58 protein-coding genes and 3 pseudogenes (2 of these 61 running past the window's edge) are annotated in these 55,134 nt (G+C 74.3%); 27 read left to right on the top strand and 34 right to left on the bottom strand.

Annotated elements, in window-relative coordinates; translation table 11 throughout:
- From Q3W71_RS19890 to Q3W71_RS19840, 11 genes are all read right to left on the bottom strand, one after another.
- Positions 1–699 carry the 5' portion of a lysophospholipid acyltransferase family protein gene (locus Q3W71_RS19890; RefSeq protein WP_302921023.1) on the bottom strand. 159 nt of this gene lie to the left of the window's left edge, so only the first 699 of its 858 coding nucleotides appear in the window; it begins with the start codon at positions 697–699; the stop codon falls past the left edge of the window.
- A 403-nt stretch (positions 700–1,102) separates the two neighbouring features.
- Positions 1,103–2,176 (bottom strand): NAD-dependent epimerase/dehydratase family protein, encoded by a 1,074-nt coding sequence (locus Q3W71_RS19885; RefSeq protein WP_302920851.1) that lies wholly within the window; start codon positions 2,174–2,176, stop codon positions 1,103–1,105.
- 120 nt (positions 2,177–2,296) lie between these two features.
- On the bottom strand, positions 2,297–2,398 hold the full coding sequence (locus Q3W71_RS19880) for an AURKAIP1/COX24 domain-containing protein (protein ID WP_007465623.1): 102 nt from the start codon (positions 2,396–2,398) through the stop codon (positions 2,297–2,299).
- A gap of 222 nt (positions 2,399–2,620) precedes the next feature.
- Positions 2,621–2,830, bottom strand: coding sequence for a helix-turn-helix domain-containing protein (locus tag Q3W71_RS19875; protein WP_007465625.1), 210 nt, complete (start codon positions 2,828–2,830; stop codon positions 2,621–2,623).
- A 231-nt stretch (positions 2,831–3,061) separates the two neighbouring features.
- Positions 3,062–4,246, bottom strand: coding sequence for an ABC transporter permease (locus Q3W71_RS19870; RefSeq protein WP_302920850.1), 1,185 nt, complete (start codon positions 4,244–4,246; stop codon positions 3,062–3,064).
- Positions 4,243–5,169 (bottom strand): ABC transporter ATP-binding protein, encoded by a 927-nt coding sequence (locus Q3W71_RS19865; protein WP_302920849.1) that lies wholly within the window; start codon positions 5,167–5,169, stop codon positions 4,243–4,245. The genes Q3W71_RS19870 and Q3W71_RS19865 overlap by 4 nt, the downstream gene beginning before the upstream one ends.
- Positions 5,170–5,257: 88 nt before the next feature.
- Positions 5,258–6,652: an efflux RND transporter periplasmic adaptor subunit gene (locus Q3W71_RS19860; protein WP_302921022.1), complete on the bottom strand. Its 1,395-nt coding sequence runs from the start codon at positions 6,650–6,652 to the stop codon at positions 5,258–5,260.
- An 89-nt stretch (positions 6,653–6,741) separates the two neighbouring features.
- Complete coding sequence (locus Q3W71_RS19855) at positions 6,742–8,046, bottom strand: hypothetical protein (protein ID WP_302920848.1); 1,305 nt, start codon at positions 8,044–8,046, stop codon at positions 6,742–6,744.
- A gap of 118 nt (positions 8,047–8,164) precedes the next feature.
- The gene (locus tag Q3W71_RS19850; RefSeq protein WP_302920847.1) at positions 8,165–8,500 is read right to left on the bottom strand and encodes a YrdB family protein; all 336 of its coding nucleotides are present in this window, start codon (positions 8,498–8,500) and stop codon (positions 8,165–8,167) included.
- Positions 8,500–9,045 (bottom strand): TetR/AcrR family transcriptional regulator, encoded by a 546-nt coding sequence (locus tag Q3W71_RS19845; RefSeq protein WP_302920845.1) that lies wholly within the window; start codon positions 9,043–9,045, stop codon positions 8,500–8,502. Before Q3W71_RS19845 ends, Q3W71_RS19850 begins: the two co-directional genes overlap by 1 nt.
- Positions 9,046–9,067: 22 nt before the next feature.
- On the bottom strand, positions 9,068–9,865 hold the full coding sequence (locus Q3W71_RS19840; RefSeq protein WP_302920844.1) for an alpha/beta fold hydrolase: 798 nt from the start codon (positions 9,863–9,865) through the stop codon (positions 9,068–9,070).
- An 83-nt stretch (positions 9,866–9,948) separates the two neighbouring features.
- On the opposite strand from Q3W71_RS19840, the gene Q3W71_RS19835 reads away from it, so the two are divergent.
- Positions 9,949–10,347 (top strand): VOC family protein, encoded by a 399-nt coding sequence (locus Q3W71_RS19835; RefSeq protein ID WP_302921020.1) that lies wholly within the window; start codon positions 9,949–9,951, stop codon positions 10,345–10,347.
- A 1-nt stretch (position 10,348) separates the two neighbouring features.
- On the opposite strand, the gene Q3W71_RS19830 is transcribed toward Q3W71_RS19835, so the two are convergent.
- Positions 10,349–11,269, bottom strand: a complete 921-nt coding sequence (locus Q3W71_RS19830; protein ID WP_302920843.1) for a proline dehydrogenase family protein — start codon at positions 11,267–11,269, stop codon at positions 10,349–10,351.
- A 142-nt stretch (positions 11,270–11,411) separates the two neighbouring features.
- On the opposite strand from Q3W71_RS19830, the gene Q3W71_RS19825 reads away from it, so the two are divergent.
- From Q3W71_RS19825 to Q3W71_RS19815, 3 genes are read left to right on the top strand one after another with little or no spacing between them, the layout of a single operon-like run.
- Positions 11,412–11,681, top strand: coding sequence for a hypothetical protein (locus tag Q3W71_RS19825; protein WP_302920842.1), 270 nt, complete (start codon positions 11,412–11,414; stop codon positions 11,679–11,681).
- A gap of 1 nt (position 11,682) precedes the next feature.
- Positions 11,683–12,849, top strand: coding sequence for a glutathionylspermidine synthase family protein (locus Q3W71_RS19820; protein WP_302920841.1), 1,167 nt, complete (start codon positions 11,683–11,685; stop codon positions 12,847–12,849).
- A 19-nt stretch (positions 12,850–12,868) separates the two neighbouring features.
- Complete coding sequence (locus Q3W71_RS19815; RefSeq protein WP_302920840.1) at positions 12,869–13,453, top strand: CGNR zinc finger domain-containing protein; 585 nt, start codon at positions 12,869–12,871, stop codon at positions 13,451–13,453.
- A gap of 24 nt (positions 13,454–13,477) precedes the next feature.
- Here the strand turns inward: Q3W71_RS19815 and Q3W71_RS19810 are convergent, their stop codons facing one another.
- Positions 13,478–14,284, bottom strand: coding sequence for a sugar phosphate isomerase/epimerase (locus Q3W71_RS19810; protein ID WP_302920839.1), 807 nt, complete (start codon positions 14,282–14,284; stop codon positions 13,478–13,480).
- Positions 14,285–14,359: 75 nt separating this feature from the next.
- The gene (locus Q3W71_RS19805) at positions 14,360–15,304 is read right to left on the bottom strand and encodes a Ppx/GppA phosphatase family protein (protein WP_302920838.1); all 945 of its coding nucleotides are present in this window, start codon (positions 15,302–15,304) and stop codon (positions 14,360–14,362) included.
- Positions 15,305–15,378: 74 nt separating this feature from the next.
- Here Q3W71_RS19805 and Q3W71_RS19800 point away from each other — a divergent pair, with 74 nt between their 5' ends.
- Genes Q3W71_RS19800 through Q3W71_RS19790 form a run of 3 tightly spaced genes read left to right on the top strand, consistent with a single transcriptional unit; the run spans position 15,379 to position 16,820 of the window.
- Positions 15,379–16,188 (top strand): hypothetical protein, encoded by an 810-nt coding sequence (locus Q3W71_RS19800; RefSeq protein WP_302920837.1) that lies wholly within the window; start codon positions 15,379–15,381, stop codon positions 16,186–16,188.
- Positions 16,189–16,233: 45 nt separating this feature from the next.
- Complete coding sequence (locus tag Q3W71_RS19795) at positions 16,234–16,434, top strand: hypothetical protein (RefSeq protein ID WP_302920836.1); 201 nt, start codon at positions 16,234–16,236, stop codon at positions 16,432–16,434.
- The gene (locus tag Q3W71_RS19790) at positions 16,431–16,820 is read left to right on the top strand and encodes a type II toxin-antitoxin system death-on-curing family toxin (protein ID WP_302920835.1); all 390 of its coding nucleotides are present in this window, start codon (positions 16,431–16,433) and stop codon (positions 16,818–16,820) included. Before Q3W71_RS19795 ends, Q3W71_RS19790 begins: the two co-directional genes overlap by 4 nt.
- A 70-nt stretch (positions 16,821–16,890) precedes the next feature.
- Here Q3W71_RS19790 and Q3W71_RS19785 read toward each other — a convergent pair whose 3' ends face one another.
- A complete protein-coding gene (locus Q3W71_RS19785; protein WP_302920834.1) occupies positions 16,891–17,574 on the bottom strand; it encodes a response regulator transcription factor in 684 nt (227 codons plus the stop codon).
- A gap of 23 nt (positions 17,575–17,597) precedes the next feature.
- A complete protein-coding gene (locus tag Q3W71_RS19780; RefSeq protein WP_302920833.1) occupies positions 17,598–18,884 on the bottom strand; it encodes an ATP-binding protein in 1,287 nt (428 codons plus the stop codon).
- A gap of 198 nt (positions 18,885–19,082) precedes the next feature.
- Between Q3W71_RS19780 and phoU the strand changes: the two genes are divergently transcribed.
- Positions 19,083–19,736, top strand: a complete 654-nt coding sequence (phoU, locus tag Q3W71_RS19775; RefSeq protein ID WP_302920832.1) for a phosphate signaling complex protein PhoU — start codon at positions 19,083–19,085, stop codon at positions 19,734–19,736.
- Positions 19,737–19,781: 45 nt separating this feature from the next.
- Here the strand turns inward: phoU and Q3W71_RS19770 are convergent, their stop codons facing one another.
- A complete protein-coding gene (locus tag Q3W71_RS19770; protein WP_302920831.1) occupies positions 19,782–20,549 on the bottom strand; it encodes a phosphoglyceromutase in 768 nt (255 codons plus the stop codon).
- Between the two features lie 150 nt (positions 20,550–20,699).
- On the opposite strand from Q3W71_RS19770, the pseudogene Q3W71_RS19765 reads away from it, so the two are divergent.
- Positions 20,700–21,923 (top strand): annotated as a pseudogene (locus Q3W71_RS19765) (MDR family MFS transporter); the annotation flags it as partial.
- Positions 21,924–22,226: 303 nt separating this feature from the next.
- Positions 22,227–23,609, top strand: coding sequence for an MFS transporter (locus Q3W71_RS19760; RefSeq protein ID WP_302920830.1), 1,383 nt, complete (start codon positions 22,227–22,229; stop codon positions 23,607–23,609).
- Between the two features lie 439 nt (positions 23,610–24,048).
- Here the strand turns inward: Q3W71_RS19760 and Q3W71_RS19755 are convergent.
- From Q3W71_RS19755 to mshA, 3 genes and pseudogenes are all read right to left on the bottom strand, one after another.
- A pseudogene (locus tag Q3W71_RS19755) lies at positions 24,049–24,417 on the bottom strand (hypothetical protein); the annotation flags it as partial.
- A 974-nt stretch (positions 24,418–25,391) separates the two neighbouring features.
- The gene (locus Q3W71_RS19750) at positions 25,392–25,991 is read right to left on the bottom strand and encodes a YbjN domain-containing protein (protein WP_302920829.1); all 600 of its coding nucleotides are present in this window, start codon (positions 25,989–25,991) and stop codon (positions 25,392–25,394) included.
- 168 nt (positions 25,992–26,159) lie between these two features.
- A complete protein-coding gene (mshA, locus tag Q3W71_RS19745) occupies positions 26,160–27,521 on the bottom strand; it encodes a D-inositol-3-phosphate glycosyltransferase (protein ID WP_302920828.1) in 1,362 nt (453 codons plus the stop codon).
- Positions 27,522–27,710: 189 nt separating this feature from the next.
- Here mshA and Q3W71_RS19740 point away from each other — a divergent pair, with 189 nt between their 5' ends.
- Positions 27,711–28,475, top strand: coding sequence for an SDR family NAD(P)-dependent oxidoreductase (locus Q3W71_RS19740; RefSeq protein ID WP_302920827.1), 765 nt, complete (start codon positions 27,711–27,713; stop codon positions 28,473–28,475).
- Positions 28,476–28,488: 13 nt separating this feature from the next.
- Entirely contained in the window at positions 28,489–29,286 is a 798-nt protein-coding gene (locus Q3W71_RS19735; RefSeq protein ID WP_302920826.1) for a class I SAM-dependent methyltransferase, read from the top strand.
- A 175-nt stretch (positions 29,287–29,461) separates the two neighbouring features.
- Here Q3W71_RS19735 and Q3W71_RS19730 read toward each other — a convergent pair.
- Positions 29,462–30,552, bottom strand: a pseudogene (locus Q3W71_RS19730) (UDP-N-acetylmuramate dehydrogenase).
- Between the two features lie 69 nt (positions 30,553–30,621).
- Between Q3W71_RS19730 and Q3W71_RS19725 the strand changes: the two are divergent.
- The 7 genes from Q3W71_RS19725 (at position 30,622) to Q3W71_RS19695 (ending at position 37,761) form a co-directional block, all read left to right on the top strand.
- Positions 30,622–31,383, top strand: coding sequence for a maleylpyruvate isomerase family mycothiol-dependent enzyme (locus tag Q3W71_RS19725; protein WP_302920825.1), 762 nt, complete (start codon positions 30,622–30,624; stop codon positions 31,381–31,383).
- A gap of 211 nt (positions 31,384–31,594) precedes the next feature.
- A complete protein-coding gene (locus tag Q3W71_RS19720) occupies positions 31,595–32,902 on the top strand; it encodes an extracellular solute-binding protein (RefSeq protein WP_302920824.1) in 1,308 nt (435 codons plus the stop codon).
- Positions 32,903–33,036: 134 nt separating this feature from the next.
- Positions 33,037–34,038, top strand: coding sequence for a carbohydrate ABC transporter permease (locus tag Q3W71_RS19715; RefSeq protein ID WP_302920823.1), 1,002 nt, complete (start codon positions 33,037–33,039; stop codon positions 34,036–34,038).
- Positions 34,035–34,868, top strand: a complete 834-nt coding sequence (locus Q3W71_RS19710; RefSeq protein WP_302920822.1) for a carbohydrate ABC transporter permease — start codon at positions 34,035–34,037, stop codon at positions 34,866–34,868. The genes Q3W71_RS19715 and Q3W71_RS19710 overlap by 4 nt, the downstream gene beginning before the upstream one ends.
- The gene (locus tag Q3W71_RS19705; RefSeq protein WP_302920821.1) at positions 34,865–36,247 is read left to right on the top strand and encodes a GH1 family beta-glucosidase; all 1,383 of its coding nucleotides are present in this window, start codon (positions 34,865–34,867) and stop codon (positions 36,245–36,247) included. The genes Q3W71_RS19710 and Q3W71_RS19705 overlap by 4 nt, the downstream gene beginning before the upstream one ends.
- A gap of 20 nt (positions 36,248–36,267) precedes the next feature.
- Positions 36,268–37,275 (top strand): LacI family DNA-binding transcriptional regulator, encoded by a 1,008-nt coding sequence (locus Q3W71_RS19700; protein WP_302920820.1) that lies wholly within the window; start codon positions 36,268–36,270, stop codon positions 37,273–37,275.
- 72 nt (positions 37,276–37,347) lie between these two features.
- On the top strand, positions 37,348–37,761 hold the full coding sequence (locus Q3W71_RS19695; protein WP_302920819.1) for a RidA family protein: 414 nt from the start codon (positions 37,348–37,350) through the stop codon (positions 37,759–37,761).
- Between the two features lie 170 nt (positions 37,762–37,931).
- Here the strand turns inward: Q3W71_RS19695 and Q3W71_RS19690 are convergent, their stop codons facing one another.
- From Q3W71_RS19690 to Q3W71_RS19680, 3 genes are all read right to left on the bottom strand, one after another.
- Positions 37,932–38,210 carry a hypothetical protein gene (locus Q3W71_RS19690; protein ID WP_302920818.1) on the bottom strand — a complete coding sequence of 93 codons (279 nt, stop codon included), beginning with the start codon at positions 38,208–38,210 and terminating at the stop codon, positions 37,932–37,934.
- A 300-nt stretch (positions 38,211–38,510) separates the two neighbouring features.
- Positions 38,511–39,023 carry an O-acetyl-ADP-ribose deacetylase gene (locus Q3W71_RS19685; protein ID WP_302920817.1) on the bottom strand — a complete coding sequence of 171 codons (513 nt, stop codon included), beginning with the start codon at positions 39,021–39,023 and terminating at the stop codon, positions 38,511–38,513.
- 1 nt (position 39,024) lies between these two features.
- Complete coding sequence (locus Q3W71_RS19680; RefSeq protein ID WP_302920816.1) at positions 39,025–39,816, bottom strand: EI24 domain-containing protein; 792 nt, start codon at positions 39,814–39,816, stop codon at positions 39,025–39,027.
- 154 nt (positions 39,817–39,970) lie between these two features.
- On the opposite strand from Q3W71_RS19680, the gene Q3W71_RS19675 reads away from it, so the two are divergent.
- From Q3W71_RS19675 to Q3W71_RS19655, 5 genes are read left to right on the top strand one after another with little or no spacing between them, the layout of a single operon-like run.
- Positions 39,971–40,879 carry an ABC transporter ATP-binding protein gene (locus Q3W71_RS19675; protein ID WP_302920815.1) on the top strand — a complete coding sequence of 303 codons (909 nt, stop codon included), beginning with the start codon at positions 39,971–39,973 and terminating at the stop codon, positions 40,877–40,879.
- An 11-nt stretch (positions 40,880–40,890) separates the two neighbouring features.
- Positions 40,891–41,625 carry an ABC transporter permease gene (locus Q3W71_RS19670; RefSeq protein WP_302920814.1) on the top strand — a complete coding sequence of 245 codons (735 nt, stop codon included), beginning with the start codon at positions 40,891–40,893 and terminating at the stop codon, positions 41,623–41,625.
- Between the two features lie 10 nt (positions 41,626–41,635).
- Entirely contained in the window at positions 41,636–42,904 is a 1,269-nt protein-coding gene (locus tag Q3W71_RS19665; protein WP_302920813.1) for a sensor histidine kinase, read from the top strand.
- Positions 42,901–43,542, top strand: coding sequence for a response regulator transcription factor (locus tag Q3W71_RS19660; protein WP_302920811.1), 642 nt, complete (start codon positions 42,901–42,903; stop codon positions 43,540–43,542). Before Q3W71_RS19665 ends, Q3W71_RS19660 begins: the two co-directional genes overlap by 4 nt.
- A gap of 24 nt (positions 43,543–43,566) precedes the next feature.
- The gene (locus tag Q3W71_RS19655; protein WP_302920810.1) at positions 43,567–44,589 is read left to right on the top strand and encodes a YafY family protein; all 1,023 of its coding nucleotides are present in this window, start codon (positions 43,567–43,569) and stop codon (positions 44,587–44,589) included.
- On the opposite strand, the gene Q3W71_RS19650 is transcribed toward Q3W71_RS19655, so the two are convergent.
- A complete protein-coding gene (locus tag Q3W71_RS19650; RefSeq protein ID WP_302920809.1) occupies positions 44,580–45,494 on the bottom strand; it encodes an SDR family oxidoreductase in 915 nt (304 codons plus the stop codon). The genes Q3W71_RS19655 and Q3W71_RS19650 overlap by 10 nt on opposite strands.
- Before the next feature lie 77 nt (positions 45,495–45,571).
- Between Q3W71_RS19650 and Q3W71_RS19645 the strand changes: the two genes are divergently transcribed.
- Together Q3W71_RS19645 and Q3W71_RS19640 are read left to right on the top strand one after the other, a co-directional pair.
- On the top strand, positions 45,572–46,270 hold the full coding sequence (locus Q3W71_RS19645) for a nucleotidyltransferase domain-containing protein (protein WP_302921019.1): 699 nt from the start codon (positions 45,572–45,574) through the stop codon (positions 46,268–46,270).
- 160 nt (positions 46,271–46,430) lie between these two features.
- Positions 46,431–47,333: a GNAT family N-acetyltransferase gene (locus Q3W71_RS19640; RefSeq protein WP_302920808.1), complete on the top strand. Its 903-nt coding sequence runs from the start codon at positions 46,431–46,433 to the stop codon at positions 47,331–47,333.
- Positions 47,334–47,376: 43 nt separating this feature from the next.
- Here the strand turns inward: Q3W71_RS19640 and Q3W71_RS19635 are convergent, their stop codons facing one another.
- From Q3W71_RS19635 to Q3W71_RS19615, 5 genes are all read right to left on the bottom strand, one after another.
- Positions 47,377–48,114, bottom strand: coding sequence for an alanyl-tRNA editing protein (locus Q3W71_RS19635; protein ID WP_302920806.1), 738 nt, complete (start codon positions 48,112–48,114; stop codon positions 47,377–47,379).
- A gap of 11 nt (positions 48,115–48,125) precedes the next feature.
- The gene (locus Q3W71_RS19630; RefSeq protein WP_302920805.1) at positions 48,126–49,013 is read right to left on the bottom strand and encodes an alpha/beta fold hydrolase; all 888 of its coding nucleotides are present in this window, start codon (positions 49,011–49,013) and stop codon (positions 48,126–48,128) included.
- Positions 49,010–49,324 (bottom strand): DUF2516 family protein, encoded by a 315-nt coding sequence (locus Q3W71_RS19625; protein ID WP_088996233.1) that lies wholly within the window; start codon positions 49,322–49,324, stop codon positions 49,010–49,012. Before Q3W71_RS19625 ends, Q3W71_RS19630 begins: the two co-directional genes overlap by 4 nt.
- 71 nt (positions 49,325–49,395) lie before the next feature.
- The gene (locus Q3W71_RS19620) at positions 49,396–50,124 is read right to left on the bottom strand and encodes a hypothetical protein (protein WP_302920804.1); all 729 of its coding nucleotides are present in this window, start codon (positions 50,122–50,124) and stop codon (positions 49,396–49,398) included.
- Positions 50,121–50,732 (bottom strand): helix-turn-helix domain-containing protein, encoded by a 612-nt coding sequence (locus tag Q3W71_RS19615; RefSeq protein WP_302920803.1) that lies wholly within the window; start codon positions 50,730–50,732, stop codon positions 50,121–50,123. The genes Q3W71_RS19620 and Q3W71_RS19615 overlap by 4 nt, the downstream gene beginning before the upstream one ends.
- Before the next feature lie 111 nt (positions 50,733–50,843).
- Here Q3W71_RS19615 and Q3W71_RS19610 point away from each other — a divergent pair, with 111 nt between their 5' ends.
- On the top strand, positions 50,844–51,641 hold the full coding sequence (locus Q3W71_RS19610) for an alpha/beta fold hydrolase (protein ID WP_302920802.1): 798 nt from the start codon (positions 50,844–50,846) through the stop codon (positions 51,639–51,641).
- 134 nt (positions 51,642–51,775) lie between these two features.
- Here the strand turns inward: Q3W71_RS19610 and Q3W71_RS19605 are convergent, their stop codons facing one another.
- The 4 genes from Q3W71_RS19605 to Q3W71_RS19590 all read right to left on the bottom strand — a co-directional run.
- Positions 51,776–52,735 carry an asparaginase gene (locus tag Q3W71_RS19605; protein WP_302920801.1) on the bottom strand — a complete coding sequence of 320 codons (960 nt, stop codon included), beginning with the start codon at positions 52,733–52,735 and terminating at the stop codon, positions 51,776–51,778.
- Between the two features lie 94 nt (positions 52,736–52,829).
- A complete protein-coding gene (locus tag Q3W71_RS19600) occupies positions 52,830–53,672 on the bottom strand; it encodes a 3-keto-5-aminohexanoate cleavage protein (protein WP_302920800.1) in 843 nt (280 codons plus the stop codon).
- Between the two features lie 84 nt (positions 53,673–53,756).
- Positions 53,757–54,878, bottom strand: a complete 1,122-nt coding sequence (locus Q3W71_RS19595) for a folate-binding protein YgfZ (protein ID WP_302920799.1) — start codon at positions 54,876–54,878, stop codon at positions 53,757–53,759.
- Positions 54,875–55,134 carry the 3' portion of a Fur family transcriptional regulator gene (locus Q3W71_RS19590; RefSeq protein ID WP_302920798.1) on the bottom strand. It continues 169 nt past the right edge of the window, so only the last 260 of its 429 coding nucleotides appear in the window; the start codon falls outside the window, past its right edge; it ends in the stop codon at positions 54,875–54,877. The genes Q3W71_RS19595 and Q3W71_RS19590 overlap by 4 nt, the downstream gene beginning before the upstream one ends.

Raw genomic sequence — 55,134 nt, 5'->3', positions numbered from 1 at the left:
CTTGCTCGGCAGCGGCACCATGCCCAGCGGCCCGAGCCACGGGAAGGTCGGGGTGACCGGGAAGTACGGCAGCTTGAGCAGCCGGGCGAGCGGCTTGATGTCGGCGAGCATCGGATAGATCTCCTCGCCGCCGACGATGGCCACCGGCACGATCGGGGTACCGGTGCGCAACGCCGCCGAGACGAACCCGCCGCGGCCGAAGCGCTGGAGCTTGTAGCGCTCGGAGTAGAGCTTGCCGATGCCCTTGAAGCCCTCCGGGAAGACGCCGACCAGCTCGCCGTTGCCGAGCAGCCGCTCCGCGTCCGGGTTGCAGGCCACCGTGCCGCCGGACTTGCGGGCCAGCTCGGAGACGACCGGCATCCGGAAGACCAGGTCGGCGCCGAGCAGCCGCAGGTAGCGGTGCGCCGGGTGCTGGTCGTGCAGGGCCGCCGAGAGGATCAGCGCGTCCAGCGCCACCGTGCCCGAGTGGTTGCCCACCACCAGCCCGGCGCCGTCGGTGGGCACGTTCTCGATGCCGGTGACCTCGGTGCGGAACCAGTCCCGGTAGAGCACCCGCAGCAGCGGGTGGAAGACCGCGCTGGTCAGCTCCGGGTCGAAGCCGAACTCGTCCACCTCGTAGTCGCCGGCCAGCCGGCGGCGCAGGAAGGCAAGGCCCTTGGCCACCTTGCGGTCCCAGTGGTCGCCCGGCCGGTCCGGCACCGCCGGCCCCTGCCCGGCTCCGCCGTCCCGGCCGTCGCCGCCGCCCTGGCCGCCGCCGGTCCGGCCGCCCGCCGTCGGCCCGGCCGACTCGTCGGCGGCCGGCTCGTCCCGGCCGGACCGGTCGGCGTCGGCGGCGCGCGACTTGTCGGCGGCCGGCTCGTCGGGGCCGGGCCGATCGGCGGTGGCGGCGGTCGCGGGCAGCACCGGCTCGTCGGTGGCCGCGGTGTCCGGCTCGTCGGGCGCGGGCCGGTGCCCGTTGGCCCGCGCCGCACCCGGGTCGGCCACGGTCAGCGGTACGTCGTACCGGCGGTCACGCCGCTCCTCCGGTCCGCTCATGCCGGCACTCCGCTCCGCTCCGTGCCGTCATGCGGCACCTTCGCGCCGAGCCTGCTGATCCGTTCGCTCACGAGCGCTCCCGGACGGCGGCGCGCACCTGCCGGATCCCGTCCAGCACCAGCCGCTCGGCCGCGGCCAGCTGGTCCCGGGACACCACGACGCCGCCGTGGTGCGCGCGGATGAAGTCGTCGAACGCGGCCGCCGTGGAGCGCGGCGTGAAGCCGTACTCGCGCTCCAGCCGGCTGGTGTCGACCACCCGGCCGTGCACGAAGAGGTCGACCTGGTCGAGGCCGTAGCGGCCGAAGCCGAGGTTGCGGGCGAGCGCGGCGGCCCCGGACAGGCCCGGCTCCAGCACCGGCACGGCGACCCGGCCGGCCCGCCGGATCGCCTGGGAGAGCGAGAGCACCCCGGGCCCGGCGACGTTGTAGGTGCCCGGGTGGTCCTCCACGATCGACCGGTGCAGCACCTCCAGCGCGTCGTCGAAGTGCAGGAACTGCAACCGGGGGTCGCGGCCGAAGACGGTGGGCACCACCGGCTGGGAGAAGTACCGGGTGAGCGTGGTGTCGGCGGTCGAGCCGATGAACGGCGCGAAGCGCAGCACGGTGGCGGTGACGTCGGGCCGGCGCCGCCGGAACCCGCGCACGTACGCCTCGATGTCGAGGATGTCGCGGGCGAACCCGCCGCGCGGCACCTCGCGCGGCTCGGTCTCCTCGGTGAACACCGCCGGGTCCCGGAACGAGGCCCCGTACGCGGCGGTCGAGGAGCGGACCACGAGCTTGCGCAGCCGGGGCGCGCGCTGGCAGGCGGCGAGCAGCTGCATGGTGCCGATGACGTTCTGCTCCTTCATCGCCGACCGGCCGCCGTGCTGCTGATCCGGGGCGCTGACCAGGGCGAGGTGCACCACCGCGTCGACCTCGAGATCGGCCAGCAGCCCGCCGAGCGAGCCGGCGTCGACGCGGATCCGCTCGACCCGGTCGAGCAGGTCGGTGAACTCGGCGCCGGGCTCCGGCGGGTCGACGCCGATGACCCGCTCGATCCGCGGGTCGGCGGCGAGCCGGGCGGCGACGTGCGCGCCGAGGTAGCGGCCGACCCCGGTCACGACGACGACGCCCGGAGCACCTGGGGTGCCACCGGGGGTCATGTCTCGCACCTGCCCCGGCAGGCGGGATCGAGCCGGGACAACCACGGCCTGATCACCTGAGCCTCCGAGGGTCTGCAGTCGGCGAGTGACGACGGACGCCGGGCCGTGGCCCGGCTCCGCTCACTTGCCGAGGCGGCGACGCTGGACGCGGGTCTTGCGCAGCAGCTTGCGGTGCTTCTTCTTAGCCATGCGCTTGCGGCGCTTCTTGACCACCGAGCCCATACGACAGCCTTTCGATGCAACGTGCGGGGCGACCGGATGACACCACCCTCCGGTGGCGTCGGCGACCGCTTGCGGACAACGGACCGGACCAGCCTGGGGGCGGCGGGGCGCACCGGTGTGCGGTCACGGTCGGGTCCAGGGTAGCGGGAGAGCTTCAGCAGGACCAACGCGACCCCGGTCGACGGGCGTCAACGCGCTCCCGTCGGGGGGCCGGCGGGTGGCTCAGGCGGTTTCCTGAAAGGCGCCCCGGAGATATTCGTGCACCGCGTGTTCGGGCACCCGGAACGAGCGGCCCACCCGCACCGCTGTCAGCTCACCGCTGTGCACCAGGCGGTAGACCGTCATCTTCGACACCCGCATCACCGTCGCCACCTCGGCGACGGTCAGGAACTTGACCTCCGACAGCCGACCGTCGGACTGCGACCCGGCCATGGCTCACCGACCCATCCCATGCCCGGCGCGTGCCACCGGACGGGATCTCCCGCCCGGCACCGGCGAACGCGCGTGTTACCAGTACGGTAGCGGGGCGGCTGTGACCGGCGCGATCCCTTCGTACAACTGATCATAATTCGGCGCCCGATTCACCCGTTCCGACCTGCCGATATCCGCCCCGCCACGCCCGATGTCCCGGTTGCCGGCGGCCACCGCCGGCCGGGTCCGCGCTCACTCGGCGCGGAGCGCCACCACCGGGTCGAGGCGGCCGGCCCGCTGCGCGGGCACCACGCCGAAGACGATGCCGACCGCCGCCGACACGCCGAACGCGAGCGCCAGCGACCACCAGGTGATCGCCGCCGGGATCGGCGACAGCGCGTCCACCAGCAGGGCGGTGCCCACCCCGAGGGCCATGCCGGTGAGCCCACCGACCGACGTCAGCAGCACCGCCTCCAGCAGGAACTGCACGCCGATGTCCCGGGGCCGGGCGCCGACCGCCTTGCGCAGACCGATCTCCCGGGTCCGTTCCCGGACGCTGACCAGCATGATGTTGGAGACACCGACCCCGCCCACCAGCAGCGAGATGCCGGCGATCGCGGCCAGCACGCCGGTGAGGACGCCCAGGATGTCGCCGAGCACGCCGAGGATCTGCTCCTGGGTCACCGCGCTGAACTCGGTGCCCGGATGCCGGCGGGCCAGCTCCGCCACGATCCGGTCACCCAGCTCGTCGATCCGCTCCCGGTCCGGCGCCTTCACCGCTATCCCGTCCACCCGCTGGGTGCCGTAGAGCCGCTGCGCGGCGGTCACCGGGACGTGCACCTCGTCGTCCCGGTCCACGCCGAGGCTCTGGCCGAGCGGGGCGAAGACGCCGATCACCCGGAACCGCACCCCGGCCACGGTGATCTGCCGCCCGACCGGGTCGCGGTCGGGGAAGAGGGCGCGCGCCACCGAGGCGCCGAGCACCGCCACCCGCCGGCTGGTGTCCACGTCGGAGCCGCTCAGGTAGCGCCCCCGGGCCAGCTCGCGGGTGAACACCGCCGGGGTGGTCTCCAGCACCCCCTGCACCGTGCTGAAGTCCGCCCGCCCGCCGGCCCGTACGGTGGCGCCGGAGGCGACGGTCACCGCCACCCGGTCGCGGTCGCCGACCACCCGGACCACGGCGTCCACGTCGGCCAGGGTGAGCGGGGAGACGGCCGGGGCGGCGCCCACGTCCAGCCGGCCGGGGACCACCAGCAGCAGGTTGGAGCCGAGCCCCTCGACCTGCTGCTCGACCTGCTGCTTGGTGCCGGTGCCGATGGCCACCAGGATCACCACCGAGGCGACCCCGATGATCACGCCGAGCATGGTCAGCGCGCTGCGCAGCCGGTTGGCCCGCAGCGCGCCCAGCGCCACCCGCCAGGCCTCCGCGACCCTCACGAGGCTGCGCCACGGTCGTCGGCCGGGCGCGGAAGGCGCCCGGTGGCTCCGGTGGCGCCACCGGAGCCACCGGGCGGGTGCCCCGGGCCGCTTCCGGACGCGGACCGGGGCTCCGCGCTGGGAGCGGGCACCAGTGTGTCAGGTCGGTCCGCGCCGCCCGACGCCGGTCGATCATGAAGCTCGACCGGCCGTTCGGCCGCGGCCGGGGCGTCCGCGTGGCGCTCCCCCGCCGGCGCGGCGCTGTCCGCGGCGACCACGCCGTCGCGCATCGCGATCCGCCGCCGGGCCCGGGCGGCCACCTCGTGGTCGTGGGTGACCAGCACCAGCGCGACGCCCGAGGCGGCGTTGAGCCGTTCCAGCAGCTCCAGCACGGCCGCGCCGGTCGCGCTGTCGAGGTTGCCGGTGGGTTCGTCGGCGAGCAGCACGGCCGGGTCGGTGACCAGCGCCCGGGCGATGGCGACCCGTTGCTGCTCGCCGCCGGAGAGCTGGTTGGGACGGTGGTTGAGCCGGTGACCGAGCCCCACCCGGTCGAGCATGGCGGCCGCCCGCTCCCGCCGCTGCCGGGCCCCGACGCCCCGGTAGACCAGGGGCAACGCCACGTTCTCCACCGCCGACGTCCGGGGCAGCAGGTGGAACGCCTGGAAGACGAAGCCGATGGTCCGGTTGCGCAGCGCCGCCAGCTCCGCGGCGGAGAGGCTGGACACCTCCCGGCCGCCGATCGCCAGCCGGCCGCCGGTCGGCCGGTCCAGCCCGCCGAGCAGGTGCATGAGGGTCGACTTGCCGGAGCCGGACGGCCCGACCAGGGCCACGTAGTCGCCGGGCGCGACGGTCAGCGAGACGCCGCGCAGCGCCGGCACCGACACCCCGTCGAGCTGGTACGTCCGGGAGACGTCGGTCGCCTCGATGGCCGGCGCCGCACTCACGGCGCCACCCCCTCCACGACCCCGAGGCGGCCCTCGACCACCGGCTGCGCCGCCCCACCGCGGCTCCCGGCCGCCGGCCGCTCGGGCGTCACCGCAGCTCCTGGCCGTCGCGGACCTGGTCGGTGCCGCGGACCACCACCCGGTCGCCGGGCTGCACGCCGCTGACGATCTGCACCAGGTCCTCGCCCTGCACCCCCAGGGTCACCGGGGCGCGGTCGGCCCGGCCGTCCCGGACCAGCCAGACCGCGTCCCGGCCGTCGGCGGAGAAGACCGCCGAGGCCGGTACGGTCACCGCGTCGGCGGCCTCCCGGACCCGCAGCCGCACCACCGCGTTCATGCCGGGCCGGGGCGCCGGCGCCGGTTCCCCCTCGCCGTAGCTGCCGGCGTCGAGGCTGAGCCGTACCCGGTAGGAGACGCCGCCCCGGGCGGAGGTGGTGGGCAGCACGTCGACCGAGCGCACCCGCGCCGGGTAGCTCGCCCCGGTCACCGCGTCCAGTTCGGCGGTGGCGACCAGACCGGGACGCACCAGCAGCACGTCGGTCTCGTCGACCTCGGCGAGCAGGCCGAGCGCGCCGACGTCCACGATGGTCAGCACGGGCGTGCCGGCGGTGACCAGGCCGCCGACCGGCACCGCGTCGTCCACGCCGGCCGGCGGCCGGCCACCACCCGGCGCGAAGGCGGACGGATCCAGGCCGGCGGGCACTCCCCCGGCCGCCCCGAGCAGGTCGTCAAGCCCCGCGGTGGATCCACCGGCGGCGGTCCCGCCCGGCTGCACCACGCCCGCGATCGGGGCGCGCAGGGTCAGCGCGTCGACCGTCGCCTTCGCCAGGTCGTACGCCTGCCGGGCCTGGAGCCGCTGGGCGGCGGAGAGCGCGCCGACGGCCGAGTCGAGGCCGGCGACGCCCCGCTGGACCGCCCGGATCGCCTGGTCGGCCGCGCGGGCGGCGACCCGGTACTGCTCCTGCGCGGCGGCGACCTGCGCCAGCAGCGCGGCGCGCACCCGCGGGTCGCCGATCTTCCCGGCGGCGGCCCGGGCCGCCTCGAACGCCTCGGCGGCGGCCCGGTCGGTGCCCCGCCGGGAACCGCCCAGCTCGGCGCCGCCGACGCCCCGCCCGGCCCGCTTGGCGGCGGCGAGCGCCTCCCGGGCCTGGCGGAGCCGGGCCCGGGCGGCGGGCGAGTCGATCACGGCCAGCACCTGACCCTTGCGGACCCGCTGGCCGGGCTGCACCCGCAGGCTGGCGAGGGTGCCGTCGGCGGCGGCGGTGAGGGTCGCCGCGGCGCGGGCGGTGACGGTCGCCGGAGCGTCCACCACCTCGGCGACCGCGGCGCGTTCCGCGGCCGCCAGGGTGACGTCGGGTTGTTCGTCGCCGCAGGACGCCCCGGCGGTTCCGGTCAGGACGGTGACGGCGAGCAGGGCGGTGAGCAGGCGGGGCCGCGTCGCTGGGCGCAGCCGCGGCGGGTGGGTGCGGCGCACCCCGTCGATCCTACGAACGGCTCGCCAGCAGCACCATCACGCGAAACCGCCGCCCGGTCGCCCCACCGCCGCCGGGTCGGCCGCGACGGTCCCGCGGGTCAGCCGGAGAGCCCCCGGACGTACGCCACGCAGGCGTCGTGCAGGGCCGGCCAGGGCTCGCCGAACACCTCCTCGGCGGCCTCGGCGACCGCCGTGCGCTCGTGCACCACCGCCCGGAAGAAGTCCAGCAGCCGCTCGGGCCCGAACCGGTCGACCAGATGCCGCACCGCCAGGTAGGAGATGCCGTAGCTGCCGGCGACCCGGTCGGCCGGGGCGTCCTCGGCCGGGTTCAGGTCGTCGAGCCGGCCGGTCCAGCCGCCGGCGGCCAGCCGGCGCACCTCGGCCAGCCCCTCGTACCGCTCGACCGGCTGGCCGTCGACGCCGGCGAACTCGGCCAGCCCCTCCACCAGCCACCAGGTGGCGGTGCCCGGGTAGCCGCGCTCGGGCAGCGACGCGGCGTGCGTCAGCTCGTGCCGGAGCAGGTCGTCCAGCCCGGTGGGGCTGAGCCCGTCGGAGTTCAGCACCACCTCGTGGTGCCCGCCGCCGACGGTGACCGCGTAGCCGCCGGTCCACTTCGGCCGGCCGCCGCCGTACCAGCGCTGCCACTCGGCGCGGCCGGCGTAGAAGACCCGGTACCGGTCGGGCGGGGTGCCGCCCACCGCGTACGAGTCGGCGACCCGCGCCGCGGCCTCGGCCTGGGTGAGCAGCCGGGGCAACTGCCCGCGCAGCGCCGGGGTCGTCGCCACCAGCGTCCGCGCGCCGACGGCCACCACCAGCTCGCTGGTCTCCCAGGGCCGGGTTCCGGTCGCCGCCGACCGGGACTCCTCCATCGCGACCAGGCGTGGCTGCCCGCCGCGCTCCGTCCACCGGGTGCCGATCAGCACCGGGCTGGGGCGGCAGTCCGGCGTCACGAAGCAGTAGCGGAACTCCACCAGCAGGCGCGACTCCCCCGGCCGGCCGGGCACGGCCTCGGGCAGGCCGTTCGGGCTGGCCTGCCAGACCGTCACCCGCAGGGCGCGCAGCGCGGCGAAGCGCCGCCGCAGGTCGGGGTGCGCGGCCGGCTCGGCCACCGCCAGGAAGCCGGCCCGGTCTCCGGCGAGCAGTGCGCTGGCCTGCCGGTCGAGCTGCGCGGACATCCGCTCGGCGAGCTGGCGGGCGGCGAGCGTGGCCGGGTCGGGGGCGGGGGTGCCGAGGCGGTCCAGCACGGCCCGGGCACCGGCGTCCCGGACCGCACCGACCAGCAGCGCCGCGGGCAGGCCGCAGGTCAGCAACAGCAGGAAGACGGTGAGCGCGGCCCACAACGGCCAGCGCCGGCGGGTGGGCGGCTCGTCCAGCCGGTCGATGTCCGGCGCCCCGTCAGTCACCCGCCGAAGGGTACGACGCTTCGATTCCTCGGGCGAGGGCGGCCCGGCAGGTCACGCTGCCCTGGCCGCCGACCGGGTCCGGCGGCCAGTGGTTCCGGCGGCCCGACGGGTGACCCGCTCAGGCCGGGCGGCCGGCCCGCCGGAGCAGGGTGACCGTGACCGCCCAGAGCACCACCAGCGCGGCGCCCGCCACCGGCCGGTCGAGCAGCGCGAGCAGGACGCCGCCGGCGACGAACCAGGTCGCCTGGAAGGCGTGCTTGGCGACCGGCCGCAGCGGCACCGTGGCCTTGGGCGAGCCGAGGACGCCCCACAGCGCGGCGAGCAGCAGCGGCACCCCGACGGCGGCGGCCAGCCGGACCGGTACGGCGGCGTCCAGCGTCCAGCCCCACCAGCCGCCCACCACCAGCACGGCCAGCTCCAGCACGAAGAGCAGCAGCAGACCCAGGGCGTACATCAGGAATCCTCGCGGGGCCAGGACCGGAACGCGGCGTCCAGGGCGGTCACCAGGTGGTCGAACGAGCGGTCGACCGCGCGGGGCAGGCCGAACCCGCCGGCGGCCTCCAGCGAGACGAACCCGTGCAGGGTGCTGCGCAGCATCCGGGTGGCGTCGGTGGCCGCGTCACCGTCGAGCCCGTAGCCGCGCAGGATGGCGACGATGGCGCCGACGGCGCGCTCCCCGGCGGCGACGTGCTCCGGGTCGGTCGGATCGGGGACCCGCTGCGTGGCCGGGTAGCGGCCGGGGTGCCGGCGGGCGTACGACCGGTAGGCGTGGGCCGCGGCCCGCAGCGCGTCCCCGCCGGCCCGGCCGACGGCGGCCGTGGTCAGCTCGTCCGCCAGCTCGGCGGTGGCCAGCGCGGAGAGCTTCTGGGCCAGCGCGTCCGCGCCCCGGACGTGCTTGTAGAGGCTGGGCAGCGCGACCCCGAGCCGGTTGGCCAGCGCGGCGAGGGTGAGCTGGTCGGGGCCGACCTCGTCGGCGAGCCGGGCCGCCTCACGCACCACGGCCTGCTGGTTGAGCCCCGCCCTAGGCACCGGTGACCGCCAGGAACTCGGTGAGCTGGGCGGCGGTGCGCGCCGGCTGGTCGGCGTGCGGGTAGTGACCGGAGTCGTCGATCATCCGCGCCTCGGCGGTGGCGAAGAGCCGGCGGGCGGCGCGCGCCGCCGCGCCGGGGTCGGGGAAGTCCGGGTCCTTCGTGCCCATCAGCACCAGCACCGGCTGCCGGACCTCCCGGGCGCGGGCCGTCCAGTGCGGCTCGACCGGCGCGGCCACGCCCCGGGTCGCCGCCATCCGGCCGGGCTCGCGCAGCTTGGCGACCATCGCCCGGCGGTACGCCGCGTCGTCGGCCGGCCGGTCGCACGGGAAGAGCGTGCGGTGGAACAGCCCGAACAGTCGGGGGCTGCGCAGCACCGCGGCCAGCGCGACCCGCAGGAACGGGTTGAGCTTCGGCTGCTCGACGAACGGACTGACCTGGACGATGCCGTTGACCAGCTCGGGGGCGTCGGCGGCGGCGAAGACCACCGCCGCGGCGCTGGACGAGCTGCCGACCAGGGTGGCCGGCCCGCCGCCGAGGTCGCGGACCACCGCCAGCAGGTCGGCGCCGACCTCCGCCGGGGCGTACGACGGCCAGCCGGCGCTGGACTCGCCGTGCCCCCGGACGTCCACCGACGCCACCCGGTGCCCCGCCGCCACGAGGAGCGGGACGAGGTGCCGGAACGAGCCCCGGTTCTCGCCCATGCCGTGCGAGAGCACCACCAGGGGCCCCCGGCCGTGCACCTCGTAGGCGATCCGCCCGCCGTCCCGCGCCACGTAGCTAATACTCATAACCAATAAGCTAACCGCATTAGCCATGACCGTCAAGGCTTGACCTCGACCCGACTTCAGGTCGCAGGATTCCTGGCATGTCGATCATCAACACGGTTCCGCACCTGCGGATCGCCCGCCCGAGCCGGGACCTGGCCGCCGCCGAACGCTTCTGGGTCGGCGCGCTCGGCCTCGACGTGCTCTGGCGGTCCACCGCAGACGGGCCGGGCGAGCACGACCTGCTGATGGTCGGCTGGCCGGCCGCGCACTGGCACCTGGAACTCGTCGGCGGCCCGCTCGCCGCCGAACCGACCCCGACCGACGAGGACCTGCTCGTGCTCTACCTGGACGGGCCGGTCGACCCCGACCTGGTCGGGGAACTGGAACGGGCCGGCGGGACGAGGGTCTCCGCCGGCCCGTACTGGGACCGCTGGGGGGTGACGGTGGCCGATCCGGACGGCTACCGACTGGTGCTCAGCACCCGGGAGTGGTCGAACAGCTGACTCACTTCTTCGAGATCAGGGCCCGGCCGAAGAACATCAGGTTGGCGGGGCGCTCGGCGAGCCGGCGCATCAGGTAGCCGTACCAGTCCTCGCCGTAGGGCAGGTAGGTGCGCACCGTGTAGCCCTCGCCGACCAGCCGGGCCTGCTCCTCCGGCCGGATGCCGTACAGCATCTGGAACTCGAACTGCTCCGGCCCCCGGTCGAACCAGCGGGCCCGGTCCTCGCCGATCGCGATCAGCCGGGGGTCGTGGGTGGCCAGCATCGGGTAGCCCTCGCCGGACATCAGGATGTTCAGGCACCGGACGTAGGACTTGTCCACCTCGCGGGCGGACTGGTAGGCCACCGACTCCGGCTCCTTGTAGGCGCCCTTGCACAGCCGCACCCGGGACCCGGCGGTGGCCAGCTCACGGCAGTCCGACTCGGTCCGCCGCAGGTACGCCTGGAGCACGGCGCCGGTCGCCGGGAAGTCCTTGCGCAGCTTGGCCAGGATGTCCAGGGTCGAGTCGGTGGTGGTGTGGTCCTCCATGTCCAGGGTGACAGTGGTGCCCACCTCGTCGGCCGCCAGGCAGATCGCCCGCGCGTTGTCGTAGGCCAACTGCTCGTCGAACGCCTGCCCGAGCGCGGAGAGCTTGACGCTCACCTCGGCGGCCGGGGTGAGCCCCGCGTCGGCGAGCATCCGCAGCAGCCTCAGGTACTCGTCCCGGGTGGCGTTGGCCTGCTCGGGGGTGACGGTGTCCTCGCCGAGGTTGTCGAGGGTGACCGCGAGACCGCTGTCGACGAGCCCGCGGGTCGCGCGCAACGCGTCGTCGGTCTTGGCGCCGGCGACGAACCGGCGGACGACGTCCCGGGTGAACGGGGCCGTCGCGACGAGCCGCTCGACCTGGGATGACCGGGAGGCGGCGAGGATGACGGAACGGAGCATGCGCTGAGCGTAACGCCCGTGCGCGGGCGCGCGCCGGGCGGCGGCGGGGTGCGCCACCCGGCGACCGGCCGCCCCGCCCCGGGCCACCCGGACCGGCCCACCCGGGGCGGCGCGACTGGCGGAGATCGGCTACAACGATGCCGTGGACGAACGCCCCCGCCGCCGGCTCCGGTCGGCCTCCGTGCAGCTCGGCGCGCTGACCGCGCTGGCCCTCGCCCTCTCCGGCTGCAACCTGACCTCCGACGACGATGACGACGACTGCGCCCTCGGGCCGACCGGCGGTGGCGGCACCGTGGCACTGGCGCTGCGGGCGCCGGCGGCCACCGCCGAGCGGACCGCCCCGCAGCCGGTCGACGCGGCCGTGCCGGAGCGCGGCGGGTTCGGCACCCACCTCGCCGCCTGCGGCGGCTGAGGTGCGCCGGGAGTCGGTCAACCCGCGGCCGGGCTGGGACGCCACCATCCGGGAGCAGGGCCTGGTGTACGTCGACACCGAGCTGCCCGACGGCGGGGTGATGTCGTACTGGGACGAGACCGCGGCGTACGCCTTCGAGCTGGACGAGGTGCTCCGGCTGGAGGAGGCGACCGAGGAGCTGCACCGGATGTCGGTGGCCGCCGCCGAGCACGTGGTCACCCGGCACCGGTACGCCGAGTACGGCATCCCGGCCTGGGCGGCCGAGGCGGTGGCCCGGTCGCTGCGGGAGCGCCCACCGACCCTCTACGGCCGCTTCGACCTCTGGTACGACGGCAGCTGGCCGCCGAAGCTGCTGGAGTACAACGCCGACACCCCCACCGCGCTGGTCGAGGCGGCGATCATCCAGTGGTACTGGCTGGAGCACACCCGGCCCGAGCTGGACCAGTGGAACAGCCTGCACGAGCGGCTGGTCGGCGCCTGGGCAAAGATCGGCGCCGGCCTGCACGACCGGCGGGTGCACGTGGTCTGGTCGAACGAGGAGGAGTCCGGCGAGGACCACATGACCGCCGGCTACCTGGCCGAGACCGCCCGCCAGGCCGGGCTGGACGTGGAGCTGCTGCCGATCCAGGAGATCGGCTGGGACGGCCGGCGCTTCGTCGACGCCGCCGACCGGCCGGTCACCACCTGCTTCAAGCTCTACCCCTGGGAGTGGATGCTGGCCGAGCCGTACGGGCCGCTCGCGCTCGCCCCGGGCACCCCGACCACCTGGATCGAGCCGGCCTGGAAGCTGCTGCTGTCGAACAAGGCGCTGCTCGCCGTGCTCTGGGAGCTCTATCCGGGGCACGAGCTGCTGCTGCCGGCGTACCTCGACGGGCCGCGCGGAATGTCCGAGTACGTGGCCAAGCCGCTGCTCGGCCGGGAGGGCGGCTCGGTGCGGATCGTCACCCCCGGCACCGAGCTCACCAATCCCGGGATCTACGGCGACGAGGGCTGGTGCTACCAGGAGTTCCGGGCGCTGCCCGAGTTCGCCGGCAACCGGATGGTGCTGGGCAGCTGGATCGTCGACGGCGAGTCGGCCGGCGCCGGGGTCCGGGAGAGCGTGAGCCTGATCACCGACGGTTACGCGCGGTTCCTGCCGCACTACATCGACGCACCGCGTGGCGGGTGAGTCGTCTACCGTTGGGGGCGTGAACTTCGACGCGTACGCCCGGACCGGTGTTGATCTCGTCAACGCCCGTCTGGACGACCTCGACAACCTGCGGGCCCTCTTCCCCGACGACAACGCGTGGATGCGCGACGAGGTCGCGGAGCGGGACCTGGCGATCTTCCGGCGCGCGCAGAAGCGGCTGCGCGACGTCTTCGAGTACGGCACCTCGGGGCGCGACGCCGAGGCGGTGGCCGAACTCAACTCGCTGCTGGAGGCGTACCCGGTGCAGCCGCGCATCTCGGGGCACGACTCCAGCGACTGGCACATGCACGTGACCAGCCGGGGCTCCTCGGTGAGCGCCGAATACCTCGCCGGCGCGGTGTGGGGGCTGTCGGTCTGGCTCTGCGAGTACGGCAGCGCCCGGTTCGGCGTCTGCGCGGACGAGCGCTGCGGCAACGTCTACCTGGACACCTCGTCCAACTGCTGCCGGCGGTTCTGCTCGGAGCGCTGCGCCACCCGCTCGCACGTCGCCGCGCACCGCGCCCGCAAGCGCGCCGCGGTCGGCGAGCAGGCCACGGTGGCCGCCCAGCCGGCTCCGGCCGAGTCGCTGACCCCGGTCAGCTGAGCCGCCCGGCCCGGTGGGCGCCGGTCAGGCGTCCACCGGGGACGGCGTGCTCAGGTGCTCGCGGGCGAACTCCAGCGCGGCGCGCAGATCCGCTTCGCGCACCGCGCGACTCTTCGCGCCCCGGGTGGTGACCTCCACCGCGACCGAGCCGGTGAACCCGCGCCCGGCCAGCGAGGAGAGCAGCTCCGCGCAGGGCTGGGTGCCGCGTCCCGGCACCAGGTGCTCGTCGCGCCCCTCGCCGGTGCCGTCGCCGAGGTGCACGTGGACCAGGCCCTCGCCCATCCGGTCGGCCATCGCCATGGCGTCGGTGTGCGAGGCGGCGCAGTGCGACAGGTCGAGCGTGTAGGAGGCGTAGCCGGTGGCGGTCGGGTCCCAACCCGGGACGTACGGCACGAACTGTCGGCCGGCCATCCGGACCGGGAACATGTTCTCCACCGGGAACCGCAGGTCGGGGTACTCCCGGGCGATCTTTTCCAGCCCGTCGGCGAAGTTGCGGGCGTAGTCCCGCTGCCAGGTGAAGGGCGGGTGGACCACCACGGTCGGCGCCCCGAGGGTCGTGGCCAGCTCGGCGGAGCGGCGCAGCCGCTCCCACGGGTCCGGGCTCCACACCCGCTGGGTGACCAGCAGGCAGGGCGCGTGGACGGAGAGCACCGGCACGCCGTAGTGCTCGGAGAGGCCGCGCAGCGCGCCGGCGTCCTGGCTGACGGCGTCCGTCCAGACCATCACCTCGAGGCCGTCGTAGCCCAGCGCCGCGGCCAGCTGGAACGCCGCCGCGGTCCGCTCAGGGAAGACCGAGGAACTGGACAGGAGCACCGGGACTGGGGAAGTCACACCTGTCAGGGTAGCCCGCTGCGGTGACGGCATCGTGACGAGCAGCCGCAAACCGGTGCCAACCGCTCGGGCGGATCACGCCGGGTCGAGCTGGTCCAGGCGGCGCAGGATCACGCCCTCGCGCAGCGCCCAGGGGCAGATGTCCAGCGCGTCCACGTCCAGCCGGCGCATCACCGCCTCGGCGACCACCGCACCGGCCAGCAACTGGTGTGCCCGGCCGGCGCTGACCCCGTCGAGTTCGACCAGTTGGGCCGGCGGGATGTGCCGGATGAAGCCGAGCACCTGCCGCAGCCCGGCCCGGGTCAGCCGGCGGCGGGCCCAGAGCCCGGCGCCGGACGGGGCCGCGCCGGCCAGCCGGGCCAGGGTGCGGAACGTCTTCGAGGTGGCCACCGGCCGCTCCCAGCCCACCTCGGTCATCCGCTTCACCACCGGGTCGAGCAGCCCGTCGACGTACGCCCGCAGCTCGTCCACCCGCTCGGCCGGGGGCGGGGCGGCACTGTCCGGGGTGGTGCCGAGCCGGTCGCGGGTCAGCCGGCCCGCGCCGAGCGGCAGCGACTCCGCGACGTCCGGCTCCTCGTCGATGCCGGCCGCCAGCTCCAGCGAGCCGCCGCCGATGTCCAGCACCAGCAGCCGCCCGGCCGACCAGCCGAACCAGCGCCGGACGGCGAGGAAGGTCAGCCGTGCCTCGTCCGCGCCGGAGAGCACCGCCAGCCGTACGCCCGTCTCGTCGCGGACCCGGGCCAGCACCTCCGGCGCGTTGGTGGCGTCCCGGACGGCGGAGGTGGCGAACGCGAGCAGGTCGTCGGTCTCCAGGCCGGCGGCCGCCGCCTTGGCCATGCCGACCGCCTTGACCAGGCCGTCCGCGCCCGCCTCGGTGAGCGCGCCGTCCGGGCCGATCTGCTCGGCGAGGCGCAGCACCACCTTCTCCGAGTGCGCCGGCCACGGGTGCGCGCCGTGATGGGCGTCGACCACCAGCAGGTGCACCGTGTTGGAACCCACGTCGAGGACACCCAGTCGCATGCTGTCGACCCTAGGGCCAACTCGTTTGCGCGGCTCGGCGGCCCGCGAGCGGCACCGCGCGTACGCTGGGCCGGGTGACAGGGCAGATCGAACTCCGCGTGCTGGTGGACGACCCGGCGGACCCGCGCAGTCGCGAGGTGCCGCTGGACTTCCCCCGGGAGTGGGTCGAGTTCGCCGACCCGGCCGACGAACAGCACCTGATCCGGGCCGACCTCACCTGGCTGCTCTCCCGCTGGACGTGCGTGTTCGGCCGGGGCTGCCACGGCATCATCGCCGGCCGGTCCGCCGAGGGCTGCTGCTCGCACGGCGCGTTCTTCACCGACTCCGACGACGAGAAGCGGGTCCGCACGGCGGTCAAGCGGCTCACCCCGGCGACCTGGCAGCACTTCCGGCGCGGCTTCAAGCAGTGGACCGAGGAGGACACCGTCGACGGGAAGAACCCGGCCCGGCGGACCGCGACCCAGGGCCCGGACGGCCCCTGCGTCTTCCTCAACGACGCGGACTTCCCGGCCGGGGGCGGCTGCGCGCTGCACGCCCAGGCGCTGCGCGACGGGGTGCACCCGCTGGAGTACAAGCCGGACGTGTGCTGGCAGCTGCCGATCCGCCGGGACCAGGACTGGGTCAAGCGGCCGGACAACACCAAGGTGCTGGTCTCCACGCTGGCCGAGTTCGACCGGCGCGGCTGGGGCGCCGGCGGCCACGACCTGGACTGGTGGTGCACCTCCTCGACCGACGCGCACGTCGGCGCCGAGCCGATGTACGTCTCCTACGGCCCCGAGCTGACCGCGCTGATCGGCGCCCCCGCGTACGCCAAGCTGGCCGAACTCTGCGCGGCCCGGTCCCGCCAGGGCATGGTCGCCCCGCACCCCGCCGACCCCACCTGAACCGATCGAAGTGATCTTGGTAGCACGATTGCTACCATTGGGGCCATGGCCATGACACTGCGACTCGACGAGGAACGCGAAGAGCGGCTCCGGCTGGTCGCCGAGGAGGAGGACCGGTCGATGCACGCGATCGTGGTCACCGCGATCGACGACTACCTCGCCCGGCGGAACGCCCAACGCTTCGAGGACCTGGCCGACGAGATCATCGAGCGCCACGCCACGCTGCTGGCCCGACTGGCGGAATGATGCCGGACGAGGTCTACCACCCCACCCTGGCCGACGTCGCCCGGATCGCCCGCAAGATCGGTGCCGGCGTCCGGGACGCCGGGCTCATCGAGTCGGCTCTCGCCCGGCCCCGGACCAACGTCTTGGGCGCGGACGCCTATCCCGACCTGTGGACGAAGGCCGCCGCGCTGCTGCACTCGCTGGTCAACAACCACCCGTTCGTCGATGGCAACAAGCGGATGGGTTGGATCGTGGCGGTGACCTGCCTGGCCCAGAACCGCGCCATCTCCGCCGACGAGCTGCGCGGCGCCGACCTGGACGGGGCGTACGACGTCGTCATCGCGGTCGCCGACGGCCGACTGACCGAGGTCGACCAGATAGCGGACGCGCTCCGCAAGGTGTTCTGACCCCGGAGAGATCCTGGTACGCAACGGCCCGAGGGCGGTTGGCATACCAGGATCCCGCAGGCGTCGCGGATCAGGGCTCGAACTTGTAGCCGAGGCCGCGGACGGTGACGATGAAGCGCGGCGCCGACGGCTCCGGCTCGATCTTCGAGCGCAGCCGCTTCACGTGCACGTCCAGGGTCTTGGTGTCGCCGACGTAGTCGGCGCCCCAGACCCGGTCGATGAGCTGGCCCCGGGTGAGCACCCGGCCGGCGTTACGCAGCAACAGCTCCAGCAGCTCGAACTCCTTCAGCGGCAGCTGCACCGGGGCGCCGTCGACGGTCACCACGTGCCGCTCGATGTCCATCCGGACCGGGCCCGCGGCCAGCGTCGGGGCGCCGGACTCGGCCACCTCGGCGCTCTGCCGGCGCAGCACCGCCCGGATCCGGGCGACCAGCTCACGCGGCGAGTACGGCTTGGTCACGTAGTCGTCGGCGCCGATCTCCAGACCGACCACCTTGTCGATCTCGCTGTCCCGCGCGGTGACCATGATGATCGGCACGTGGGAGCGCTGCCGCAGCTGCCGGCACACCTCGGTGCCCGACATCTCGGGCAGCATCAGGTCGAGCAGCACGATGTCGGCGCCGGTCCGGTCGAACTCGGTGAGGGCGGTGGGCCCCGTCGCGGCGACGGAGACCTCGAAGCCCTCCTTGCGGAGCATGTACGACAGGGCGTCGGAGAACGACTCCTCGTCCTCGACCACCAGAACGCGGCTCAACGGGCTTTTCCTTTCCATTGCTGTCAGGCCTGCCGGAGCTCGGCCGGACCGGCCTCGATCCCAGCGGGTGGCAGTGTCGCCAGGAGGTCGTCCGGGGGACGGGCGGGCAGCCGCAGGGTGAACGTCGACCCACCACCAAGAGTGCTCGCCACCTCGACCCGTCCGCCATGGTTGCTCGCGATGTGTTTGACGATGGCCAGCCCGAGGCCGGTGCCGCCGGTGTCCCGGGAGCGCGCCTGGTCGGCCCGGTAGAACCGCTCGAAGATCCGGTCGACGTCGGTCGGGGCGATCCCGATGCCCTGGTCGGTGACGGCGATCTCCACGTGCTCGTCGTCGGCCCGGGTGGCGATCCGGACCGTGGTGTCCTCGCCCGAGTAGTTGATGGCGTTCTCCACCAGGTTCGACACCGCCGTGGCGAGTTGGGTGTCGCTGCCGTACACGGTCAGGCCCCGCTCGCCGGTGACCGCCACCTCGATGTGCCGGGCCGCGGCACTGGTGCGGGTGCGGTCGACCACCTCGGCGACCACCCAGTCCACCGCGACCGGCTCCGGCGGCGGCTGCGGCTCGGCGCCCTGCAACCGGGTGAGTTCCAGCAGCTCCTGCACCAGCCGGCCGAGCCGGGTCGACTCGTGCTGGATCCGCTCGGCGAAACGCCGGGCGGCGACCAGGTCCTCGGACAGGTCCGGCGCACCGGCGCCGGCCGGCTCGGTGGCGTCGAGCAGCGCCTCGGCGAGCAGCTGGAGGGCGCCGATCGGGGTCTTCAGCTCGTGGCTGACGTTCGCCACGAAGTCCCGCCGCACCCGGGCCAGCCGGTGCGACTCGGTCACGTCCACCGCCTCCACGGCGACGTGCCCGCCGCCGATCGCCATCGCCCGCAGGTGCACCCCGAGCGGGTTCTCCCCGGCGCTGTCGCGGCCGCGCGGCAGGTCCAGCTCGATCTCGCGCCGCACGCCGGTGCGGCGCACCTGGCCGGCGAGCGTACGGATCAACGGGTGGGCAACGACCGAACCGGGCGTGGCCCCGGTGCGCAGCAGCCCCATCGCCCGGGCGGCCGGGTTGACCCGGACGGGCTGGTCGTCCGCGTCCAGCACCACCACTCCGGCGCGGAGCGAGTCGATGGTCCGGCGGCCGAGCCCCGCCTGCTGGTCATCGGGTATCGCGAGCCTCCCCATGCCGAGGCGGCGGCCGGAGCGGCCCGCCACCGAGGTGACCCGGGCGCGTACCGCCGGGACCATCACGACCAGCAGCAACCCGGCGGCCAGCCCGGCCACCAGGCCAACGACCACACCGAGGGTCACCGCCCATTCCACCCGGCGATCGTAGGGTCATTGTTAACCTGGGCATCGCCCATAACAGGACGAACCACCTTCACGTCCGGGAAAGTTCACCCCCGCGTCCGGCGTCGTTCACCCGGGTTCATCTGCGGTCCGCCCGGGCGACCTAGCCTGGCGGCGCACTGCCCATCCCGCGCCGGCCCGGCCGGCGGTCACCGATTCCAGGACGTGAAGATGCGCGACGAGTTCCGGGCTGACCTGCAGATCGTCAGCCAACTGCTGGTGGACATGGCGGAGGGGATCCGGGCCGCGATGCGGCAGGCCACCCGCGCCCTGCTCACCGCGGACCGCCGGGCCGCCGAGACGGTGATCGAGCGGGACGCCGAGATCGACGACCTCTACCGGCACGTCGAGGAGCGGGTCTGCGACCTGCTCGCCCGCCAGGCGCCGGTCGCCTCCGACCTGCGCGCCATGATCACGGCACTGCACGTCGCGGCCGACCTGGAGCGGATGGGCGACCTGGCCGACCACGTGGCCAAGACCGCGCTGCGGCGGCACCCGTCGCCGGCGGTGCCGGCCGAGCTGCGGCCGATCTTCACCGACATGGCCGCCATCGCCGACCGGATGGCCGAGAAGATCGCCTCGGTGCTGGCCAAGCCCGACGTGGCGGTCGCCGCCGAACTGGACCGCGTCGACGACGCCATGGACGACCTGCACCGCAGCCTGTTCGGCGTGCTGCTCGGCGAGGACTGGCCGTACGGGGTGGAGACCGCGATCGACGCCACCCTGCTCGGCCGCTTCTACGAGCGGTTCGCCGACCACGCGGTGAACACCGCCGAGCACGTGATCTACCTGATCACCGGCGAGACCGCGCCCTCGGCCAGCTGAGCCGCCACCCCGGGCCCCGGCCGGTCGGCCGGGGCCCGGTGGCGTTCAGCGGCCCTGGTTGGCCACCGCGGCGGCGGCCTCCTTGGCGGCCGTCGGGTCCAGGTAGGTGCCGCCCAGGGTGAGCGGGCGCAGGTGCGGGTCGAGGTCGTAGCGCAGCGGGATGCCGGTCGGGATGTTGAGCTTGGCGATCGCCTCGTCGGAGATCTGGTCCAGGTGCTTGACCAGCGCCCGCAGCGAGTTGCCGTGCGCGGCCACCAGCACCGTCCGGCCGGCCAGGATGTCCGGCACGATCGAGTCGTACCAGTAGGGCAGCATCCGCTCGACGACGTCCTTGAGGCACTCGGTGCGCGGCATCAGCTCGCTCGGCAGCAGCGCGTACCGCGGGTCGCCGACCTGGGACCACTCGTCGTCGTCGGCGATCGGCGGCGGCGGGGTGTCGTACGACCGGCGCCAGAGCATGAACTGCTCCTCGCCGTACTCGTCCAGCGTCTGCTTCTTGTTCTTGCCCTGCAACGCGCCGTAGTGGCGCTCGTTGAGCCGCCAGGACCGGCGGACCGCGATCCAGTGCCGGTCCGCGGCGCTCAGTGACAGCTCGGCGGTCCGGATCGCGCGCCGCAGCACGCTGGTGTGCACCACGTCCGGCAGCAGGCCGTGCTCGCGCATCAGCTCGCCGCCGCGGCGCGCCTCGTTCTCGCCCTTCTCGGTGAGGTCGACGTCGACCCAGCCGGTGAAGAGGTTCTTGGCGTTCCAGTCGCTCTCGCCGTGCCGCAGCAGGACCAGCGTCCCGACGGTGGGCCCCTCGCTCGCAGTCATGCGGATCATCCTGCCGTACCCGGCGGTCGGACACGCGGCGACCGGTCGTGACGACCACCACGTGGAAAAGCCGATGACCGGCACTCCGCCCCGGCACTAGGTTGTAAGGCGTTTGTGATAGATCGGTCATTACCGAAGCGGGGGCGCCGGATGCGGACGGTACGAGGCTGGTTCAGGGACACGGCGGGCGGACTGCCGGGGCGGTTCTGGTACCTCTGGACCGGCACCCTGATCAACCGGCTCGGCTCGTTCGTGCTGGTGTTCCTGGCCATCTACCTCACCCAGGAGCGCGGCTTCTCCGCCTCGCAGGCCGGCCTGGTGATCGGGCTCTGGGGCGTCGGCGGCGCGGTCGGCACCACCGTCGGCGGCACCCTGACCGACCGCTGGGGACGCCGCCCCACCCTGCTCACCGCCCACCTGGGCGCGGCCACCATGATGCTCGCCCTCGGCTTCGCCCGGGACCTGTGGGCGGTGGCGCTCGGCGCGCTGCTGCTCGGCCTGTTCGCCGAGGCGGCCCGGCCGGCGTTCGGCGCGATGATGATCGACGTGGTGCCGGCCAAGGACCGGCTGCGCGCCTTCTCCCTGAACTACTGGGCGATCAACCTCGGCTTCGCCTGCGCCGCGGTGCTCGCCGGCCTCGCCGCCCAGGCCGGCTACCTGCTGCTCTTCGTGGTCGACGCGATCACCACGCTGGTCACCGCGCTGATCATCTTCGTCAAGGTGGGCGAGACCGGGACCGGCATCACCGCCACGCCGGCACGCGCCAAGGGCCCCGCACCGGCCGGGGCGCTGCGCACCATCCTGGCCGACCGGGTCTTCCTGGGCTTCGTGGCGTTGAACCTGCTCGCCGCGCTGGTCTTCCTCCAGCACATCTCGATGCTGCCGATCGCGATGGGCGACTCCGGCCTGAGCCCCGCCACGTACGGCTCGGTGATCGCGCTCAACGGCGTGCTGATCGTGGTGGGACAGCTCTTCGTCCCCCGGCTGATCCGCGGCCGGAGCCGGTCGCACGTGCTCGCCCTGGCCTCGGTGGTGATGGGCGTCGGCTTCGGGCTGACCGCGTTCGCCGACACCGCCTGGTTGTACGGGATCACCGTGCTGATCTGGACGCTCGGCGAGATGCTCAACTCGCCGTCCAACGCCACCCTCATCGCCGAACTCTCGCCCGCCGCGCTGCGCGGCCGCTACCAGGGCGTCTTCTCGCTCTCCTGGCAGGCCGCCGGCGCGCTGGCCCCGATCCTCGGCGGCCTGGTCCGGGAGCAGGCCGGCAACGGCGCCCTCTGGCTCGGCTGCGCCGCGATCGGCGCCGTGGCGGCGGTGGCCCACCTGGTCTCCGGGCCGGCCCGGGAGCGGCGCGCCGCCGCGCTGCGGGCGGTCGCCGAGCAGGTCGTGCCGGTCACCGCCACCCGGACGCCGGTGCCCGAGGCGGCCGAGGCGGCGGCCACCGCCCCCGCCCTGCCGGTGACGCCGAACGCCACGACCGAGGTCTCCCCGCCTCCCGCCACCACCGACGGCGGCGCCGCGGCGGGTGCGGCCGGGCCGGGGACGGGTGGTCGGGGCCCGACCCGGTCGACCGAGTCGGCCGGGACGCGGTGACCAGCGACACGTGGCGCCCGACGGCCGGGGTCCCTACCGTCTGGACGAAACTGTTAGTTAACTGAACTGTACGGAGGACGCGTGCGGCCCCTGCGGCGCTGGCTGGACGACACCGCCGGCGGGTTGCCCGCCACCTTCTGGTACCTCTGGGCCGGGCTGCTGATCAACCGGGCCGGCGCGTTCGCGATGCTCTTCCTGCCGCTCTACCTGACCGCGGCGCGGGGCGCGAGCGAGGCGGTGGCCGGCGTGGTGGTCGGCGCGTACGGGGCCGGCGGGGCGGCCGGGGTGCTGCTCGGCGGGGTGCTCGCCGACCGGTGGGGCCGGCGGTCCACGCTGCTCGCGGCCCACCTGGTCACCGCGGCCCTGATGGTGGCGCTGGCGTTCAGCCGCCACCTGGTGGTGATCGCGGTGCTGGCCGCGCTGGTCGGCGTCGTCCACTCGATGCCCAGCCCGGCGTTCGTCGCGGCGATCGTCGACGTGGTGCCCGAGCAGCGCCGCTCGCGCGCCTTCAACCTCCAGTTCTGGGCGTTCAACCTGGGCATGGCGGTGGCCTCGCTGCTGGCCGGCGTCCTCGCCGAGGCGAGCTTCGTCGCGCTCTTCCTGGTCGACGCGGCGGCCACCCTGCTGGCCGCCGCGGTGATCGCCTGGAAGGTCCCGGAGACCCTCCCGGGCCGCGCCGGCAGCGCCCGCCGCGCTCCGATCGTGGACGGTTTCCGTTCCACCCGAACCGAAACCGTCCACGATCCGGGCCATGGAGCCCCGGCGACGGCGGCCGGCCGAGGCCGGGTCGGCCCGGACGGCGGGCCGGTGTGGCCGGGCCGACGCTCCCGTCGGCCCGGGCTGCGCACCGCGCTGACCGACCGGATCTTCCTGGTCTTCGTGGGCCTGACCTTCGTGCTGGCCGTACTGACCCTGCAGACCTCGACGATCATGCCGCTGGCCATGCGGTCGGACGGGCTCAGCCCGTCCGCGTACGGCGCGGTGGTGGCGCTCGGCGGGGTGCTGATCGTGCTCGGCCAGCTCTTCGTGCCCCGGTTGATCGAGCGGCACCGCAAGGACCACGTGCTGGCCGTCTCCACCGGGCTGCTCGCGCTCGGCTTCGGCGCCCTCGCCTTCGCCGACGACCTGGCGGTCTACCTGGGCGCCGCGGTGGTCTGGACGGTGGGCTCGATGCTGGCCGCGCCGCCGAACGCGCAGATCAACGCCGACCTCGCCCCGCCCGACCTGCGGGCCCGCTACCAGTCGGTCTTCTACCTGGCCTTCCCGGCCGCGTCGTTCGTGGCGCCCACCCTCGGCGGGGTGAGCCTGCAGTACCTCGGCGAGCGGCACTGGCTGGTCGTCGGCGGGCTGGGGCTGCTGGCCGCCGCCGGGCACCTCTGGGCCGGCCCGCCCCGGGAACGGCGGGTGGCCGCGCTGCGCCGGGCCACCGCCGAGCGCCCCGAGCCGGCCCTCACCGGCGGCTGACAACCGGACAGCCGACCGGTACGGAACGCAAAGCGCCCGCCACGACAGAGTCGTGACGGGCACCCGCACCGTATGACCGGCGGCGGCGGGCGGCACTCACCCCCGTAAGCGTCGCCCGCTCGCGCCGCCGGTCCAAACGAGTGGACACCGTCCCCCAACGATGTTGCTCCACTCGTCCCCTGCGCCTCGCCCGGTGCACGGATCTGATCGATCCGCCGCTCCCCCGAACGTTTCCAAGCGTGGCGCGGTGCAATAAAGTTAGTTCGCCCGGTTTACGGATTCAACCCGCTCCGGCTGTCTCGCCGGTCACACGGATCAGGTGGACCGCTTCGCCGGGCCTCGTCTCCAGGTCAACTGCGGATACCCGTCGGCAATTCCCGCAAACACCCCGGGCGCCGAAACTCGACGGACATCGCGCGCCGCCGCCCGGACCGCTCGCTCACGCGTCCTCCCGGTCCGGAGACTCGGTCCGGAAGAAGTTGCTCTGCCGGCCGTCGCGCAGCTGCTCCTGGTAGATCAGGTTCAGCTTGCGCAGGTCGAAGGTCTGGAACCACTCGTCCCAGGTGATCTCGCGGATCCGGCTGCTCTCCCGGTAGCCCGGGATGTTGAACGTCAGCACCCCGGCCCGGCCCTCCCGCTCGGTGCCGGCGATGGTGGCCGGCTTCGCGCCCCGTTCCTGCGCCCAGCGCTGGATCACCTCGTGGTTGCTGGTGACCAGGCTCCGCCCGGGGCGTTCCGGCCGGTCGGCGAGGGACGTGATCGGCTGGGACGAGGTGACGGACCGGGAACTGCTCCGCCCGGTACGGACCCCGCCACCCGCGCTCGGCGCCGGCATCCGCGTCGCCCCGGCCGTGGCCTTCTGGGCCGCGGGCGCCTTCTTCGCGGCCGTGGTGGTCCGCCCCGCCGCCGTGGTCTTCGCGGCTGTGGTCTTCGCTGCCGTGGTCTTCGCGGCCGTGGTCTTCGCGGCCGTGGTCTTCCTCGCGGCGGGCGCCTTCTTCGCCGGCGCCTTCTTGGCCGCCGCGGTCGTCCGCCGCGCCGCCGTGGTCTTCTTCGCCGCCGGCGCCTTCTTCGCGGGTGCCTTCTTGGCCGGCGCCTTCTTGGCCGCCGCCGTGGTCCGCCGCGCCGCCGTGGTCTTCTTCGCCGCCGGCGCCTTCTTCGCGGGTGCCTTCTTGGCCGGCGCCTTCTTGGCCGCCGCCGTGGTCCGCCGGGCAGTCGCGGTCTTCTTCGCCGCGGTCGCGCCGGCCGCCTTCTTCGCGGGCGCCTTCTTCGCCGCCGTGGTCTTCTTCGCCGGCGCCTTCTTCGCCGCCGCCTTCTTCAGCGCGGCCTTCTTCGCCGGGGCGGTCTTGTTCGCCGGGGCGGCCTTGGCCCGGGCCGGTGCCGCCTTGCCGGCCGCCTTCTTCGTGGCCGCGGCGCGACCGGCCGCCGCCTTCGTGCCGGTGGCCCGGCCCGCCGGCCCGGTGCTCCGCCGGCCCGCTCCCCCGGCCGACCGCAGGGTCCGGACCAGGGTCTTCACCAGGTCCGGCTTGCGCAGCGCGGATATTCCGGAAACCCCGTGTCGGCGCAGCTGGCCGCGGAGGTCGTCGACCCGCATCCGGGAGATCTCCGACTCGGAGATCTCCGGGGTGTTCGGGGTCCGGTTGCCCGCCTGCCGTTTCGTCCTGGTCGCAGTCCCGCCGCGACCTGAGCTGTTCCGCTGAGCCATGGGACGCTCACGCTCCTCGACAGTCCGTCTTCGGCACGCGGCGGGTCCCAAGTGCCGCACCGCGCGGTGCGGCATACCCCTCAGGACGGGTCCGAACCTCCACCCGTCGCATCGGTGCGCCCGGCACCGGAAACGGCGTTCCCGGAACCGCCCGGCTCGCCGGTGCCGGCACCGGCGGCACCGCCACCGGACGGCTCGAAGAGGTGCGCGAACGCCGCCAGGTTCGCGGTGGATTCGCCCCGCTTGACCCGCCACTCCCACTCCCGGCGGATCGAGCTGCCGAAGCCGATCTCCAGCATCGTGTCGAAGGACTCGTCGGCGTACGTCAGCACCGCGCCGAGCAGCCGGTCGAGCTCGTCCGCGTCGACCCCGGCCGGGTTGACCCGACCGGTCAGGTAGACGTCGCCGACCGCGTCGATGGAGAAGGACACCCCGTACATCCGGGCGTTGCGCTGCAACAGCCAGGCCCACAGCTCCTCGCGGCGCTCGTCCGGCTGGCGCATCACGAACGCCTCGATCCGCAGCGCGTGCTCGCCGACGATCAGGTTGCAGATGGTCTTGAGCTTGTGCGTGCCGGGCAGGGTGACCGCGTACGACCCCGGGCCGGTGGGCTCCCAGGCCAGCTCCCGCTCGTCGCAGACCGACTCGATCAGGGCTTCAAGATCGCTCTTCCCGCTCACCGGACCCACTCTACGGCCGCCCCGGCCAGCTCACCGGACGGGCGAGCCACCGCAGGCGTCACGGGCGCCCCGCCCACGCGCGCCGACACCAGGGATACGACCCCGCGGCAGCGGGCTCGACCGTGCACACCAACTTCGCGGCGCACCCACCCCGGGCGTGCGGCCGCGTCACCAGGAGCAGGAGAGGGCGGGGTCGCCGGCCAGTTCGGCGGCGAGCCGGGCCCGGTGCGCGGAGATCGCCTCGCCGTAGACGTCGAGCAGCCCGGCGACGGTCCGGTCCCAGGAGAAGTGGCGCGCGTGCCGCTCGGCGTTGCGGGACAGCTCCTCCCGGCGCAGCCGGTCGGGCAGCAGCCGGCCGAGCGCGGCGGCCCAGTCGGCCGGGTCGTGGCCGTCCACCAGCACCCCGCTGACCTGGTCCCGCACCGCCGTGACCAGGCCGCCGACGGCGGCCGCCAGCACCGGCGTACCGCAGGCCTGCGCCTCCAGGGCGACCAGGCCGAAGGACTCGTTGTACGACGGCACCGCGACCAGGTCCGCGGCCCGGTACAGGGCGGGCAGGTCGTCGCCGGTCTGCGGGGGCAGGAAGCGCACCCGGTCGGCGATGCCGAGCGAGCCGGCCAGTTCGATCAGCGCGGTGGGCCGGTCCAGGCCGCTGCCGCTCGGCCCGCCACAGACCACCACGGTCAGCTCGGCGGCCAGCTCCGGATCGCACTCGCGCAGCGCGGCGGCGGCCCGGACCAGCACGTCGGGCGCCTTCAACGGCTGGATGCGGCCGACGAACGCCACCACGTACCCGGTGGCGGGCAGCCCGAGCCGGCGGCGGGCCGCGACCCGGGCCGCGGCCCGGTCCCGGGCCGGCCGGAACCGGGCCAGGTCGACCCCGGGCTCGACCACCGCGACCCGGGCCGGCTCGGCGTCGTACCGGTCGATCAGGTCGCGGGCCTCGACCCCGGTGTTGGCGACCAGCCGGTCGGCCTCGGCGACCACCTGCTCCTCGCCGATCACCCGGGCCTTGGGCTCCGGCCGGTCACCGGTCGCCAGCTGGGCGTTCTTGACCTTCGCGAGGGTGTGCGCGGTGTGCACCAGCGGCACCCCCCACCGTTCCTTGGCCAGCCAGCCGACCTGACCGGAGAGCCAGTAGTGGGAGTGGATGAGGTCGTACCAGCCCGGCGGCCGGGCGGCCTCGGCCCGGAGCACGCCGGCGCTGAAGGCGCAGAGCTGACCCGGCAGCTCCTCCTTGGTGAGACCCTCCAGCGGACCGGAGATGACGTGCCGGACGTGCACGCCGGGCGCCATCTCGACGACCGGGGGCAGGTCTCCGGAGGTGGCCCGGGTGAAGATGTCCACCTCGACGTCCGCCTCGGCCAGCCGCCGGGCCACCTCGAGGATGTAGACGTTCATCCCGCCGGCGTCGCCGGTGCCGGGCTGGTGCAGGGGTGAGGTGTGCACCGAGAGGGTCGCGATCCGCCGGGGCCGCGGCCACGGCCGGGCACCTCGCTGCCGACCCACGCCGGTGTGCAATTCCGCCACGTCCGCTCCCTCTGTCACGGTTGATGCCGTCCCGCACGCCCGGCGCTTTTCGGACAACGTCCTCGCCGGATGTCATCTTCCCCATCGGGGATCGGTAATGCCCGGGGAGGCGGTCGGGCGTGACGGACCTCATCGCGGCGCCGCCGGGCCGGCGCGAGCCGCCGCACCGGCCGGGGAGACAATGGCCGGATGAGCCCAGTCGCCATCGTCACCGGAGCGTCCAGCGGGATCGGCGCGGCCACCGCCCGCCGGCTCGCCGCCGAGGGTTTCCACGTGCTCGCCGCCGCCCGGCGTGCCGACCGGCTGGCCGGCCTGGTCGACGAGATCACCGCGGCCGGCGGCGCGGCCACGGCGGTGACCTGCGACATCACCTCCGACGAGTCGGTCGCCGGGCTCGCCGAGGCGGCGGCCGCGGCCCCCGGGCCGGTCACCCTGCTGGTGAACAACGCCGGCGGCGCGCGCGGGCTGGACCCGGTGGAGTCCGGCTCGGTCGCCGACTGGCAGTGGATGTACGACACCAACGTGCTCGGCACGCTGCGGGTCACCCAGGCGCTGCTGCCCGCGCTGGAGTCCTCCGGGGCCGGCACGATCGTGATCGTCTCGTCCACCGCCGGCTTCGTGGTGTACGAGGGCGGGGGCGGCTACACCGCGGCCAAGCACGCGCAGACCGCGATGGCCGGCACGTTGCGGCTGGAACTCTGCGGCCGGCCGGTCCGGGTCATCGAGATCGACCCCGGGATGGTGAAGACCGACGAGTTCGGGCTGGTCCGCTTCGACGGCGACGCCGACAGGGCCGCCGCTGTCTACGCCGGGGTGCCCGAGCCGCTGGTCGCCGACGACGTCGCCGACTGCATCGCCTGGTGCGCCACCCGCCCGCACCACGTCAACGTGGACCGGCTGGTCGTCCGCCCGCTGGCGCAGGCCGCCCAGCACAAGGTGCACCGGGTCGGCTGAGACGGGCCCGGGCGTGGCGGGGACGGCGCGGCGCCGGCCGCTCGGCGTGGTGACCCGGGGGACGACCAACCCCAACCGGCTGCGCCGGGTGGACAACTGGATCGTCGCCACTTGCGGGGACCGGTTGCGCGCCGCGGCCGACCCGCTGGTGGTCGACCTCGGCTACGGGGCGACCCCGGTCACCGCTGTGGAGCTGCGCGCCCGGCTGGCCGCCGCGGTCCGCGCCGACGTGCGGGTGGTCGGGCTGGAGATCGATCCGGTACGGGTGGCCGCCGCCGAGCCGGCCGCCGACCCGCCGTGGCTCACCTTCGCCCGGGGCGGCTTCGAGCTGGCCGGGCTGCGGCCCGCCCTGGTCCGCGCGTTCAACGTGCTGCGCCAGTACGACGAGAGCGAGGTGGCCGGCGCCTGGCGGACGATGACCGGCGGGCTCGCCCCCGGCGGGTTGCTGGTCGAGGGGACCTGCGACGAGCTGGGCCGGCTCGGCGGCTGGGTGCTGCTCGACGCCGACGGGCCGCGCACGCTGACCCTGGCCGCGAAGCTCGGCACCCTGGGCAGCCCGGCCGAGCTGGCCGAGCGGCTGCCCAAGGCGCTGATCCACCGCAACGTGCCCGGCGAGCCGATCCACGACTTCCTCCGCGCGCTCGACGACGCCTGGCACGCCGCCGCCGGCTACGCCCCGTACGGCCCCCGGCAACGCTGGCTGCGCACCGTCGAGTCGGTCAGGGCCGCCGGCTGGCCCGTCCTCGACCGCCCCCGCCGCTGGCGCCTCGGCGAACTGACCCTCCCCTGGCCCACCATCTCCCCCACCTGACCCACCCCCACCCACTCACCCCCACCCCCCCCCCACCCAGGTTGATCATGAGGTTGGCGTCGGTTCCCGCGATCGACATCGCCGCCAACCCATGATCAAGGGGGCGGGGCGGGGGCGGGGGGGCGGGGGGGGCGGGGGGGCGGGGGGCGCGGGCGGGGGCGGGGGGGTGGGGGGGTCAGATGGTGCAGTTGATGAGGACGGGTTCGGGGGTGGAGGGTGGCCGAAGCGGTGGTGGACGCCGTCGCGGATCTCCCGGGCCAGCTCGACCAGGGCGGCCGTGCTGGCGTTGCCGCCGCGGTTGGTCAGCGCCAGGGTGTGCTTGCTGGAGATGGCCACACCCTCCGGGCCGGGGTGGCCCTTGCCGAAGCCGGCCTTGTCGATCAGCCAGGCGGCGCTGACCTTGACCACGTCGCCGGCGCCCGGCCAGGCCGGCGGGTCGCCGAGGTCGGCCGCGCGCTCGCGCAGCAGCTCGTACGCCGACCGGTCCAGCACCGGGTTGGTGAAGAAGGAGCCGACCGAGCGGGTGTCCGGGTCGGTGGGGTCGAGCACCATGCCCTTGCCGGCGCGCAGCCGCAGCACGGTGGCCCTCGCGTCGGCCAGCGGCACCCGGTCGCCCACCTCGACGCCGAGCGCCCGGGCCAGCTCCGCGTAGCGGACCGGGCCGGAGAGCGGCGAGCGGGCCAGCCGGAAGTCGACGGCGAGCACCACCCAGCGGTCGCTGTACTTGAAGATGCTGGACCGGTAGGCGAAGCCGCAGTCGGCGGCGGCGATCCGCCCGGTGACGCCCTCCACCCGGTCGTAGACCTGGACGGCGGTGATGGTCTCGGCGACCTCCTGCCCGTACGCGCCCACGTTCTGGATCGGGGTGGCGCCGGTCGAGCCGGGGACCCCGGAGAGGCACTCCAGGCCGGACCAGCCGTTGGCGACAGTGGTGGCGACCAGCTCGTCCCACGGCTCGCCCGCCTCGACCCGTACGGTGACCGAGTCCGCGTCCTCGGCGAGGACCCGCAGGCCACGCGAGCGGACCAGCACCACCGTGCCGGGGAAACCGGCGTCCCCGATCACCACGTTGCTGCCGCCGGCGAGGATCAGGACCGGCTCGTCCCGTCCCTGCGCCTCGCGTACGCTTCGGACGATTTCCTCCGCGTTGGTGGCGGTCGTTATCCGCCCTGCCGGGCCGCCCAGGCGCAACGTGGTGAAACGCGCCAGATCGCACATGGCGTCGGCTCCGGCTCCGGTTGTCGGCTGGGCGTAGACGTCTGACACGCCTTTCACCCTAGGCTGTGGGTAGCCGCGGCACTCACTGGTGGCCGGGTCACCCCCGGGAGGATGGCGATGAGCAGACTGCACGGCACCAAGGACTTCTGGATCGGCGCGCTGCGCACGGAGGGGCCGGCGTTCGCCGCCGCCGTGGCCGAGGCACCTCCCGAGACCCCGGTGCTGTCCTGCCCCGGCTGGACGGTCGCCGACCTCACCCTGCACCTGGCCGCCTTCTACCGCTGGGCGCACTCGGTCGCCGGCTCGGGCGCGACCACCGCCCCGCCGAAGGGTCTCGACCCCGCCGACCTCGAACCGGGCGGCACCCCCGTGCAGGTCTGGCAACACGAGTTCGACCGGCTGATGACCCTCTTCGACGGGCTCGACCCGGAGGCCCCGGCCTGGAACTGGGCGCCGCAGCCGAAGAAGGCCGGGTTCTGGCCGCGCCGGGCCGCGCACGAGACGGCGGTGCACCGCTGGGACGCCCAGCTCGCCATCGCCGCCGGCGAGCCGGTGGAGGCGAAGCTCGCCGCCGACGGGGTGAGCGAGGTGCTGGACACCTGGCTGCCCGCCGGGCGGCGGCGGGTCCAGGGCCAGTGGCACGGCGTGGTGCACCTCTCCGCGGTGGACACCGCGCAGGAGTGGTACCTGAGGCTGCGCGGCGAGGGGGTCGCCCTGCTGGACACCGCCACCATTTTCGACCACGACGACCACCACGCCCGGGTGCAGGTCAGCGGCACGGCGAGCGACCTGCTGCTGGCGCTCTGGGGCCGGGTCAGCTTCGACACCCTCGACGTGGAGGGCGACCGCACCCTGCTCGACGGCCTGCGCACCGGCTGACCGCCGCACCGTCGACGACCCAGTGGCCTCCCGGCGACGGGGGGCCACTGTCGTGTCGCGACCACCGGGTGAGGCGCGCGCCGAGGTAACGATCCGGACGCCTCGGAGAGCGCTCTCTTGACACGTCCCGGACCGGCCAGCAATCTACGTGAGAGCGCTCTCTCAGATTCATCCACCACCACCCGCCCGACCTGAGAGGGGTCCGAGACAGATGGGTGCCTTTTCGCGCCGCCGCCTCGCGGCGGTCGCCCTGGCCACCGCCAGCGCACTGCTCCTCACCACCGGCTGCGGTGGCGACGACGCCGCCGACGACGACGGCACGATCACGCTGACCGTCGACGTCTTCGGCCAGTTCGGCTACGAGCAGCTCTACCAGGAGTACATGGCCAGCCACCCCGGCGTGAAGATCGTCGAACGGGGCACCGGCGGCAACCTCGACGAGTACTCGCCGAAGCTCACCCAGTGGCTCGCCGCCGGCAAGGGCGCCGGCGACATCGTGGCCATCGAGGAGGGGCTGCTGGTCGAGTACAAGGCCAACCCCGGCAACTTCGTGAACCTGCTCGACCACGGCGCCGCCGAGCTCAAGGGCAACTTCCTGGACTGGAAGTGGAACGGCGGGCTGACCGCCGACGGCAAGCACCTCATCGGCCTCGGCACCGACGTGGGCGGCATGGCGATGTGCTACCGCAAGGACCTGTTCGCCAAGGCGGGGCTGCCCACCGACCGCGAGGCGGTCGCCAAGCTCTGGCCCACCTGGCAGGACTACATCCGGGTCGGCGAGCAGTTCACCGCGAAGAAGACCGGCGCGGCGTTCCTGGACGCGGCCACCAACACCTTCAACACCATCCTGTTGCAGACCGCCGGCAACGCCCAGGGTTACAGCTACTACGACACCTCGGACAACCTCGTGGTGGACAGCAACCCGGCGGTCCGGCAGGCCTGGGACACCACCATGGACATCATCGACTCGGGCCTGTCCGGCAAGTACGGCGCCTGGTCCGAGGAGTGGGTCTCCGCCTTCAAGCAGGCCAAGTTCGCCACCATCGCCTGCCCCGCCTGGATGACCGGGGTGATCGAGGGCAACGCCGGCGCGGAGGCCTCCGGCAAGTGGGACATCGCCCAGGTGCCCGGCAACGGCGGCAACTGGGGCGGCTCCTACCTCGCGGTGCCCAAGCAGAGCAAGCACCAGGCCGAGGCGATCGAGCTGGCCAAGTTCCTCACCAGCGCCAAGGGGCAGATCGGCGCGTTCAAGGCCAAGGGCCCGCTGCCCTCGTCGCCGCAGGCGCTGGAGGACCCGGCCATCACCGGGGCGACCAACGCGTACTTCTCCGGCGCGCCGGTCGGCCAGATCTTCGCCGCCGGGGCGAAGAACCTGAAGCCGGTCTACATGGGGCCGAAGAACCAGGCCGTCCGGACCGAGGTGGAGAACGCCGTGCGGACCGTCGAGCTGGGCCAGCGCAGCCCGGACCAGGGCTGGACCGACGCGGTGTCCAACGCCAAGAAGGCCGCCGCCAAGTAGCCCCCGCCGCCCCCTGCCCGCTCCCCGGCCCGGCCGCCCCGGGGCCGGTCGTCGCGCCCCCGCGACGCCCAGCTCCGGGCGGCCGGCGGGGCGCCGGACGCGGGGCGGTCGGCGCTGGAGAGGAGTTTCCGGCCATGAGCGTCCAGCTCGACGCGCGGCCTCCGGTGGTACCGGCGGCCACCGCGCGGCCCACCCGGGCGCACCGGCTCAGCCGGTTCGACACCAGGTACTCGCCCTACCTCTACATCGCCCCGTTCTTCCTGCTCTTCGCGGTGTTCGGGGTGTACCCGCTGGTCTACACCTTCTGGGTCTCGCTGCACGACTGGGACCTGCTCGGCAGCGACCACCCGTTCGTCGGCGCGGAGAACTACACCCGGCTGATGGCCGACGCCGACTTCTGGCACGCGGTGGTGAACACCCTCGGCATCTTCGTCATCTCCACCGTCCCGCAACTGCTCGCCGCGCTCTGGCTGGCCAACCTGCTCAACCGGTCGCTGCGGGCCCGCACCGGGTGGCGGATGGCGGTGCTGATCCCGAACGTCACCTCCACCGCCGCCGTCGCCATCGTCTTCGGGGTGCTCTTCGGCCGCGAGTTCGGCATGGTGAACTGGCTGCTCGACCTGGTCGGGATCGACGCGGTCAACTGGAAGTCGGACCGGTTCGCCTCCTGGGTGGCCATCTCGGCGATGGTCGACTGGCGGTGGACCGGCTACAACGCGCTGATCTTCCTGGCCGCCATGCAGGCCATCCCGCGCGACCTCTACGAGTCGGCGGCGATCGACGGGGCGAACCGGGCCCGGCAGTTCTGGTCGATCACCGTGCCGCTGCTCAAGCCGACGATCATCTTCGCGGTCATCATCTCCACCATCGGCGGGCTCCAGCTCTTCACCGAGCCCCGGCTGTTCCACTCCGGGACCAACCCGATCCGCGGCGGACCGCTGCGCGAGTCGCAGACGGTGACCATGTACATGTTCGAGAACGCCTTCGCGCCGCACTACAACTTCGGCTACGGCTCGGCGGTGGCCTGGCTGCTCTTCGCCCTGATCGCCGTGGTGGCGGCGGTCAACGTACTGATCATCCGGCGGCTCGGCGGGCAGACGCCCGGTGGCCGGGCCGCGAAGGGAGACCTCCGATGAGCCGGCTGTGGCGGGCCAGCCCGCTGACGTACGGCGCGCTGCTCGCCGCCGCGTTCCTGTCGATCTTCCCGATCTACTGGATGTTCGTGGTGGCCAGCCGGTCCAGCGACGCGATGGGGCAGGTGCCACCGCCGGTCACCCCCGGCGGCAACCTCGGCGCGAACATCGCGCGGCTGTTCGACAACACCGACGCGTACTTCCTGACCGGTCTGATCAACTCGGCGATCGTGTCGACAGTCGTCACCGCCTCGGTGGTGTTCTTCTCCACCCTGGCCGGGTTCGCCTTCGCCAAGCTGCGCTTCCGGGGTCGCAACGCGCTGCTGCTGGTGATCATCGCGACCATGATGGTGCCGACCCAGCTCGGCGTCATCCCGCTGTACATGCTGATGACGAAGCTGAACTGGAACGACCGGCTACCGGCGGTGATCGTGCCGGCGCTGGTCACCGGTTTCGGGGTGTTCATGATGCGGCAGTACGCCGGCCAGGCGGTCAGCACCGAGCTGATCGAGGCGGCCCGGGTCGACGGCTGCGGCACGGCCCGGATCTACTGGAACGTGGTGCTGCCCGCGCTGCGCCCCGCCGCGGCGGTGCTCGGCCTGCTCACCTTCATGACCACCTGGAACGACTTCCTCTGGCCGTACGCTGTGCTCAACGACCCGGAGAACCCGACCGTGCAGCTCTCCCTGCGGGCCCTTTCCGACGGGTACTACCAGGACATGTCGCAGGTCTTCACCGGTACGGCCATCGCGACGCTCCCGCTGCTGCTGGTCTTCGTCCTGTTCGGCCGCCAGATCATCGGCGGCATCATGGAAGGTGCGGTCAAGGCTTGAGCAATCTCCGATTTCCCGAGAACTTCCTCTGGGGCGCCGCCACCGCCGCCTACCAGATCGAGGGCGCGGCGCGGGACGACGGTCGCGGCCCGTCCATCTGGGACACCTTCAGCCGTACCCCGGGGAAGGTGTTCCAGGGGCACACCGGCGACGTCGCCTGCGACCACTACCACCGGTACGCCGACGACGTGGCGCTGATGGCGGAGCTGGGGCTGCGAGCGTACCGCTTCTCGGTGGCCTGGCCCCGGATCCAGCCGGACGGCACCGGCCCGGCCAACCCGCGCGGCCTGGACTTCTACGACCGGCTGGTCGACGCGCTGCTCGACCGGGGCATCGACCCGATCGTCACGCTCTACCACTGGGACCTGCCGCAGACCCTGGGCGACCGGGGCGGCTGGACCAACCGGGAGACCGCCGAGCACTTCGCCGTGTACGCCACCGCGGTGCACGCCCGGCTCGGCGACCGGGTGGGCACCTGGACCACGCTCAACGAGCCGTGGTGCTCGGCCTACCTCGGCTACGGCAACGGGGTGCACGCGCCCGGCGAGCAGGACCCGGCGGCCGCCTTCACCGCCGTACACCACCTGCTGCTCGGGCACGGCCTGGCGGCGCGGGCACTGCGCGCGGCCGGCGCGGAGACGATCGGGATCACCCTCAACCCGGCCGACGTGCGCCCCGCCGACCCGGCCAGCGCCGCCGACGCCGCCGCGGTGCGCCTGGTCGACGGCCTGCACAACCGGATCTTCCTGGACCCGCTGCTGGCCGGCGGCTACCCGGAGGACGTGCTGGAACACGTCGGCGGGATCGTCGAGCCGGCGTTCGTCCGGGACGGCGACGAGAAGCTGATCGCCGCCCCGATCGACCTGCTCGGCATCAACTACTACCAGCCCACCTACGTCGCCGGCCGGCCCGGCGGGGCCGGCGGCGGGGGCGCCTATCCGGGCACCGCCGGCGCGGTGGAGTTCCTGCCGCCGGTCGGCCCGCTGACCGACATGGGCTGGATGATCGAGCCGGCCGGGCTGACCCGGCTGCTGGAGCGGATCGCCACCGACTATCCGGGCGTGCCGATGCTGATCACCGAGAACGGCGCGGCGTTCCCGGACAAGCCCGGGGCGGACGGCCCGGACGGCGGGGGCGGCGTGGTCGACACCGACCGGATCGCGTACCTCGACGGGCACCTGCGCGCCGCCCACGAGGCCATCGCCCGGGGGGTGGACCTGCGCGGCTATCTCGTATGGTCATTGCTGGACAACTTCGAGTGGGCGGAGGGCTACCGCAAGCGGTTCGGGATCGTCCACGTCGACTACCTGACCCAGCGGCGCACACCGAAGGCCAGCGCCCGGTGGTACCAGGAGGTGATCTCCCGGAACGGGCTGTGACGAGCGGGGGGATGGCGGCCATGACGACGGCGCAACGGCCGACGCTGGAAGCGGTGGCCCGCCGGGCCGGGGTCTCTCGGGCCACCGTCTCCCGGGTGGTGAACGGCTCCACCACGGTGGCCGAACCGATCCGGGAGGCGGTCAACCGGGCGGTGGCCGAGCTGGGGTACGTGCCGAACCTGGCCGCCCGCAGCCTGGTCACCCAGCGGACCGACTCGATCGCCCTGGTGATGCCGGAGGCGGCCACCCGGGTCTTCTCCGACGACCAGGTCTTCCCGGGCATCATCCTCGGGGTCAGCCAGGAGCTGGAGGCGGCCGACAAGCAGCTGGTGCTGATGCTGGCCGGCTCGCCGGCCGGGCACGCCCGGGTGGAGCGGTACACCACCGGGCGGCACGTCGACGGGGTGCTGTTCGCGTCGCTGCACGGCGCCGACCCGCTGCCCGGCCGGCTCGCCCGGCTGGGCATCCCGGTGGTGTGCAGCGGCCGGCCGCTCGGCGCCGCCGACGTGCCGTACGTGGACGTCGACCAGGTCGGCGGGGTGACCGCCGCGATCCGGCACCTGGTCGGGATCGGCCGGCGGCGGATCGCCACCATCGCCGGCCCGCAGGACATGGTCGCCGGGATCGAGCGGCTCGCCGGCTACCGGGACACGGTCGCCGCGGCCGGGCTGCCCGAGCTGGTGGCGTTCGGTGACTTCACCCGGGAGTCCGGGGCGGCGGCGATGCGGCAGCTGCTCGCCGAGCACCCCGACCTGGACGCGGTCTTCGCCGCCTCCGACCTGATGGCGCACGCCGCCCTGCGTACGCTGCGGGAGGCCGGGCGGCGGGTGCCGGACGACGTGGCGGTGATCGGCTTCGACGACATCGAGACCGCCGCCTACACCGAGCCGCCGCTGACCACTGTCCGGCAGCCGATCCAGGAGATCGGCCGGCAGATGACCCGCCAGTTGCTCCGGCTGGCCGCCGGCGAGACCGTCGAGACCGCCCTCGTGCTGCCGACCGAGCTGATCCGGCGCGAGTCCGCCTGACCGGCCCTCGCCGGCCCTCGCCGCGGCGATATTCGGTCGAGCGGCCGGCGCGGCCGGCGGTAGCGTCGAGCGGTGCCCGATGCGACCCGCCTGATCCCGGTGCCCGCGCTCTCCGACGTCGCCGAGTACGCGTACGCCGCCACGGTCGAGCCGCCCGCCCGCCTGGTCTTCACCGCCGGCGCCTGCCCGCTCGACGCGGACGGCCGGACGGTGGCGCCCGGCGACCCCGCCGCCCAGGCACGGCAGGTGATGGCCAACCTGGAGACCGCCCTCGCGGCGGCCGGCGCCCGGCTCGTCGACGTGGTCAAGACCACCGTCTACGTGGCGTCGAACCGGCAGGACGACCTGGTCACCGTCTGGGAGGTGGTCCGCGACCACTTCGGCGACCACGACCCGCCGAGCACCCTGCTCGGGGTGGCAGTGCTCGGCTACGACGACCAACTGGTCGAGGTGGAGGCGGTCGCCGCCGTCCGTTCGGCCGGCTGACCGGGTTCACCCCGCCGCCCGCCGGGTTCGCCGGCCCGCGCCGCCCGCCGGGAGCCGTCCCGGTACGGCAGCGGGGGCCTCTCCCGGCGACGGAGAGGCCCCCGGCCCCGTAGCCCGGCTCCCACGACCGCACTGCGCGGAGGCCGGAGCTACGTTCGGGTAAAGCCGTTTCAGTCGTCCGCCTGCTGGCGGTGGGCGCCGTTGAGCACGCTGCCGAGCACGACCAGGCCGAGACCGAGCGCCGCGAGCGGCACCGCGTCGCCGCCCCACCATCCGGCCGGCCGCGCGTCCCGGTTGACCGGCGGGTCGGCCGACGGTGGTTCCGCGGTCGGCGTGGCGCTCCGGTCGAGGTCGGCGGAGGCGCCCGCCAGGGCCGACGACGCCTCTCCCCACACCAGCACGCCGACCGCCACCGCGGCCGCGGCCAGGCGCGCGAAGCCTGCCCTCATCGCTCACCCCCATGTCGTCACCGGCGCCGATTACCGGCACGGGAGGAAATGTATAGGCGAATAGCCCGATGAAGGCGTTTTTCAGACGGATTGTCCCAGCACAATTTCCCGACAGAAAGGCACGCGGAATGCATTTCTTCCCGTGCTGCTAGAAATAGGTATTAACTGCTTAGAACTGCCGAGTCGGGCAGGAACGGCTATGCACGGGCGAAACCGGGCGGGAATCGGCACCCGATCCGGAATCATCCTCGCCAGAACCGTTCGGGTATGCAACCGGAAGCGGGCGCGCGGGCGGCAGGCTCAGCCGGCGTGGACCCGCTGGGCGACCTCGTAGGTGTCCGGCCCGAAGAGCACCAGCCGTGCCTCGGTGACGGTCGCCGGGGTGGCGGCGCGCAGTACGGCCAGGGCCTGGCCGACCGCGTCCGCGACCGGCCAGCCGTAGACACCGGCCGAGACGAGCGGGAACGCCACCGTCCGCGCACCCAACCCGTCGGCGAGCCGCAGGCTGTTGGCGTAGCAGTCGCGCAGCAGCGCCGAGCGGTCCTCGGTGGCCGACCAGACCGGCCCGACGGTGTGCACCACCCAGCGGGCCGGCAGGTCACCGGCGGTGGTGGCGACCGCCTGGCCGGTCGGCAGGCCGCGTTCGTAGCGGGAGGCGCGCAGCGCCCGGCACTCGGCCAGGATGGCCGGGCCGCCCCGCCGGTGGATGGCGCCGTCCACGCCCCCGCCACCGAGCAGCGACGAGTTCGCCGCGTTGACCACCACGTCCACCTGCTGGGTGGTGATGTCCCCCTGGACCAGGACGATCCGCACGTCAGCGCTCCTCGATGGACTGCCCGAGCGACCGGCGGGCCAGCAGGGTGGCGCCGGCGACCGCCGCCGGCATGATGAGCACCGCGCCGAGCGGGATGAGGAAGCAGACGAAGACCGCCACCCCGAAGCCGAGCGCGGTGGGCCGGTCCGCCTTCAGGACCGAGCGGCGGTCCGGCAGCCGCATCCCGCGCCGGTAGAAGGGCGCGCCGACCAGTTCCAGCGCGAGCAGCCAACCGCCCACCGCCGCGCCGATGACCGGGACCACTGTCTGGCCGACCACCGGGATGAAGCCGGCCGCGAAGAGCGGGATGCCGAACAGCACCGACAGGGCCACCAGCCGGACCGAGTCGGCCAGGCTGCGGCGCAGCGACGACCAGAACGGCACCTCGACGGCGCCCGGCGTACCGCCGAGCCGCTCCTCCACCCGCTCGGAGATCTTCTCGTAGAACGGGTCGCCGATCACCAGCGTGACGGCGGTGAAGGCGAGCACCCCGAGCAGGCCGCCGAGCCCGAGGAAGGCCAGCCCGGCGACCACCCGGACCAGGCTGCGCGGGGTCGCCGACCAGTCGTCGGCGAACGGGGTGACCCACTCGGCCAGGTCGTCCACGAAGAACGCCAGGGCGACGAACGCGGTGACGAAGAGCGCACCGGAGATCAGAGCCGGCACGATGCCGAGCAGCATCAGGCCGGGGCTGCGGACGTAGAGGGCGAGTCCACGCAGCAGCAGCCCGACGCCGGTGAAGAACCGGCGGGCGGCGCCGGTCACGGGCGCGGCGAGGCGGGGTGCGGTCACGACGGAGAGCCTAGTGGCCGCCTGCGCATCAACCGGTCGGTGGATCACCGGGATCAACCGGCGCCGTCCCCCAAGATCGCCGTGTGGTCGATCCGCCGCCGCGTCCGCGCGGCCATGCTCGACATACGAACAGCAAGCGGCGGAAGGCGGCACGATGCCGGTCATCGAGGTGACCAACCTGCACAAGCGGTACGGCGATGTGGTGGCCGTGGACGACGTGTCGTTCACGGTCGAGGCCGGGGAGATCTTCGGGATCCTCGGCCCGAACGGCGCCGGCAAGACCACCACGGTGGAGTGTGTGGCCGGCCTCCGGTCCCCGGACCGGGGCCGGGTGTCGGTCCTCGGGCTAGACCCGCGCCGGGACGCGACGCAACTCCGGGAGCGGGTCGGGGTGCAGCTCCAGGAGAGCCAGCTGCCCGACCAGCTGCGGGTCGGCGAGGCGCTGGAGTTGTACGCCTCGTTCTACCGCGACCCGGCCGACCCGGGCGAGTTGATCGACAAGCTGGGGCTGGGCGAGAAGCGGAAGACCCCGTACAAGAAGCTCTCCGGCGGTCAGAAGCAGCGGCTGTCCATCGCGCTCGCGCTGGTCGGCAATCCCGAGATCGCCATCCTCGACGAGCTGACCACCGGGCTGGATCCGCAGGCCCGGCGGGACACCTGGGCCCTCATCGAGCAGGTCCGGGACAGCGGGGTGACGATCGTGCTGGTCACCCACTTCATGGAGGAGGCCGAGCGGCTCTGCGACCGGCTGGCGGTGATCGACCGCGGCCGCGTCGTCGCGCTGGACAGCCCGGCCGGTCTGGTGTCGTCGGTGGCTCCGGAGCAGCGGATCCGGTTCCGGCCGTCCGCCCCGGTTGACGACCGGCTCTTCACCGACCTGCCGGAGGTGACCTCCGTGCAGCGCACCGGCGGGCAGGTGGTGGTGACCGGCACCGGTGACGTGCTGCACGCGGTCACCTCGGTGCTCGCCCGCAACCAGATCATCGCCGCCGACCTGCGGCTGGAGCAGTCCACCCTGGACGACGCGTTCGTCGAGCTGACCGGGCACCGGCCCGCCGAGTGAGAGAGAACGACATGCACGCCTTCGGGCAGATCCTCAAGATCGAGACGAGACTCTACCTGCGGGACTTCGCCGCGCCGCTGCTCACCGTCGCGCTGCCGCTCGCGCTGCTGGCGGTGTTCGGGCTGATCCCGGCCACACGCGAGCCGGATCCGCAGTTCGGCGGCCGGTCCTTCCTCGAGTACTTCGCCCCGTCGCTGCTGGTGATCACGCTCGCCATGTCGGCGGTGAACATCCTGCCCACGGTGCTGGCCACCTACCGGGAACGGGGGGTGCTGCGCCGGCTGGCCACCACCCCGGCCAGCCCGGCGGCGCTGCTGGCCGCCCAACTGGTCATCGCGCTCGGCACCATCCTGGTCAGCGCCGTGCTGCTCATCGCGGTCGGCCGGTTGGCCTTCGGCGTGCCGCTGCCCCGGCACCCGCTCGGCTTCGCCCTGGCCCTCGTCCTCGGCACGGCGGCCCTGCTCGCGCTGGGGCTGCTGGTGGCGGCGGTGGCCCGCACGACCAAGGCGGCACAGGGCATGGCCGTGCCGGTGTTCATGGTGGCCATGTTCTTCGGCGGCGTCTACGTGCCCCGGTTCCTGCTGCCGGACTTCCTGGTCCGGATCGGTGACTACACGCCGCCGGGCGTGCAGGCGCTGCTCGACGCCTGGACCGCCGACGCACCGCAGCCGCTGCACCTGGCGATAATGGCGGTCATCGCCGTACTCGCGGGCGCCGCCGCGGCGAAGCTGTTCCGCTGGGAGTGAGCGAGGTCCGATGACCAGCACCGCCGAGCAGGTCGACCGGCTGGCCCCCTGGGAGGTCCGGGAGGCGCGCCTGCACCGGGTGCTCCCGTACGTCGGGCTGGCCGTCGGGGCACTGCTCACCACCGCCGCGCCGGCGCCCGTGGGTCTGCCACTGGCCCCGCACCTGCTCGTCGCCACCACCGCGGCGTGCTGGATCACCTGGTTCGTCGCCCTGCACCCCGGATGGGCGACCCGGCGCGCGCTGATGGTCGTCTACTACGTCGGGCTGCTCGCGCTCAGCGCCGTGCTGGTGCTGATCAGCCCCTGGTACGGCTTCTTCAGCTGGGCCGGCTTCCTGCACGCGATGCTGCTGCCCGGCAACTGGCGGTTCGCCGGGGTGGCCGCCTCGGCCATCCTGGCGGCCACCGCGCAGGGCGGCGGCATGCCGGCCTCCCTGTCGCACTGGCTGCTCTGGTGCGTGCTGGTGCTGTTCAACCTGGGCGCGGCCGGCGGGATGATCTGGTTCAGCACCATCGCCGACCGGCAGCACGCCAACCGCAAGCGGCTGGTCGAGGAGCTGGCCGAGGCGAACCGCCGGCTGGCCGAGACGATGCGGGAGAACGAGGGACTGCACGCCCAGCTGCTCACCCAGGCCCGGGAGGCCGGGGTGACCGACGAGCGGCAGCGGATGGCCCGGGAGATCCACGACACCCTGGCCCAGGGCCTCGCCGGCATCATCACCCAGCTGGAGGCGGCCGGGCAGGCGCGGGACCGGCGGGCCGACTGGCAGCGGCACGTGGACACCGCTGTCGCCCTGGCCCGGGAGAGCCTCACCGAGGCACGCCGCTCGGTGCGGGCGGTACGACCCGAGGCGCTGGAGAGCGCCCGGCTGCCCGAGGCGCTCGCCGAGCTGACCCGGCGCTGGTCGACCATCAACGAGGTGCGCGCCGAGGTGAACGTCACCGGCGACGCCCGCCCGCTGCACCCGGAGGTCGAGGTGACCCTGCTGCGGACCGGCCAGGAGGCGCTGGCCAACGTGGCCCGGCACGCCAGGGCGTCCCGGGTCGGGCTGACCCTGTCGTACATGGGCGACGTGGTCACCCTGGACGTCCGGGACGACGGAGTCGGCTTCACCGTCGCCGACCCGCCCGCGCCCCGCCGCCCCGACGGCGGGTACGGGCTGACCGCCATGCGGCAGCGGGTGGCCGGGGTCGGCGGCGAACTGGCCATCGAGAGCGAGCCGGGCGGCGGCACCGCCGTCTCGGCGTCCGTGCCCGCACACCCCGGAGGTGCCGGTTGACCGCCCCGGTCCGGCTGCTGATCGTCGACGACCACCCGGTGGTGCGGGACGGGCTGCGCGGCATGTTCACCGGCGACCCCGGCTTCGACGTGGTCGGCGAGGCCGGCGACGGTGCCGAGGCGCTCGCGCTCGCCGCCCACCTGCACCCCGACGTCGTGCTGATGGATCTGCGGATGCCCGGGATGGACGGGGTGACCGCGATCGGCCGGCTGGCCAGCGCCGGCAACCCGGCCAAGGTGCTGGTCCTCACCACGTACGACACGGACGCCGACGTGCTGCCGGCGATCGAGGCCGGCGCCACCGGCTACCTGCTCAAGGACGCGCCGCGGGACGAGCTGGTCCGGGCGGTGCGGGCCGCCGCGCGGGGCGAGTCGGTGCTCTCCCCCAGCGTGGCCGGCCGGCTGATGGGGCGGCTGCGCGCGCCCGCCGAGGAGCCGCTGAGCCAGCGCGAGCTGGAGGTGCTCACCCTGGTGGCCAAGGGCGCGTCCAACCGGGAGGCGGCCGCCCGGCTGTTCATCAGCGAGGCCACCGTCAAGACCCATCTGCTGCACGTCTACGCCAAGCTCGGGGTCAACGACCGGGCCGCCGCCGTGGCCACCGCGTACGACCGGGGCCTGCTCACCCCCGGCGGGCGCTGAACCGGCCGGGGGCAGGATGGAGGGGTGCGCGCATCCCGGTTGATCTCCCTGGTCCTGCTGCTCCAGGCGCGGGAGACGATGACCGCCGCGGAGCTGGCCCGGGAGCTGGAGGTCTCCGAACGGACTGTCTACCGGGACGTGCTCGCGCTCTCCGCCGCCGGCGTGCCGGTCTACGCCGACCGGGGCCGGGCCGGCGGCTACCGGCTGCTCGGCGGCTACCGGACCCGGTTGACCGGGCTGACCCGGGACGAGGCGGAGGCGCTCTTCCTGGCCGGGCTGCCCGGCCCGGCCGGCGACATGGGGCTCGCCGACGCGGTCGCGGCCGCCGAGCTGAAGGTGCTGGCGGCACTCCCGCCGGCACTGCGGGACGCGCCGGCCCGCACCGGGCAGCGGTTCCACCTGGACGTGCCGGGCTGGTTCCGGGAGACCGGACCGCCGCCGTGGCTGAGCGAGCTGGCCGGGGCGGTCTGGCGGGACCGGGTGGTGGAGCTGCGCTACCGGCGCGGCGACCGGGAGGTCACCCGGGACCTGGCCCCGTACGGGCTGGTGCTCAAGAGCGGGACCTGGTACCTGGTCGGCCGGGTCGGCGACGGGTACCGGACGTACCGGGTGGACCGGGTCACCGGCGTCGAGGTGAGGGCGGAGACCTTCGCCCGGGACGAGGGGTTCGACCTGGCCGGGTACTGGCGGGAGCAGGCCGAGGCGTTCCTGCGGAGCATGCTGCGGGCCGAGGTCACCGTCCGGCTCAGCCCCGCCGGCCTGCGCCAGCTCCGGCACGCCGCCGACGCCCCCTTCGCGTACGAGCAGGCGCTGGCCGCCGCCGGGGAACCCGACGGGCAGGGCTGGGTGGTCACCCGGCTGCCCGTCGAGTCCCTTCCGGTGGCGTACAGCCAACTGCTCGGGCTGGGGCCGGAGGTCGAGGTGCTCGAACCGGCGGAACTGCGGGCCTGGCTGGCCGAGGCGGCGGCCCGCGCCGCCGCCCTCTACGCCACGCCGCCGCCCCGGCCCGGGGACGGGCGGCCCGCGGAGACCGCCGGTCAGCGGTAGCCGGTGACGTCCGCCGGTTTGCCGGGGTCCTGCACCTCGACCAGGTACCGCCAGGCGTCCGGCCGGCTGCCGTCGAGGTCGGTGAAGCCGTACACCCGGGCCAGCTCGCCGCTGGAGGTGGACCTCCCGTTCCAGCGGGCCCGGTCCTCGTCGGCGGCCAGGGCGGCGACCGCGCGCCCGACGAACGCCGGCGACTCGGAGATGGCGAAGTGCGGCTGCTGGGCGAGCGCGTCCCGCCAGTTCTCCTCGGTCACCCCGAAGTGCTCCAGCATGGTCTCGGACCGCAGCCAGCCGGGGGTGAGCGCGACCGAGGTGCAGCCGTACGGCGCCAGCTCGTGGGCCCAGCTCTCGGCGAGCCGGTTCACCGACACCTTGGCCAGGTCGTAGAAGACCGACAACCGGTAGTTCACGTCGTTGTACGCCTTGGTGCCGTCGCCGATCTCGACGACCAGGCCGCCGGGGCGGCGGATCAGCAGCGGCAGGGCGAAGTGGCTGGTGACGATGTGCGTGTCGATGGCCAGCCGGAGCGTCCGGAAGCCGGCGTCCAGCGGCTGCTCCCAGACCGGCTTCTGCCAGGTGACCAGCGACTCGGCCCCCCAGATGTCGTTCACCAGCACGTCGAGGCGGCCCTGCTCGGCGTCGATCCGGGCGACCAGGTCGCGGACCTGCTCGGGCACCAGGTGGTCGACCACGACCGGGATGCCCTCGCCGCCGGCCGCGGTGACCAGCTCGGCGGTCTCCTCGATGGTCTCCGGGCGGTTCATCTCGGAGCGCCCGGCCCGGCTGCTGCGCCCGGTGGCGTAGACGGTGGCTCCGGCGGCGCCGAGCTGCACCGCGATCTGTCGCCCGGCGCCCCGGCTCGCCCCGGCGACCAGCGCGATCTTCCCTGTCAGCGGTTTCGTCATGGGCGGAGCGTGTCAGCAATACCTGACAGCCGAAGTCGGGTTTCGGCGGGCGGGTGTCGTCAGTCATGCTCGCCGGCATGCACCTGCTGCTCTCCGGCATCGTCGGCTCGGTCGCGTACGGGCTGGCCCGGCCCGGTTCGGATGTGGACCGGATCGGCGTGTTCGCGGCGCCCACGGTGGCCTTCCACGGCCTGCACCCGCCCCGCGAGTCGGTGGTCACCACCGACCCGGACGTCACCCTGCACGAGGCCGCCAAGTACGCCAGGCTGGCGCTGGGCGGCAACCCGACCGCCACCGAGCTGATGTGGCTGCCGGACGACTGCTACGAGACGCGGACGGAACACGGCGAGCGGCTGATCGGCATCCGCTCGGCCTTCCTCAGCGCGCCCCGGGTCCGCGACGCCTACCTGGGCTACGCCGGCCGGCAGTTCCGCAAGCTGGAGTCGCGCGGCGACGGCAGCTTCTCGTCCGACACCCGCCGCCGGACCGCGAAGCACGCCCGGCACCTGGCCCGGCTGGTGCACCAGGGTCGGCTGCTCTACGCCACCGGGGTGCTGGAGATCCGGCTCACCGACCCGGAGTGGTTCCGGGCGTTCGGCGAGCGGGTGGCCGGCGGCGAGCTGGACGAGGCGCGGACGTTGCTGGCCGAGGCCGAGCGGGACTTCGCCCGCATCCGCACCCCGCTGCCGGAGCGGCCGGACGAGGCCGCGGTCGAGCGCTGGCTGCTCGACGTCCGCGCCGCCCACCTGCCACCGGAGCCGGGCGGTGCCGGATAAACCCGTTGGCCGGCGACACGGGTGCGCTGCTACCGTCCCGGGGCGCCCTCGTCGAGGGGAAGGGAGGTGAGCACCGTGTCCACGACATCGCTGTGCTCCCGCCCGGTCACGAGGGCGCCGCGGTTCTGAGGCCGGGAGCACGTCAACCCGGAAGGACCCCATGACCGACCTGGTCATCCGCCCGCTCACCGCGGGCGAGGAAGCACTGTTCGACTCCCTGCCGCACACCACGCTGGTCGGGCGCGCCGCGTTCGGCGAGAACTACACCGACATGGCCGCCGACGGCCAGTACCGTCCCGAGTGGAGCTGGATCGCCCTGCGCGACGGCGCCGTGGTGGCCCGGGTCGCCTGGTGGGGCGGGCCGGACGACGAATCGCCACTGGCGCTCGACTGGTTCGACTTCACCGACCGCGCGGCGGCGGTCGAGCTGCTGCGCACCGCCCCGCTGCGGGCCGAGTACTCGCTCTCCCTGCCGCCGGGCTGGCGCGACGACCCGGCCGTCCGGGCGGAGGCGCAGGCCCGGATGGACGCGGCGGTCGCCGCCGGCATGTCCCCGTTGGTCGAGCGGTACCGGTACCGCTGGACACCGGAGTGCGGGCTGCCCGCCCGGCCGGGCCGGCTGGAGTTCCGCCCGGAACCCGACGACGACGTGATCCTCGACGTGCTGCGCCGGGTGGGCGAGGGAAGCCTGGACGCGCACACCCGGCACACCGCCGCCGAGCACGGGCCGGACGCGGCGGCACGGGAGGAGCTCGACCTGCTGCGCTGGCTGCCGAGCCCGCGCGACTGGTGGCGGCTGGCCTGGACGCCCGCGGGCGAGATGGTGGGCATCACCGTGCCGGCACGCAACCACAGCGACCCGATCGTCGGCTTCGTCGGCGTGCTGCCCGGACAGCGCGGCCACGGGTACGCGTACGATTTGCTGGTCGAGACCACCCACCTGCTGGTCGAGGCGGGGGCGGACCGGATCGTGGCGGCCACCGACCAGACCAACCACCCGATGGCGGCCGCCTTCGCCCGGGCCGGCTACCCGATCGAGCGGGAACGCATCGACCTGGTGTGAGGTCGCGGCTCCCGGCGCCGGTCCGGCGCCGGGAGCCACCCGCTCAGTCCGCCAGGCGTACCCGGACCCGGCGGTTGGCCCGGCCCTTGCTCTCCACCTTGACCACCTGGACCTTGCCGATCTGCGCCGTCGAGGCGACGTGCGTGCCGCCGTCGGCCTGCACGTCCAGGCCGACGATGTCGACGATCCGGACCTCCTGCTCGTCCGGCGGGATCAGGTTCGACTGGGTGCGGATGATGTCCGGCAGAGCGAGCGCCTCGGCCCGGGGCAGCACCCGGACGGCCACCGCCCGGTCGGCGGCCACCTCGGCGTTGACCAGGTCCTCGATCCGGCTCTTGAAGTCCGGCGGCACCTCGGGGAGGTTGAAGTCCATCCGGGCCTCGCCCGGTTCCATGTTGCCGCCGGTGACCAGCGCGCCGAAGTCGCGGAACACCACCCCGCAGAGCACGTGCAGCCCCGAGTGGGTACGCATCAGCCGGGTGCGGCGCTCGTCGGCGACCGCACCGGTCACCGTGCTGCCGGCCGGCGGCAGCGGGTCACCCTCGGCCGGGATCAGCCAGAGGTCGTCGCCCTTGCGGGTGCCGACGATCCGGGTCTGCACCCCCTGCCAGAGCAGTACGCCGTGGTCCGGCGGCTGGCCGCCGCCGCCCGGGTAGAAGGCCGACCGGTCGAGCACGATGCCCTGCTCCGGTTCGGCGTGCAGCACCGTGCACTGCCACTCGCGCAGGGTCGGGTCGGCGAGGTCCAGCCGGTGCGTACGTCCGTGGTGTGTGACGCCCATGACAGGGCAGGTTACTCGTTGAGGAAGGTGGAGATCCGCGATCGCAGGTCGGCGCGTTCGGTCCAGAGCACGCCGGGCCGGTCGTACACGTGCAGGGTGGCCGCCGGCAGCGCGGCCGCGAGCTGCTCGGCCACCTCAACCGGGTGCAGGTCGTCGCCGGCGCACCCGATCACCAGGGCGGGCGCGGTCACCGCGGCCAGCACCCCGGCGTCGCGCAGCGGCACCTGCTCGGGCAGGCTGGCCAGCCCCGGCGCGAGCCCGTCGCGCAGCAGTTGGTCCAGTCGCTGGCGCAGGTAGGCCCAGCCGGCCGGGGTGTTGCGCACGCCTGGGGGCAGCTCCACCGAGACCACCTCAGCGACCGCCGAGGCGTCGCCGCTCTCCACCGCGTCGAGCAGCGCGGTCAGCCGGGCCTGGGCGATCTCGCCGCGCGGCCGGTCGAGCACCGCCGGCAGGAAGAACACCAGCCGGTCGAAGCGCTCCGGGCTCTCGGCGAGCAGCCGGCAGAGCGCGCCGGCGCCGAGGCTCGCGCCGAAGGCCCGGGTGGCCCCGCCGAGGTCGGCCACGGCCCGCAGGTCGCGGGCCAGGTCGAGGTAGCTCCACGGACCGGGCGGCGCGTCGGAGCGGCCGTGCCCGCGGAACTGGAAGAAGAGCTTGCGGCCGGTGACGCCGCTGCCGAACGGCCGGGTGGTGGCGATGCCGTTACCCAGCCCGTGGGCGAACACCGTGACCGGGTCACCGGCCCCGGTGACCAGCCGCTCCAGCCGTACGTCGTGCGGCGTGGCGACCAGCTCGGTCTCCGGTTCCGGCAGGGCCGGCCGCCCGGTACGCGGGCCGCCCGGCCCGGGACCCCAGGTGCGCGGCCCGCCGTCGGGCGGCGGTGGCCAGCGGAAACCCCTCACCAGAACCCTTTGCCGTCGCTCAGGTCGCGCAGCCCGACCCGGACGTCGAGCAGGTAGATCAGCGCGGCCGCGATGCCGATCAGTCCGAAGAGGCTGATCGGGCCGAACCCGAGCAGGGTCAGCACCAGGCAGACCGCCAGGATGGCGATCCAGCCGCCCTTGGGCAGCGTGCCGATGGCGGGGAAGGCGTCGGATCGCTGGGTGATGGCGTGCACCAGCGCGACGCCCTGGATGATCAGCGCGAAGACGAGCAGGATCAGCTCGATCACGTAGCGGACTTCGAAGGCGAAGAGCGGCGCGGCGTTGGCCATGACGGCAAGCTTATGCCGGCGACCCCGGAAACGTCCGACAAGGACGCCTCCGGGGTCGCCGGCTCAGCGGGTCACTCGGCGGCCGGGCGGGTCCGCTTCGTGGTCCGGGGCAGCTTCGCCGACGGGGTGGCGGCCGGCTGCACCGCCTTGGCGGTGGTCTTGCGGGCCCGGGTGGCCTTCTTCGCGGCGGCCGGCTTGGCCTCGACGACCTCGGCCACCTCGGCCGGGGTGGGCACCTCGGCGGCCGGCTCGGCCGGCTTCGGGGCGGCGGCGGGCGCGGTGGCGGGCGCGGTGGCCTCGGTCGCCTCGATGTCGGCGTTCACCGTGTCGGCGGCCTCCAGCACGCCGGCACCGACCACCCGCTCACCCCGGGCGACCAGCGCGCCGTACGCGGCGAGCGCCCGCTCCTGGGCGGCCTGGGCACCGGCCACCACCACGGCGGCGTTGCGGGTGGCCACCTCGCGGAGCCGGTCCAGGTCGGCCACCTCGCGCAGCTTGTTCAGGTCGGCGACCTCGCGGAGCTTGTTCAGGTCGGCCGCCTCGCGCAGCTTGGTCAGGTCGGCCGGGGCCTTCTCGCGCAGGCTGCCGGCGGTCTGGTTCGCGGTGCGCAGCGTCTCGTTGGCCTTCTGGCGCAGCTCGAAGCCGGTGACGACGGCCTTGCCACCGAGGTCGGCGACGACCTTGGTGCCGAGGTCGCTGACCACCGCGGGGAGCTTGCGCAGCTGCTGGATGGCCAGCTCGCCGGCGCCGGCGGCGGCGTAGATCGGGGCCGGGATGCGGTTGGTCTTCGGCTGGGTCATGACTTCTCCTCTTCGGCCGCCTCGGCGGCCTTCTTCGCGGGGGTCGGTGCGGGAGCGGTGCCGGCCTCGGTGACGGCGACCGACTCGAGCACGGCCTCGGTCGGCGTGCCCGCTTCGGTGGTGGGACCGGTGACGGTCGGGTTGACCAGGGCGGGCGCCTCCTCGGCGGACCCGGGTGCGGACGGCCGAGCCGCCTCGGCGGGTTCCGCCGCCGGGGTGCGCTCGCCGGTCTCGGCGGCGGTGGCCGCGGCGGTGGCCTCGGCGAGCCGCGCGTTCTCCCGGCGGAACGTCTCGTAGATCTGGCTGAGCGACTGCTTCTGCGCCATGGTCAGGTCGGGGTCGACGGCGATGGCCGCGAGCACCCCCTGACCCTCCTTGTCGTCGAGCAGCCCGGCCCGCAGGTACATCGCCGGGGTGGAGACCCGCAGCGCGCTGGCCAGTTGCTGGAGCACCTCGGCGCTGGGCTTGCGCAGCCCGCGCTCGATCTGGCTGAGGTACGGGTTGCTGACCCCCGCCTGCTCGGCGAGCTGCCGCAGCGAGATCTTCGCGTTGCGGCGCAGGTCGCGAATGAACCCGCCGACGTCGGGAAGGTCCTTGGGTGTGGCCATACCCCGACGCTAACCCGCCCTGCTAACTCCTGCAAGCAAAGTGCTAGCCAGAGTTAGCAAGGTCTCAGCAAGCGGGTTGCGTCCCAGGCGTCCCGTGCGTACCTTCCTCCGGTGACCAAGATCGAGGTGAACGGTGCGCAGCTCGCGTACGACGAGGTGGGCAGCGGAACACCGGTGGTGCTGCTGCACGCCGGAATCGCCGACCGGCGGATGTGGCGCGAGCAGGTCGGCGTGCTGGCCGCACGGCACCGGGTGATCGCGCTCGACCTGCGCGGCTACGGCGACTCCGAGCTGCCCCCCGCCCCGTTCGCCCACCACGACGACGTGGTCGGGTTGCTGGACGCGCTCGGCGTGGCGCGGGCCGCCCTGGTCGGCTGCTCCTTCGGCGGGGCGGTGGCGGTCGACACCGCGCTGGCCCACCCCGAGCGGGTCACCGCGCTCGCCCTGCTCGGCAGCGCGATCTCGGGCCACGAATGGTCCGAGCAGGCCAACGAGCTCTGGGACCAGCTGGTGGGCGAGGTCGACCAGGAGGACTTCGCGGCCAGTGCCGCCGCCGAGGTGCGGTTCTGGGTGGTCGGCCCCGGCCGCCGCCCGGAGGACGTGGACCCGGAGCTGCTCGCCTTCGCCCGGGAGATGGACCAGCGGGCCCTCGCCGCCGAGCAGGCGCTCAGCGCGGTGGACGTGGCCGAGCTGGACCCGCCGGCGATCGGCCGCCTCGGCGAGCTGCGGATGCCCGTCCTGGTGACCGCCGGCGCGGCCGACGTGCCGGACATCAGCCGGCTCGCCGACCGGATCGCCGCCGAGGCGCCCGACGCGGTACGCCTGCCCGACGTGCCCGACGCCGCCCACCTGCTCCCGCTGGAGCGACCGGAGCCGGTCAACGCCGCCCTGCTCGACTTCCTGCGCTGAGCCGCCTGCCGGTCACCGGACCGGACGAGCCGACGCCGCCCCGGCCACCGGACCCGGCAGGGTAGCGCCGACCGCCCCCGCGCCAATCACTACCGGCCGCGGCGGGGGTCACCACGCCGGGCGGCCGGCGCCCGTCACCAGACCGGGCGGATCGCGCCGACCGGGACGCCGCCGCCGAACAGCGGCAGTTCGGCGTACTCGGTGAGCACCGGCGCGTCCACGCCGAGCCGGCGCAGCGCGGAAACCAGCACCGGCATCCGGGCCCGACCCGCGCCGTCGTCGATCTTGAGGGCGACCGCCCCGACGCCGGGCAGCGCCGCCGCGATCACGCCTTCGGCGCCCACCTTGGCCAGCAGGCCGGGGACACCGCGCATCAGCCGGGTGTCGTCCGCCTCGGTGCCGCCGACCAGTTCCGGGTGGGCGCGCATCGCGTCGGCCACCGCCCGGGGCACCGAGCCCGGCTCCGCCGAGACCAGCCGCAGGTACGCCCCGGCCAGCCCGGTCAGCGAGACGGCGAGCACCGGGGCGCCGCAGCCGTCCACCCCGACCGCCGCCGCCGGCTCGCCGGTGAACTCCTCGATCGCGTCCCGCAGCCGCTGCTGCAACGGGTGCTCCGGGCGCCAGTAGCCGTCCCGCGCCCAACCGGCGGCGCCGCAGGTCAGCAGCATCCCGCTGTGCTTGCCGGAGCAGTTCATCTGGATCCGGCGGGGCCCGCCGCCGGCGCGCAGCACGGCGGCCCGGGCCGCCTCGCCGACCGGCAGGTCCGGCGGGCAGTGCAGCGCCGACTCGTCCAGACCGGCCCGGGCGAGCAGCGCGGCGACCCGGGCCAGGTGGAACTCCTCACCGGCGTGGCTCGCCGACACCAGCGCCAGGTCGGCCGGATCGGTCACCGGCAGGCCGGCGCGGAGCATCCCGACCGCCTGCATGGGCTTGTTCGCCGAGCGGGGGAAGACCGGCGAGGTCACGTCCCCGGTACCGGCCACCGTCGCCCCGGTCGCGTCGAGCACCACCACCGAGCCGCGGTGCACGCCCTCCACGAAACCGGACCGGACCACCTCGGCGAGCGGCGCACCGCCCTCGTACGTCTTTCCCACACCGTGGACGGTACCGACGGTCGGGCGACCGCGGGCGGCGGGGTGACCAGGACGTCCGCGCCCGCGCGTACAGGAGCGTCGGCCGGCCCGCCGCTTACCGGCCGGCGGCCGGCACGCCGAGCAGCTCGCGGGCCTGTGCGGTGGTCAGCGGCGGACGCTGGGCGAGCTGGGCGAAGCCGACCGCCCGGGCGACGAGCTGCATGTTGGACTCCACCGGGCTGCCCTTGGCGTAGGTGACGGTGTCCTCCATGCCGACCCGCAGGTGCCCGCCGGTGGACAGCGACGCCAGCAGCACCGGGATGGTGGTGCGGCCGATGCCGGTGGCCGAGAAGGTGGTGCCCTCGGGCAGGTCGCGCAGGGCCTGGCGGCAGGCGACCAGCGCCTCGGTGGTGCCCGGCATGCCGCCCGGCACGCCCATCACGAAGTCGACGTGCACGTGCCCGCCGGCCGGCAGACCGTACTTGCCGAGCAGGCGTTGCAGGGCGGCCAGGTGGCCGAGGTCGAAGATCTCGTACTCCGGCACGATGCCCCGCTCCTGCATCCGGGTGTGCAGGTCGACGATGAACTCCCAGCGGTTGAGGAAGACGTCGTCGCCGAAGTTGACAGTGCCCATGGTGCAGGAGGCCATGTCGGGGCCGGCGTCGAGGACCGCAAGCCGGTCGGCCTCCGGGTCGGTCACCGCGCCGCCCGAGGAGAGCTGCACCACCAAATCGGTGCTCTCCCGCAGCGCCGCCACCGTCTCCCGGAGCCGGCCCTGGTCGAGGGTGGGCTTCGCCTCGTCGTCGCGGATGTGGACGTGGATCACGGCGGCGCCGAGCGCCTCGCACTCCTTGGCGGTCAGCAGCAGCTCGTCGAGGGTCACCGGCAGCGCCGGCACCTCCGCCTTCGCCGACTCCGCACCGGTGGGGGCAACCGTGATCAACGTCCCTGTCGTCATGCCGGGATCCTAGACCCCGGCTCCGAGCCCAGTCGACCGGAACATTTCCGGCCCTGACGTCGCCAACGGGAGATTTTTTCGTGCTCAGCCGGCCGGGACCGGATCGATCGCGGCGGCGGTCTCGCCGATCAGCAGCCGCGCGTCGTCCGGGACGTTCCGCTTGAGCACGGCGAGAGCCACCTGGCCCAACTCGTGGTGGTGCACAGCGGTGCCGACGAAGCCCACCGTCCGGCCGTCCAGGCTCACCGGCGTGCCGGCGGCCGGCGGCTGGTCGGTGGTCACCCCGTCCAGGTGCAGCAGGACCAGCCGGCGCGGCGGGCGGCCCAGGTTGTGCACCCGGGCCACCGTCTCCTGGCCCCGGTAGCAGCCCTTCTCCAGGTGTACGGCCGGGCCGATCAGGTCCACCTCGGCCGGGATGGTGCGGTGGTCGGTGTCCACCCCCACCCGGGCCCGCCGGGCGGCCACCCGGATCGCCTCGTACGCCCACAGGCCGGCGACCGGCACCCCGGCCCCGCGCAGCTCCGCGACCACCTGCTCCATCGCGGCCCGGGGCACCAGCAGGTCCACCCCGAGCGGGCCCCGCCGGGCCCACCCGCCGGCCGGCAGCGGGCGGACGTCGTACAGCGCGGTGGGCCGGGGCGGCAGCGTGCCGGAGCGGAACTTCGGGCCCGGCACCGCGACCACGTCGGGCTCGGCCAGCCCGGTCACGCCGAGCGTGGCCACGGCGTCCGGGGCCGCCGGCCCGACCAGCGAGAGCAGCGCGTGATCGGCGGTCACGTCGCGCGGCTCGACCCGGCTGAAGAACCGCATCTTCTCCAGGTACGACAGCAGCCCCTCGGTGGCCCCCGGCTCGGTGTCCAGCCAGGTGGTCTCGCCGTCCTCGGTCACCATGGCGTGCTGCTCGACGTGCCCGTGCGGGGAGAGCACCAGCAACTCGGTGCCCTGGTAGGGGGTCAGCTGCGCCAGGTGCTGGGTGGTGAGGGTGTGCAGCCAGCCGATCCGCTCCTCGCCCGGCACCGCGACGATCCCCCGGTGCGAGCGGTCGACCAGGCCGACCGCGGTGTCCAGCGTCCGCTGCTCCCGCATCGGGTCGCCGTAGTGTGCGGCCACCCCCCGGACGCCCGCCGCGGCGTGCGCCGGCTCCGGCTGGTCCCGGCTGGCCTCGTCGATGCTCTCGACGGCCACCGCTCCCGCGATGTCGATCATTCCTGGTCCCCGTTCTGGCAGCGCCCGCAGACGCCGAAGAGTGACACGTGCCCGATGTCCACCCGGAACCCGCGCTGGCTCGCCAACTGGTCGGCCAGCGGGCGCAGCAGCTCGGGATCGATCTCGTCGATCCCGCCGCACTCCCGGCAGACCAGGTGGACGTGCTGGTCCTCGCCGGCCGCGTGGTACGTCGGCGAGCCGTGCGAGAGGTGGGTGTGGGTCACCAGGCCGAGCCGTTCCAACAGCTCGAGCGTGC

Source organism: Micromonospora sp. C28SCA-DRY-2, assembly GCF_030519475.1.
Lineage (GTDB): Bacteria > Actinomycetota > Actinomycetes > Mycobacteriales > Micromonosporaceae > Micromonospora.
Note: the sequence above shows the minus strand (reverse complement) of the source record. Positions and strands in the feature narration are given on the sequence as shown.

Bases quoted from the DNA above. Each gene is read 5' to 3' on its own strand.
- Q3W71_RS19720 (WP_302920824.1), top strand. From the start codon at position 31,595: ATGGGTGCCTTTTCGCGCCGCCGCCTCGCGGCGGTCGCCCTGGCCACC.
- Q3W71_RS19790 (WP_302920835.1), top strand. From the start codon at position 16,431: ATGATGCCGGACGAGGTCTACCACCCCACCCTGGCCGACGTCGCCCGG.
- Q3W71_RS19645 (WP_302921019.1), top strand. From the start codon at position 45,572: ATGCACCTGCTGCTCTCCGGCATCGTCGGCTCGGTCGCGTACGGGCTG.
- Q3W71_RS19715 (WP_302920823.1), top strand. From the start codon at position 33,037: ATGAGCGTCCAGCTCGACGCGCGGCCTCCGGTGGTACCGGCGGCCACC.
- Q3W71_RS19770 (WP_302920831.1), bottom strand. From the start codon at position 20,549: ATGACTGCGAGCGAGGGGCCCACCGTCGGGACGCTGGTCCTGCTGCGG.
- Q3W71_RS19875 (WP_007465625.1), bottom strand. From the start codon at position 2,830: ATGGCCGGGTCGCAGTCCGACGGTCGGCTGTCGGAGGTCAAGTTCCTG.
- Q3W71_RS19840 (WP_302920844.1), bottom strand. From the start codon at position 9,865: ATGAGTATTAGCTACGTGGCGCGGGACGGCGGGCGGATCGCCTACGAG.
- Q3W71_RS19700 (WP_302920820.1), top strand. From the start codon at position 36,268: ATGACGACGGCGCAACGGCCGACGCTGGAAGCGGTGGCCCGCCGGGCC.
- Q3W71_RS19665 (WP_302920813.1), top strand. From the start codon at position 41,636: ATGACCAGCACCGCCGAGCAGGTCGACCGGCTGGCCCCCTGGGAGGTC.
- Q3W71_RS19650 (WP_302920809.1), bottom strand. From the start codon at position 45,494: ATGACGAAACCGCTGACAGGGAAGATCGCGCTGGTCGCCGGGGCGAGC.
- Q3W71_RS19635 (WP_302920806.1), bottom strand. From the start codon at position 48,114: ATGGGCGTCACACACCACGGACGTACGCACCGGCTGGACCTCGCCGAC.
- Q3W71_RS19740 (WP_302920827.1), top strand. From the start codon at position 27,711: ATGAGCCCAGTCGCCATCGTCACCGGAGCGTCCAGCGGGATCGGCGCG.
- Q3W71_RS19710 (WP_302920822.1), top strand. From the start codon at position 34,035: ATGAGCCGGCTGTGGCGGGCCAGCCCGCTGACGTACGGCGCGCTGCTC.
- Q3W71_RS19640 (WP_302920808.1), top strand. From the start codon at position 46,431: ATGACCGACCTGGTCATCCGCCCGCTCACCGCGGGCGAGGAAGCACTG.
- Q3W71_RS19850 (WP_302920847.1), bottom strand. From the start codon at position 8,500: ATGTACGCCCTGGGTCTGCTGCTGCTCTTCGTGCTGGAGCTGGCCGTG.
- phoU (WP_302920832.1), top strand. From the start codon at position 19,083: ATGCGCGACGAGTTCCGGGCTGACCTGCAGATCGTCAGCCAACTGCTG.
- Q3W71_RS19880 (WP_007465623.1), bottom strand. From the start codon at position 2,398: ATGGGCTCGGTGGTCAAGAAGCGCCGCAAGCGCATGGCTAAGAAGAAG.
- Q3W71_RS19670 (WP_302920814.1), top strand. From the start codon at position 40,891: ATGCACGCCTTCGGGCAGATCCTCAAGATCGAGACGAGACTCTACCTG.
- Q3W71_RS19805 (WP_302920838.1), bottom strand. From the start codon at position 15,304: ATGCGACTGGGTGTCCTCGACGTGGGTTCCAACACGGTGCACCTGCTG.
- Q3W71_RS19830 (WP_302920843.1), bottom strand. From the start codon at position 11,269: ATGCTCCGTTCCGTCATCCTCGCCGCCTCCCGGTCATCCCAGGTCGAG.
- Q3W71_RS19620 (WP_302920804.1), bottom strand. From the start codon at position 50,124: ATGACCCAGCCGAAGACCAACCGCATCCCGGCCCCGATCTACGCCGCC.
- Q3W71_RS19675 (WP_302920815.1), top strand. From the start codon at position 39,971: ATGCCGGTCATCGAGGTGACCAACCTGCACAAGCGGTACGGCGATGTG.
- Q3W71_RS19625 (WP_088996233.1), bottom strand. From the start codon at position 49,324: ATGGCCAACGCCGCGCCGCTCTTCGCCTTCGAAGTCCGCTACGTGATC.
- Q3W71_RS19795 (WP_302920836.1), top strand. From the start codon at position 16,234: ATGGCCATGACACTGCGACTCGACGAGGAACGCGAAGAGCGGCTCCGG.
- Q3W71_RS19690 (WP_302920818.1), bottom strand. From the start codon at position 38,210: ATGAGGGCAGGCTTCGCGCGCCTGGCCGCGGCCGCGGTGGCGGTCGGC.
- Q3W71_RS19885 (WP_302920851.1), bottom strand. From the start codon at position 2,176: ATGACCCCCGGTGGCACCCCAGGTGCTCCGGGCGTCGTCGTCGTGACC.
- Q3W71_RS19725 (WP_302920825.1), top strand. From the start codon at position 30,622: ATGAGCAGACTGCACGGCACCAAGGACTTCTGGATCGGCGCGCTGCGC.
- Q3W71_RS19595 (WP_302920799.1), bottom strand. From the start codon at position 54,878: ATGATCGACATCGCGGGAGCGGTGGCCGTCGAGAGCATCGACGAGGCC.
- Q3W71_RS19615 (WP_302920803.1), bottom strand. From the start codon at position 50,732: ATGGCCACACCCAAGGACCTTCCCGACGTCGGCGGGTTCATTCGCGAC.
- Q3W71_RS19600 (WP_302920800.1), bottom strand. From the start codon at position 53,672: ATGACGACAGGGACGTTGATCACGGTTGCCCCCACCGGTGCGGAGTCG.